This window comes from Billgrantia desiderata (assembly GCF_900108215.1).
GTDB lineage: Bacteria > Pseudomonadota > Gammaproteobacteria > Pseudomonadales > Halomonadaceae > Halomonas > Halomonas desiderata.
Genome location: NZ_FNVC01000031.1, coordinates 1 through 51,882, shown reverse-complemented (window position 1 = coordinate 51,882; position 51,882 = coordinate 1). Strand labels below are relative to the sequence as shown.

Here is a 51,882-nt window from a genome sequence, read left to right as displayed (position 1 = left end):
TGAACGGCGGCATCGATCACGGCTTGAAGAGCGGTGGCACGGCGCTGGTGTTCACCCAGCTTGCGGGCGGCGACATCATCGCCACGGCCGGCGTGGGCGGTGCGGAAGTGCTGCGCTTCAGTATCGACGATGGCGGCCAGCTCACCATCACCCAGTCCGCGGCCATCGACCACGCGCCCGGTACCGACAGCCTGACGCTGCCGGCCGGCCTGATCAGCGTCACGGCCACGGTAACCGTGACTGACAGCGACCATGACGAGGCCAGCACCACGGCCAGCGTCGACCTGAGCGGCGCGGTAACCGTCCTCGATGATGCGCCTAGCCTGACCAGCCTCAACCTCGCTATCGCCAACGTGGCTGGGATATACGAGGGAATATACGAGTTCGAGGTAGGTGGCGATGTGCAGGGCTTCCTCGGCAGCTTTGGCGAAGGCTCGCTGATCTGGACAGGAATGCCGGATGGTTACGTGCTGACCATCACCGACTCCGGTGAGACTTGGGTTACCTACACGGCGAAGTCAGGCTCCTTCGAGTTCTTCGATCTCACGCTGAACGCCGATGGCACCTATGCCTTCGATCTGCTGTCGCCGGCGCCTGTCGTCGAAACGACTATTGAGAGCTTGCTGAGCGCTTTCAATAAGGACAACTTCTTCAAGGAAGGAGGCAAGGATGCCTATCTGTTCACGGCAGACGTATTCGACGGCAAGTTTGCCCTGGCGGTGACGGCCTACAGAAACGGTAAGCTTGAGGATGTGAGTATGTCCTCGACCGACCTGGGCGTAAAATCGAACGTGGTGCAAGGCCAGCACAACGAAGCACTCAGGTTCGATGTGCGGCCGGTAGAGGGTCAAGGAGCGATAGGCGTCTCCACCATCACGTTCAGTGTTTCCGGCACGGCGGGATCCAGTGCTGGTGATAAAGCTACGTTGACGGTGTATGACGTGAATGGAAGCATGACCGTCTACACCGCGGAATTGTTGGCTGGAAACGGCGAGTTCGTCTTCAACATCGATCCGACGCATAACGTCGATTACATGGAGCTGCGCCCGGCAGGAAATAACAGCTTCAAGATCGATGGAGTCTCTACCAGCTACGTGACCCAGATCTATCCGGACGACTATCAGCTCGACTTCGTGCTGACCGGGTCGGATGCCGATGGAGACACTGCCACCGCTGACTTCTCAGTCTTCGTCAAGACCACCGAGACCGGCAGCTATGAAATAACCGGTTCCGATGGTGACGACGTAGTTCATGGTACGGCAGGCAATGACGTTCTCATCGGTGATGCCGGAAACGACACTCTGATAGGCGGTGAGGGCGATGACGTGTTCCAGTGGAACCTGGGCGATCAGGGAGACAACGATGCCCCGGCCATCGATACCGTCGTTGACTTCGGGCTTGGCAACAACGTGCTGGATCTTGCCGATCTGCTGCAAGGAGAAAGCCTCGGCACCATCGGCGACTTCATCTTCGCGGCACAGGAGGGAGCCAGCACCGTGCTGTATATCAACCATGAGGGCAATATCGGCGTAGATGGCACCAACGCCACCCAGGTGATCGTGCTGGAGAACTTCACCACGGGTGAGGTCGGCTCTGCTGAGATATTGGCCGAGCTCCTGGCCAACAGCCAGCTCAACGTCGACCCCTAACCGCCGAAGTCGCAATGGGGTAGAGCCGCCCCTCGGGTGGCAGCGGACAGCACGATCGTCATCGGCTTAGCTAGCCCAGATGGTCCACCAGCAGCCACACCCGACTCTGTCGGGTGTGGCGTCATCGTTGTTTGTCAGGCTGGATTTGATGAGTATCAATTTTCTCATCCACCCTGTACTAGAGTCCAATACCGCGGGTTGTCGCCTGGCGCATACTGCGCGGTAAGCACGCCCCCCTCCAAGCTGTGGTCCGTTTGGCCGTGGCGAGCCTCGTAAAGCCGTTCTCTCTTTTTGCGGGGTCTTCCCAAAATGTCTATTGCAATCGTTCTGTCCATCTCCGGTCAGGCCTGGGCTCGTGATGCCTCAGGAAACCTTCGTGAACTCAGCGTTGGTGACACGCTGCGAGAAGGGGAGACTGTCGTCACTTCCCAGGGAGGGGGAGTAGAGCTCGATTTTGGTGACAATACCGCTCCCACTCAGATTCAGGGTGGAGAGCAGGTCGCTCTTACACCGGAACTCAATGCCGAGGAGTTGCTGGAACCTAGTGAATTCGCAGCTCTCGATCAGGATATCGAGGCGCTGCTGGCGGCGCTGGATGACGAGACGATTGACCTTCTCGATGTTCTCGATGCCACCGCCGCGGGAGCTGGCGGTGGGGGCGCGGCGGACGGCGGCCACAACTTCGTGCGCCTGGCCCGCATCGCCGAGGGCACCGGGGCGCAATCATTCGAGTTTGGCAGTGTGTCGGCCACCGATATCCCGGCGGTCGAGGAGGCTGGAGCCGCCCCGCAAGCAGCACTGGACGAACTGCCGAGCGAGCCGCTCAATGGCGTGCCGAATGCGTTGGACGATTTCTTTTCGACCGATGAGGAGAGCTTGCTGTCGGGAGTCAATGTGCTTGACAACGATAGCGATCCCGATGGCGATGCGCTCTCCATCAGCGATCCGGGTACCCGAGAAATCACTTTTGTTGGGCCAGACGGACTCATTTTCACCGCCACTGTGGTGTTGGGCGCCGATGGCTTCCTTAGCCTCGACCCGCGTGGCGGATTCGATGCGCTTGCAGTGGGCGAGCAGGCTACCGGAACCTTCACCTATACCGTGGCCGATGGACGGGGAGGTTTTTCGACAGCAAAAGTCACGCTGACCATCGTTGGCACCAACGACGCCCCGGTCATCGGCGGTGTGGCCAGCGGCGAGGTGACGGAAGACGGCACCACCACCACGACCGGCCAGCTCAGCGTCAGCGACGTGGATGTCAGCGACACCCACACCTGGAGCGTGCAAGGCGCGAACGTCGGCACCTACGGCAGCTTCAGCGTCGACGCCAACGGCCAGTGGACCTACGTGCTCGACAACGCCAGCCCCGCAGTGCAGGGCCTGGTGACCGGTCAGCAGGTCACCGACAGCTTCACCGTCGAGGTCAGTGACGGCAAGGGTGGCACGGACACCCAGGTCGTCACCGTGACCATCCACGGTACTAACGACCAGGCGCAGGTGATCGTCAGCGCAACCGGCGTCGATAGCACCGTGTACGAAGCGGGTCTGATCTCGGTGGAGAATAACAGCGAAGCCGCGAACGGCAGCTTCCAGGTAACCGCCACCGATGGCATTGCTCATATCACGGTGGGTGGTCAGCAATTCAGCCTGAGTCAGCTGCAAGGCTTCAGCTCTGGCTCTCCCTCTGCGGCTATCGTGACACCGATGGGTACGCTCTACCTGACCGGCTACAGCGGAACGGCCAATGCAGGCACCATCTCTTACCAGTACACCCTGAAAGAGGTGCAGACCCATGGCGGCCAGGGCAGCGCTACCGATGGCGTACTGACCGATACGATCGTCGTTGTCGTCAAGGGCGTTGGCGACAGCGCGATGACCGGTCATCTCACCATTGCCATCGTCGACGACGTGCCACAGGCAAGCAACGACCTGGGCGGTACGGTGACGGAAGATTCGGCCGATAACGTGCTCAGCGGCAACGTACTGAGCAACGACAGCTTCGGCGCCGATGGCCCCGCTGGGGGTGTCGCTACGGTCAACTGGAACGCCAGCGCCGCCCAACTGGCCGACATTGGCCAGTACGGCACGCTGGTACTCAATACCGACGGTAGCTGGAGCTTTACGCTGGACAACAGCCTGGCCAAGGTACAGGCCCTGAAGGCGAGCGACCTGCTGACCTTCAACCTGGGCTACACCATTACCGACGGTGACGGAGATAGCGCCAGCGCCACTCTCGGCTTCTCGATTCGGGGCGCCGACGACAGTGCCAGTGTGACCGTCAGTACCCAAGGTGCCGACAGCACCGTTTACGAAGCCGGCCTGACCTCCCTTGCCGACACTCGCGAAACGGCCGGTGGCAGCTTCCAGATTTCGGCTAGCGACGGCATCGCCACGCTCAACGTGATGGGACAGGTATTTACCCTGGCACAGCTGCAGGGCTTCAGCGGGGCCTCGCCTTCCGCGGGCATCATCACCAACATGGGCACCCTCTACCTGACCGGCTTCAGCGGCACGGCCACGGAGGGTACCGTCAGCTACCAGTACACGCTGAGCGCAGCGCAGAGCCACGGCGCACCGGGCAGTGCGACCAACAACGTACTTACCGACAGTATTTCGCTGAGCGTGAGTGGCGTAGGGGGAAGCTCGGCGGGCGGCACCTTGTCGGTAGCCATCATCGACGATGCGCCTACTTTTGAGACTATCATGAACGCAATTATTGCCAACGAGAGCGGCACTACGTTGTCGGGTCTGCATGATCTTACGATGGGGGCTGATGGGGCTGGAGCCATTATTGTCGCGGACCCGACTATCGCTGGGATTAATGGTTATATTGCCTACTCCACAACGGCTCATGCCGATGGGTCAGTGACTAAGTTGGCGAAAGTTAATGGTATTGATTTTTTCACTCTCACAATCAAGGTGGACGGCACTTATGATTTCACACTGCACGAGGCGCGTCCTTCGATCGTGAAAACAGTGAACTTTGGGGGTGTGCAGGGTGGAAAGTCCGTTGAGCAGCTAATCTTGGGAGATGTGGTACTTCGTGCTGTCGATTCTAATGGTAACAACAAGATAGATAACGGAGAAATGATAAGTCCATCAAGTGCAGGCTTTGGAGTTGGGAACGGTAACATTGATGCCGGTGAAAAATTCATCATTAGCTTTGTTAATAATAAGGTGATCGAAAATATCGACTTTTCTTACAAGCACCAAGGGTCGACTGATTTTCGAATGACTTGGCAAAGCAATACGGGTGAAACGGGTACTGTCGGGCCTATTAGCCAGGATGGATGGATTAGTATCAACCCTGCTCAGGACTTTACATCCATCACATTCACGGTTTTGCAGGGGAGCGGAAAAATTGACGGAGTGAAGTACGGCGAACTCGTGTTGCCGGGTGATACTTTCGTCAATTTCGATATACATGGTATTGATGCCGATGGAGATATATCGGCAACGCAGACCTTGAGCGTTAAGTTGCTGGGGGCGGGTTCCACTAGTGTCGCCATCACCGGAACCGCTGAAGATGAGGTCATTGTAGGTACTTCCGCCAACGACACGATCAACGGCGGCGAGGGCAACGACATCCTCATCGGCGGTGCCGGTAACGACACCCTGATTGGCGGCGAAGGAGACGACGTGTTCCAGTGGAACTTCGGCGATCAGGGAGGCGTGGGAAGTGCCGCCCATGACGTGGTGAAGGACTTCAGTCTTGGCATCAACACGCTCGACCTGGCCGACCTGCTGCAAGGTGAAGCGGCAGAAACCATCGACAGCTTCATCTTCGCCGTGCAAGAGGGCTCCAGTACCGTGCTCTATGTCAACCACGAGGGCAGCATCGGCGCAAACGGCAGCAATGCCACTCAGGTGATCGTGCTGGAGAACTTCAGCATGGACGGTGCCAGCTCCACGGACTTCCTCCAGGTTATGCTGGAAAACGGGCAACTGCACATCGATCAGTAGCCGCTTGATTGGCGAACCATCGCCCTGCCTGGAGACACCGGGCAGGGCGTTTGTTAATCTAGGTAAAGCCTTTCAAGAGACACTCCCATGTACATCAAGCGTAATGAGTCAGGGCAGGTCGTACAGGTCAGCCGTGAGGCAACGGCAGAGTGCCGCGAGTTCGTACCGCCTTGCTCCCCCGAGCTGCAGGAGTTCGTCTCCGAAGGGGGAGATGACGTCGACAACCTGGCACTGTCGAAGTCCGACCTGGCGTTCGTGCGCGTACTCGAGGACGTGATCAACGTGCTGATGGACAAGGGCGTGATCAGCTTTACCGACCTGCCCGAGCCGGCTCAGCAGAAGCTGCTGGAGCGTCAATCGTTGCGCAAGCGCAGGAACAGCATCGGCCTGATGTCCGATACCGACAACGACATCATCTGAGCCTAGGCTCGTTAATGCATGAGGCCGGCGATTTGCCGGCCTCATGTCGTATCGGGTGTAGCAGGGGTATCAGGTATCGCCTTCGCGATGGCGGATGCCCGGCCCCGTCACACCATCGAGCCCCAGCTCGAACAGCACCTTGGCTGCGTCCTGATTCTCCACCCCCTCGGCGAAGGTGAGAATGCCCAGCGAATGGGCCAGCGTTGCCATGCCTCTCAGCAGGCTTTGCTGATCGCTGCGGCTCTCCACCTCCTGGCTCAACGCGGCTTCGATCTTCATGAAGCTCAGCCCCAGATCCTGCAGCCCCTCGATCTTGCCGAACTGGGTGCCGACATGCTCCAAGCCCACCTTGCAGCCCAGGCCCAGCAGGGCGTGGCACAGGGTCCGCAGCGCCTGGGGCTGTTGCAGTGCGACGGATTGAGGCAGCTCGAACCACAGCTTGTCGGCAATACCCTGGTGCGCCTGAATGCGGGAAAGCAGTTCACCGACGAAGTGGCCATCGACCAGCGACTCCGCCGAGAGATTGACGGCCACTGCCTTGCCACTGGATTCGACATCGGCCAGTGCCGCCGAAACGACGGCCAGATCGAGGGTAGGAGCCATGGCCAGGCGCGACACCCAGGGCAGGAAGACGCCCGCCGGCCGCCATTCGCCCTTCAGGCGCAGACGTGACGGCACCTCGAAGTGAATCAGCCTGCCGTGGGCATCGAGAACCGGGTAGTGAGCCAGGAACACGCCTTGCGCCAACGCTTCCGCAAGTGCCTGACGCCATTCGTCATGACGTGTATAGAGCACGCTGCTGGCGGGTTGGTCGACGATCTCCTGGCCGTTCAGACCGCGCGTTTCCGCCGCGGCCAGGGCGCCGTCGAGGCTGGCGAGCAGCTCGGCCTGACTCTCGCCCTGGCTGTACTGACGCAGCGCGGAAGCCAGCGAAGTGTCGACGCTCTGCTCAGCACTGAGACACTCCAGATGCTGCTGAAGCGTCTTGCCCAGCTCCTGCAGATCATGATGACGCGGCAGGATCATACCGAAATCGCTGCCGTTGAGTCGTCCCACCGTGCCGTGGCCGTGGCTGCGAGCCAACTGCTTGAGACGATGCGCCAGTTGAGCGAGCAGGGCGTCCGTGGCGGCGTGGCCGAGCTGCTGGTTGAGTTCGGCCAGGCGTGCCACGCGTACCATGATCAGTGCGCCGCTGGCATCGTCCTTCTCGCTCTTCAGATGGGCCTGCAACTGGTTGAGGAAGGGCGCCCGGGTGAGCGTATCGGTGACCGGGTCGTGCTGCATGCGCCGGCGCAACTGGTCTAGCTTGTCGCTCTCTTCACCGAGCATCTGTCGTACTGCCTGGGAGAGCTGGTTCATGGCCTGAACCACTTCGCGTAGCTCACGTGTACGCGGCTCGTTGGCCACCATGAAGCGTCGCTGGCCGATGGCCTGGGCCTGGCTCACCACGTCGCGCAGCGGGCGGCGAATGGTGCGTACGATCCAGGCCGCCAGCAGCAGGCTGATGGCACCGGCGATGGCGAACCAACCGGCCAGTTCCAGGGTGCTGCGCCACAGCGAGCGGTAGGCAAAACTGTGCTGGCTGGCCAGCTCCAGGGTGCCGTACTGCTGCCAGCCATCCTGAACCACGGCACGACCGGGCGGCACCTCGAAGCGCACCAGGTTCACGAACCAGCCCGGCACATCGTCGATATGTTCACCGGCTGTACGTTCGTCGATGATCTCACCCTGAGGGTCGTACAGCGCGATACGCCGGTAGTGGCCGGTATCGAACTGTGCCGCCAGCAGCAGCTCGAGAATCACCGGGTCCTTTTCGATCTGGCTCATCGAAAGCGCCAGCGCATTGGCGTTGTCGTTGTTCTTGATCTGGACTTCCTGCTCGATGTAGTGGCGGCTGCTCGTCACACCGATGAGCAGGCTGCCCACGAAGGCCAGCAGCAGCAACACCGCGATGGTCAACCAGAGTTGCTTGATCAGTGACATGTCTTCGTTCCCCCTGGGAATGGATGCCCTCGTTCATCCTGCGGCGTGGCATGTGTCGCTCTTGTTGGCGGTTCGTTTTTCTTCGTCATCCCATGAATCCCTGCTGCTCCATACGCTCGATCACACTGCGCCAGCGCGACAGGCGTGCCACCGGATCGGCCCGCGACTGGGTCGAGCCGCCGGCCCACAGGCCGTCGCTGTTGAAGCTGAACACTGGGTCCAGGTCGGTACGCTGCGTGGCGGGAGTGATGGAAGGCACCAGATTGTCGAGTACCAGCGGCACGGCGGAAGGCGTCTCGTAATACCCCAGCACCATGTGTGCCTGAACGATCTGGCTGCGGCCTATACGCGCACGAACGTAGATCATGCGCAGGCGCGAGCCGGGAACACCAAGCTCTTTCAAGGTGACGTACTTGGCGATCGAGTAATCCTCGCAGTCGCCCTGACCCTTGCCCATGGTCTCGAGTGGGGTTGCCCAGTGGTCTTCGGCGCCCCAGTTGTCGATATCGTCGACCCAGCGTACCCGCCGGTTGAAGAAATCGTTCACTTCGCGCAACTGAGTGTCGAGATCGGCACCGCGCAGCCGGTCCAACAGGGAAAACCAATCCTCGAGAATCGCAAGTCCCGAACTGCCATACAGACGTTGCATACTGTTACGCAGGCGGGCACGGTCGATGCGCGCCTCGAGTGACGCAGGAGAGAGGCCCAACCCAGCGGCAAGCAGCAGCCCTGCCAGGCCAGCGATGAAGCGGCGGCGGCTGGGTCTGAGAAGCGAACTTGAGCCATGTGGGGCAGGGCGATGCGTCATCGGGCGCGCCGAAAGCGTGTTAAGGAATGTAAGCCATGAAGCCAGTATAGAGGAGTGATAACGGCAACACGATAGGTATGAGAGTTTTAAGAAGCTGGGTGTTTGTAGGATATTGCCGACAATTTGCGTCAGCCATCGTCGCTTCATGCATCTACCGCCTTGTGTCTTCGTGATGCATGCGTAACCTTGCGTTTCTTATCCTGCTTTTTCATCAGGTTGGTGAAAGGAACGCGCGTATGGCCGATGCAACTGGATTGCAATTCACCCTCGATCTCGCCGGGGTCGACAGCGCCGAACTGGTGGTGATCGACTTCACCCTGGAGGAAGCGCTCTCGCAGCCCTTCCACCTCGAGGTGCGTTTCGCCAGCCGCGACGGCAGCCTCTCCGCCACCGAGCTGCTCGACCGCCCGGTGAGTCTGACGATCTGGCAGGACGGCGAGGTGCTGCGCCGGGTGCATGCCATCGTCAGCGAGTTCGGTCGCGGCGACCGCGGCCATCGCCGTACCCTCTACTCCCTGGTCGCCCGCCCGGCGCTGTGGCGCCTCGACCTGCGCCACAACTCGCGCATCTTCCAGGAGGTCTCGCCGCTCACCGTGCTCAACACCCTGTGCGACGAGCGCGGCCTCACGGATGTCGCCTTCGCCGTCACCCGCGACCTGGCGGAAAGAGAGTTCCTCGTGCAGTACCGGGAAACCGATCTCGCCTTCGTCGAGCGCCTGGCTGCCGAAGAGGGCCTGTTCTACTTCCACGAGTTCTTCGAAACAGGCGAAGACGCGCCGAACGGCGCCCATCGTCTGGTCTTCGCCGACGCGCCCCAGGTGCTGGCCCACCTGGGCGAGCGCACCTACCATGGTCGCGCCGGCGGCACCCCGCCGAGCCGCCACGTGCGCAAGCTCCAGCAGCTCGCCCGTGTCGCCCCGGCCTCGGTCACGCTCAAGGACTACTCGTTCAAGAACCCCGCCTATGCGCAGCTTCACGAGCACGCCGCGGGTGACCTGGAAGAGCACGCCCAGCGGGACGACTACGAACACTACGACTATCCCGGGCGCTACAAGGCCGACGCCTCCGGCGACGCCTTCACCCGCATCCGCCTCGAGCACCTCAGAAGCGGCGTTCTGACCTGCGCCGCCGAGAGCGACCTGCCCGAGCTCGCCCCGGGGGTCAAGTTCACCCTCACCGACCACGACCTCAGTGAGCTCAACCGCGACTGGCAGGTGGTCAAGGTCAAGCACACCGGCAGCCAGCCCCAGGCCCTGGAAGAGGACGGTGTCACTCAAGGTGACGCGGCAGGGATGGGCATGACCAAGTTCGACAACGAACTGATCCTCACCCCCGCCGACCGCGCCTGGCGCCCACAGCCCAACGCCAAGCCCCGCGTCGACGGCCCGCAGATCGCCTTCGTCGTCGGCCCCGAGGGCGAAGAGATCCACTGCGACGAACACGGCCGGGTCAAGGTCCAGTTCCCCTGGGATCGCTACGCCGAACCCAATGAAACCGCCAGTGCCTGGGTGCGCGTCTCCCAGGGCTGGGCCGGCGGCGGCTACGGCAGCATGGCGATACCCCGGATTGGGCATGAGGTAGTGGTATCGTTCCTCGAGGGCGACCCGGATCAACCGCTGATCACCGGGCGCACCTACCACGCCGTCAACACGCCGCCCTACGCGCTGCCCGAGCACAAGACGCGTACCGTCATCCGCACCCAGAGTCACAAAGGCGAAGGATTTAACGAACTTCGCTTCGAGGACCAGGCCGGCGAAGAGCAGATCTGGCTGCACGCCCAGAAAGACCTGGAGCTGCTGACCAATAACGACCGCACCGAAGAGATCGGCAACGACAGCTTCCTCACCGTGCACCACGACCGCATCGGCGAGATCCATGCCGATGAGCACCACACCGTACGCGGCAACCATCATGAGCAAACCGTCGCCAACCAGCACCTCACGGTACAGGGCACCCTGCACGTCAAGGCCGGCCAGGCCTGGCTCAGCGAATGCGGCCGCGAACTGCACATCAAGGCCGGCCACAAGGTGGTGCTCGAAGCCGGTAGCGAAATGACCCTCAACGCCGGCGGCAGCTTCCTCAAGCTCGACGGCGGCGGCGTCACCCTGGTCGGCCCCAAGGTCAAGATCAACGCCGGAGGCAGCCCCGGCTCCGGCAGCGGCCAAGCCGTCGAGACACCGCTGCTGCCGGGCAGGGCAGTGCCGGAGGTGCATGAGGCGATACCGCCCACCGTGCTGCCCAAGCTCAAGGACTACCAGCTCAGCGAAGCCACGCTGCTGCCGCTGTGCGGCAAGCTGAGCGAGACCACCTGCAGCCGGGGAGATTGCCCATGCCTGGCTGGTTGAGTCGAATCGACGAGCGCAGCCAGCGTATCGAGACCCTATCGGGCAGCTTCGAAGCCCAGCGCTCGGCTTATGCGGTGCTGGATCAGCGCCGCGCTCCAGAACGTTGCGCCGCGCTCGTGGGCCAGCCCGGCTGGCACGACTACCTGACCCTGTTTGCCGGCACGCCGCTGTCGCCGCTGCTCGAAGCCAGCCCTTGGCTGGTCGAACTCACGCCGGGCAGTGAAGCCTGGCAGGCCATCGGCTCGCTATGTGCCGGGCAGCGCCACGGCTGGCTCTTCCAGCCGGCCCAGGCCACCCCCCTGAACGAGCTGGCCGATCATCTGCGTCGCCTGTTCATCCTCGACGACCCGCACGGCGGCCAGTCGCTGGTGAACCTGCAGGATGCCGCCGCCTGGACGGCTCTGCTCGCCGCCAGCAGCGACACCGCCTACGCCCAACTCATCGGGCCGCTGGGGCAGGTCATCACGCCCACGCCGCTGACGCACTGGCAAAGATGGCAGCCAGCCGGTGACCGTGACGAAGCCCCCGCACTGACCGAAGCGCTGGAACGGGCCCTCAAGGAGATCCCGCGTGCCTGGTGGCTCAGCCGGGCAACCGAGACGCCGCTTTCGGCGTTGCCGCCGGCGTGGTTGGAGCGGCTGGGGCATCTTGCCGAGGGGGGCATCACATACGGGCGGGACAGGAAGCGCCTGTTGCCGCTGATTCGTCAGGCGGGCGATGACACCTGGCATAACGCACAACACATTCTGTCCGACTTGAGCCTCACCGAAGCGCAGAGAATCAGCGAACTGGAGCGCCTTTCATGACCACCGATACACGCCCCGGCAGCCTGTACGCCCCGCTGTTGTTGCCTGAGTTCCAGCCTCCCGCCTTCGAAGGCGGTCAGGAATGCCCTGTACCGATGGTCTGCGAGACGGCTCCCTGGGCCGACATTATCTATCTCACCGGCACTGGCACGTTCTGGCTACTCACTGAGGAGGTGGCCAAGGCCCTGCACGAAGCCGCCGACGAGCTTGCCGGATGGGTGAAAGTGGAGGACCCCCATCAGCGCTTGGAACATCTCAATAACGATGCCGGCCTGTTGGAATGCTTTCTGCCGGCGCGGCCGGAAAATTTTTTGAATGAAGCCGAGCGCAATCAAGCCCGAGATAAACTGAAACGGTTAGCTGAGCTGATGCAGGAGCGCGGCGATGAAGAAACTGACCCGGCTCAACGCGTAAGCGAGCACAGCCCGCTCACTGAGAACCCATGGTTCTGGGTTTCTCCCCTCATTGTCGGTGCTCCTCGCCTCTGGAATCGTATCTGGAACGCTGAAGAGGCTCGTCTACTGGAAGAGCTTCACGGGCTATATCGCCAAGGCATGGAGCGTGCCAAGTCGGAGGAGTACGTAATCGAAGGCAGCGGCTACTATGGCCCCTGGGAAGCGGAGATCGAGCGGGCGCTGGAAACCTATCGCCAGTGCCGGGCTGCCGTTCTCCAGAACAATGCCTCCGTCGACCAGCCGGGTACCCTGCTACCGGTACGACAGGCCCTGGTGGAGTATCAAGCCTTCCTTGCCGACTGTGAGTCGATGTCGCCCAAGGACTCTTCGCGCTGTGGTGTCATTGGCGACTTCATTCATGGCGAAGCTGAACGGCTTGACACTGAGTTGAGAGCCTACTGCGACAGCATACTTGCCCTTGCCACCCTCGGTGTGGCCACCCCGGAGTGGGCTTTGGCTGCAGTGCCGATGAGCGCGGTTCCCGACGGGTTGGAACGTGGCATCGAAGCCTTCGACTATTACAACCAACGGCTCAAGGAGGCCGTCACGATATTCGATGCGGTGGAGGACAAGCTCAACCAGTGGGCTACCGCCACTGCGCGCCGCTCAGCACTGCCCGTTCACCTCTTCGAGGAGGAGCGCGAAGCTTTCCAGAAGCTGGTGGCGCAGTTGGATGTGCTCTATCAACTGGCCGAAGCCCAGGTGGCGAACATGCGCCCGCAGCGGGTGCTGTTCTGGCAGGCAGATATCACCGATCAGCGCCACGCCCTGGGCTATCGCCGACAGACAATCGACGTATTGGTCCGCAAGGACTTTCCGCTACGTGAGTTCAGCTCGCCCCGCGCCGCGCAGGCATTGAGTCATGTCAGCCTTCGCCATCTACTGCGCGACATACGCGACGAAGACCGTCTAGCGCTGCTGCGCGACCTCGAACAGGATGGCGTGCTGCCCGCCACCCTGTGGGAGGCCAACGAAACCGCACTCTCCAACTGGCTGGCCCGGCGTGGCTGCGAGCGTATCGAGCGACGTGCCGATTGGTTCGAGGAGCGCCTAGGCTTCTTCATTCCCGAGGCTTTCTTCGATTATCTCGATGCCCAGGAATACGAGGTATTGTCTCTCCAGCAAGATGGTGCCAGGAGTGCCTGGGCAGAAACGCTGCAGCGTATCCTGTTCACCGGCCCAGGCCGGGAGCGCTTGCGCTTGTTCGATGCCAGCGCCCAGGCGCAAATGCTACGTCTGGTGGGTATGCCCCATGCCGCGTTGAACGAGGCCATGGGGATCCACCTCGACGAACCGGTGACCCTTGTCGAACGTGAGGCTTCGCTGACATTCTTTGAGTGGGAGCACGAGACCGAGGCCGGCGGGGAGGTGACAGCGGAGGTACAGCACCGCAGAGAAGGGGTGCGTGAGCGTAACCTTGGCGGTCCTCGACGTGGTCCCTGGGAAGCTGCAGAGGGGGATAACGGCACGGGCCATGGTGTCGGCGCAAAGTACCAATTGGAACTCAAAGGCACCTACAGTCTGGCGCGCGGAGAGATCAGCCTGGGCACGCTGCAACTGCCCAGCGAAAGTGAAGCTCTGCCGTTCAAAGCCGTGCTGACGCAGCGCCAGAATGAGATACGCAACCTTGGCCGCTACTCACTGCAAGTGGCGGCTGTGGCCAAGGGGTTTGCCGGCGCCTCCTTGGCACTGACTGCCGAGGCCGGGTTGGGCTTCGATCATGATGGCCTCAAGCTCACCGGGCTCGAGTGGGCACAGCGCGAAGCAGAAGGCGCTGCCCTCAAGGCCTTTGCCGGCGCCACAGTGGGTATAAACACGCGCTGCAGCATGCGCTGGGAACCGCCGGCCGATATCACCCGGCAGTTGCCGCAACTGGCTGACCGCGACTGGCTGGCCCTGAGTAATCAGCAAACCGAGCTAAATGCCTGGCGCACACTGGGTCATGCCGTGCTGGGTCTGGAGGCGGCCGGCGGGATCGGCGGCGAGCTCGGCCTGCGCTTGGGTATCCATCAGGGCAAGTTCGTCGCCTACTTCAGAGCCAAGGTCGTAGCTGGCAAAGGCGCGGGCGGACAAATCGCCATGGAGCTGGATCTCAAGCAACTGAACCTTTGGTTCATGATGCTCAGCCAGGCACTGCGTGACAACGACTATGGCTTCATCGACTGGGTCGATCGCGACGCCTTCCAGTTCATGAGCCGGCTGGGCTATCTGGCCACCACTACCTTGCTCGATATCAGCCTGCTCGCCGCCCGGGGCCTGGACGGCATCCAGCGCCTCTACGACTTGATGACACAAAGCGAGCGAGCGGGGATGATTGCCCATGCCATTGTCAATGATCCTCGACGTGATGAAATGTGCGCTTGGATACAGCATTTGCCGCCAGAAGCATTGGGGCCGCTACTCAATACCCTGGCGTTTTCACCCGGCTGGCGCGGCTATACCATTGACGGCGAACCCTTCGACCGAAACCGGGCCATCGACCTGCAGCAGATCGCCATCGCCAACTGTCTGGGCTGGCTGGAGGAGGGCTACACTACCAGCGGCCACTACAACCTCGCCCAGGCCCGGCACTTGTTCGAGCGCGCGGTGGCGCGCATGTCGCTGGACGGCACCTACGACGAGTCACGTAGCTGGGGCGTGGCCTACTGCCGGAACCGGTATCGCCTGGATCAGTTTATGCAACATATATCTGGAACGATGGATCAGGATGCTCAAGAAGCACGTGATAAGTATGACCTTATCGCTTATCGGTTGGGCCTAGAGGTCGATGATTACTGTCAGCTACGCACCTCGCCCAGAGGGACTTTTGTGGTCTATACCGATAGGGACCGTTGATCTTATGCGCAAAATGATGACAGCCAGCCTGCTAGTGGCGGTGTTGAGTTTACCTATCACCATCGCCTGGGCCTTGGAGCCCGAGGTGCAGGCCGCCAAGGACGAGGGGATGCGGCTTTGGGGCATTTCCGAGTGGATCAAGATGCAGCCCTATTTGGAACAAGCCGCTGACGCTGGTGATGTGGAGGCGATGTACTACCTTGGCGAAGCCACCCGCCTGCTGGATCGTGGCCTGTCCCGAAGAGCCATGGCCTGGTATCTGCAGGCTGCGGAGCAGGGTGATGTGCATGCCATGCTGCGCCTGTTCCAGGGCGGTGCCTGCATCGCCGGTGATCGCTGTCCCGAGGGATATGAAGATTGGCACCACGCAGCCTTGGCGGTAGCTCAGCCCAAAGCCGAAGCCGGCGATTCCGATGCCATGCTGCTGATGTTCGATATCTATCGCATGTTCGATCAACCGCGTCGCGCCGGCGACTGGCTGGAACGGGCCGCCGAAGCAGGCCAGCCTGAAGCCCAGACCATTCTGGGCAATCAGATCCTCGATGGACGCGGCTGGTACCTGACTAATGGTCGCCGGCTCAGCGCCGCTGAGGCATGGTTCCGTCAGGCGGCGGAACAGCGGTATGTGCCTGCCATGGATCGGTTAGCGGCAACGCTGTCTAACTTGGGACGGCATCAAGAGGCATGGACTTGGTTCGAGGCTGCATCAGAGCTAGGCCACATCAATGGGCGGCGCTGGCTTGGCTCCTGTTATATGGAGCCGGAAAAAAATGCCGTTTGCCAGGTTGAGAAGGATTTAGTAAAAGGCTGGGCAATTTATTACGCCATCCATGATGAGCTAGGAAATACATCGTCTGCCAGGAGTTTGAGTTTACGTAGCCATATGCTTGATGAAAGCAAGCAACAAGAAGCTGAAACCTTGGCCGAGCGCGAATGGATCGGCCGCGAGCCGCCGCTTTCGAACTTCCCACCACGCTTTGGCTATTGATCCGTCATGCTGCGGCCCATGTCACGCCTGCTGGCCATTGCTTTACTGGGACTGCCGATAAGTTCCTGGGCCCTGGAACCCGAGGTGCAGGCCGCCAAGAATGAGGGGATGCGCCTTTATAATATCGGCCACTCGACAGCAGCCCTTCCTTATCTGCAACAAGCAGCAGAAGCGGGCGATGTCGATGCCATGTATTACATGGGAGAAGCGGAACGGCGTCAGCATATGTTGGGTCTGACCCGTGCAGCCATGGCCTGGTATCTGCAAGCCGCCGAACAGGGTGATGTGCACGCCATGCTGCAACTGTTTCGAGGCGGTGCCTGCACCGCCGGTGACCGCTGCCCCGAAGGGTATGAGGACTGGCACCATGCTGCCCTGGCCGTGGCTCAGCCCAAGGCCGAGGCCGGCGATCCCAACGCCATGCTGCTGATGTTCGATATCTATCGCATGTTTGACCAGTCGCGCCGGGCCGGCGAATGGCTGGAGCGCGCCGCCGAGGCGGGCCAGCCCGAGGCACAAACGATCCTGGGCGGCCGCATTCTCGACGGACGCGGTTGGTACCTAACCAACGACCGACGTTTGCAAGCAGCCAAGCAGTGGTTTAGACGAGCAGCAGAGCAAGGTTATGTACCTGCAATGGAAAGACTTTCACGAGTTTTAGGTGATTTAGAAGTATATGATGAGGCGTGGAGCTGGGTTAAGGAAGGATCAAATAATGGAAGCTATGACGCCCGCCTTGGAATTGCCATGTGCTACTTGGAACCTGAAGACGACCCCGTTTATTCATGCGAAGAAGACGTCATAGAAGGATGGGCAGTACTGCATGCCATCGATATTGAAACGCAAGGTGCTGGGCAAATACGTGGTGCGAAACGGCTATTTAGAGACCTGTTGACTGATGACCAAGTTAAACAGGCGGAAGCTCTCGCAGAGGAGAAGTGGGTCGGCCGCGAGCCACCGCTCTCGCATTTCCCGCCGCGCTTTGGCTATTGACCCGTCATGCGGAGGCCCATGTCACGGTTGTTGGCCATCGCTCTAATGGTACTGCCAATAAGTCCTGGGCTCTGCAACCAACCCGAGGTACAAGCCGCCATGGCTGAAGGGTTGGTCGATAAACTGGTACTAACTCTTAGCGCTGGCGACCGAGGTGTTCTATCGCCTTTTGCAACGCCAGCGGCTTGGGGCGAAGAGGCTAAAGGCTGGTCCTGTCGCCCATCGAAATCGAGATCAGGTAAACCATGCAGAGCATCAAGACCTACTTCGCCGATCTATCCCAGCGGCTTGGCTTGGCCGATGAGCTGATCGTGTTATCGCCCAAGCGCCGGGCCGCCAAGCAACCCATGCAGTTAGGCGAGGTGCAGGACCAAACCGAGCACTACTTGGATCTCTCCAGCGGTGCCGAAGAAGGCAAGGGGATCTTTACCGGGGTATGGGGGATGGGGGCGATCTATATGTTTCTTATTATGTCGCCCGTTATTTTTCAGGACTGGGAGGGGGCGCTCTATGTCTTCACGACCGCCGCTATCATGTTCGGGATCACATCGGTAGTCTTTCTGCTCGAAGTCTTCTGGCCATCCTCTTCCCCTATTCGCTTTAACCGCCGAACCCGGGAGGTCTATTTTCAGGACAAGGACAAGCTCTACCACGCACCTTGGGACGAGGCGGTGGCCTGGATGCAGGAGAGCCGCACGGTGACCCAGTACACCGGTGCCATGACTGAGACTCCGTTACAGCTGTTGCTGCAGCGTTATGGACATGCGGAGGAGGTGATTGCCTTGCGTCTCAATCTGCCCATGGGACGTACCGCGGAAACCCAGGGCATGTTCTGGGAATATCTGCGCTGCTATATGGAGAAAGGGCCTTGGTTCGATGAAAATGGTCAGCCACTAGCGGGCTCCAACCGGGAGGAAGTGCTGGATGGCTATCGAAGGCAGCAACAGAAGGCCACATTGGACCTTGAGCACTACCGTAAGCTAGTTCAGGACGGTATTTTTACCCCATCACGCGCAAGGGTACGCATCCTTGGCGCTGCCTTTTTTTACCCGTGCTTGTTTATTCGTGACATCACAGTCAAATATGCCCGCCAGCGCGCGGCCAGCAATCAGTGGCATCCTCTGGTCAAGGAGCGTTGCCGTCCGGATGGGCCCACCACACGACTCTACGATCTGGAGGTGGCTGAGGGATTGCACGAAGGTGCTGAGGTGAGTGCTGCCGAGCAGGCTCCTGCTCCAAGGTGAGCGCTGACCGCTACCCCTTGCCCGGCCCTTGCCACACCCTCAGTCTGCCTACCCAGGCCAGTTCCTGCGAGGCTTCGCGCAGTTCGCGGGCGGCGTCTTCCAGGCTCTGGTTGGGCGGTAGGTGGCGTACGTACACCGAGATGTCGATCTGTTCAGCGAGGTAGTGCAAATCGAGGGCGACGCGCTGCTGCCACACTTGGCAGTCGTGCCAGGCGTCGTCGAGCATGCCTTCCACGTCCTGACGCAGGGGCAGGCCGGGGCGCAGGCTGTGTTCGGTTTCGCCTTCGTCATCTTCGGGGTCGATGTGGAAGGTCACGTCGGCCAGGTTGGGGAAGGCGTTGCGCAGTTGGCGGCTCACGGCATTGCCGATCTCGTGGGCTTCGGAAACGGTCAGCCGTGGCGCCACCACGATATGCAGGTCGAGTACGAACTGACTGCCCAGCGAACGCGTGCGCAGGTCATGTACGCCGTGTACGCCAGGGACGTCCTCGGCGATGCTCTGCATCTGCTGACGCTCGGCTTCCGGCAGGGCGGTGTCGATCAGCTCGCGGCTCGATTCCCACAGCAGCCGCCAACCCACCTGACCGACCATGATGCCGACCAGAATGGCGGCGACGGCATCGACCCAGCCGGCGCCGAACTGTGCCGCCACCAGGCCGATCAGCACCGCCACGGTGGAGAGCGCATCGGAGCGGGAGTGCCAGGCGTTGGCCTCGAGCAGGCGCGACTTCACGCGCTTTGCCACGCGCAGGGTGTAGCGGAAGATCCACTCCTTGGCGATCAATGCCACCACGGCCACGCCGATGGCCCATAGGCCGGGTGCGGCGAAGGGCTCGCCGCCCAGCAGACGCATGAGGCTGGCCCAGGCTATGCCGCCGGCCACGAAGATCAGCACGCTGCCCAGCGCCAGTGTCGCCAGCGTCTCGATACGGCCATGGCCGTATGGGTGGTCGCTGTCCGGTTCCTGGCGGCCGTAGTGGGTTGCCGCCACGACGAAGCCGTCGGTCACCAGGTCGGAGAAGGAGTGGATGCCGTCGGCAATCAGCGCGGCCGAGCCCACCAGAAAACCGGTGATCAGCTTGAGCAGGCCAACGGCAAGGTCGATGGCGGCGCCGATCAGCGTGACCCGATGGGCCTCGCGGGTTTGGGCGCCGCGGTCGAGCGGTGCATGAGCGTGCGCGCTCATGCGCCTCCCAGGTTGCGGCCGGCGAGCTGGGCGGCCTTGTTACGCACCGGGTTGGCGTATTGGGCCAGCCACCAACTGCGCAGTTCGGCGGGCACCTCGTTCAGGCGGGCCTGGAAACGGGCCCGGTCCACGTCGCTGACCTCGCTCAGGTCCAGCAGCTCCGGCGCGTCGCCCAGGGCTTCCAGTGCCAGGTAGTGGCTGGGGAAGAGGCGATAGCCACCGATCACCTGGCGGTCGATCTCGGCGGCAACGGCTTCGGGGGTGTCGAAGCCGGCGCCCAGCGGTTCGCCGAAGCGCAGCTCCACGCGACCCTTGTGGCCGGTGATGCCGGCCACGATGGACTGGATGTCCTCGAACTCGCTCTTCTCGTAATGCCCCTGGCTATGTATGGCGTGCAGCTCGCGCGCCTTCTGCAGGTCGCAGGGATCGTACTCGTAGCTGATCGAGACCGGCACCATGCGCAGCTCGGCAATGGCATCGCCGATGGGGGCGTTGCGCTGCTCCATGCGGTGCGCCATGGTCAGCATCTTGATGATCGCCGGGTCGGTACGGTCGATACCGTCCTTGGCGCGCCCCTCGCGCTGGGCCATCCAGATCGAGTGGTTGTCCTCGACGATGGAGTGGCGAATGTAGCTCGAGAGGTTCTGGTAAGCCGCCAGCATGGCGCGTTTGCCGCGCAGCGCGCGTGGCACGATGAAGCTCTTGTTGAGCCGCATCAGATCGGTCACGTAGGGCTTCTTGAGCAGATTGTCGCCAATGGCGATGCGCACGGTGTCGCGGCCCGCCTGGTGCAGGGCGAAGTTGACGAAGGCCGGGTCCAGCGAGATGTCGCGATGGTTGCCGATGAACAGGTAGGCCGTGTCCGCGTTCAGATTCTCCAGCCCCTCGACGCGAAAGTCGTCGGTGGAGGTGCGGATCATGCGGTTCATGTAATAGGCCACGCGCATCTGGAAATCGTGCACGCTGGCCACGCCCCGGGTTTCGCGCCGAATGGCATAGGAAGCCAGTGCGCGGGCCAGCCAGGGCAGGGTGCGGCTCAAGCGCGGCAGCCGGTAGCGGGTCAGGGCATCGAGCAGCTCGCGGTTGCCGGCCAGATTCGCCAGTACCGCGGCCACTTCGTCATCGCGATAGGGTCGGATGTCTGCCCAGGGATCGGTGGGCGTCGCGCCAGTCGGATTCTCGGTCATCGGTTCTTCTTGGTTACCGGATTCGGTCATGCACTTGCCTGCGCAGCGCCATTGGCTTCGCCGCCGAGCCAGTCGATCAGCCGCTCTATCTCTTCTGCCAGGGCCTGTGTCATCAGCATGAAATCGGCTTCGAGGCGCACGATGGCGTCTCCATCGTCCTCGGTTTCGCTGGCCTCGTCGATCAGTGCGTCACTGAACCGCAGGGATTTCAGCGTCAGATCGTCGTGCAGCACATAGCCCAGGCGGCCTTCCACTTCGATGGCCAGGCGGCTGGCCTGCTTGCCCGTCGCCAGCAGCTGCTGGATCTCGTCGCTGTCGAGATCCACCTGGCGGGCGCGCAGCACGCCATCGTCGCCCTTGGCCTTGAGCTCCACCTGGTCGCCCAGCTGCAGCGCGGCAGGGCGTGACTTCTCGTCGGCGAGCCACTGCGTCATGGCACGCATCGGCAGGATTTGGGCGGTCAACGGGGTCACCTTGAGGCTGCCCAGGGTCTCGCGCAGCAGATCGAGCGCCTCCTCGGCGCGCTTGCGGGAGCTGGTGTTCACCGCGATCAGCTCGCGACGGGTATCCCACCACAGGTCGACCTTCTGGCTGCGGACGAAAGCGCGCGGCAGCAGCTCCTCGTAAACCTGCTCCTTGAGTTCCTGCTTCTCCTGGCGGCGCAGCTTGCGCCCCTCGCGGGCCTCGATCTCGGCGCTGCGCTCTTCCACTTCCTCGCGCACCACCCCGGCGGGCAGCAGGCGCTCATGGCGCAGCATGGTCATCAGGCGCTGTCCCTGCAGTTCGTGCAGCAGCGCGGTGCCGGCACGGCCCGCGGGCGGACACCACCCCACGCGCCTGGCTTCCTGGCTGCCGGGCGTGCGTGCCGCCTGTCCGGCCAGGGCCTCTTCAAGGTCGGCGGCGGGGATCGCCGCCGCCCCGTGCAGGCGGTAAAGGTGCAAGTGCTTGAACCACATGGTGCATTCCCTGAGCGTAAAGGACGCATATTATGGCGAAGGGGGAGGCCGGGTTCCAGTGGCACGTTTGCCGCTGGCCGCTTATCGGTCAAGGTGAAAATTCAAACCATTGTTTGAATCTGGCGCGGCGGCGGGCCTAGAATCGAGCGGAATCAACCCCTCGACGCATCAAGGAGAGCATCGCATGGATCCCCGTATTTCCCGTGTCACCCTGCGCGTGCGTGGCTATCACCTGGACGGCTACGGTCACGTCAACAATGCCCGCTACCTGGAGTTTCTGGAAGAGGGGCGCTGGGGTTACTTCGACGACCGCCCCGACCTGGCGCGTCATTTCGCTTCGGGCGACCCGGCGCTGGTAGCGGTCAACCTCAACATCAACTATCGCCAGGCCGCGGTGGCCGGCGACGACCTGGAAGTGCTGACCCGCATTGCCGACCTGAGCAGCCGCAGCGCGCGCATGTATCAGGAGATCCGTCGTATCGGCGACGGCAAGCAGATCGCCGATGCCGACCTCACCTTCGTGCTGCTCGACGTACGGGCCAAGCAGGCCATGGCAATAGAAGGCGATATCCTCCAGGCGCTGGAGCCGCTCGTGCTGCCGAAAGCGTCGTAAGTCCCAGCATCATTTGCCTGGCCGTGTCCAGGCCTCCTTTGCACTGTCCCTCAAGCTGCCTTTGTGCCGGCCGGAGTGGTATGATGGCAGGCTGTAATGGCGCGCCACGCCTCGGCCACGGCTTGGCTTGACGGAGCGCGCCAAACCGCTGCAGTGCAAAGGATTCGACGACCCATGGGTGACATCGCCAGAGAGATTCTGCCAGTCAACATCGAGGACGAACTGAAGCAGTCGTACCTCGACTATGCGATGAGCGTAATCATCGGCCGCGCGCTACCGGACGTACGCGACGGCCTCAAGCCGGTGCACAGGCGCGTACTGTTCGCCATGCACGAGCTTGGCAACGACTGGAACAAAGCCTACAAGAAATCGGCCCGTGTGGTGGGCGATGTCATCGGTAAATACCACCCCCACGGTGACAGTGCGGTCTACGACACCATCGTGCGTATGGCGCAGGACTTCTCCATGCGTCACGTGCTGGTCGACGGCCAGGGCAACTTCGGTTCCATCGACGGCGACAGCGCGGCGGCCATGCGTTACACCGAGGTGCGCATGGCGCGGCTCGCCCATGAGCTGCTGGCCGATCTCGACAAGGACACCGTCGACTGGGTCGACAACTACGACGGCACCGAGCGCATTCCCGAGGTGCTGCCGACCAAGGTGCCCAACCTGCTGATCAACGGCTCCTCGGGTATCGCCGTGGGCATGGCCACCAACATCCCGCCCCACAACATGGGCGAGGTGATCGACGGCTGTCTGGCGCTGATCGACGACTACACCCTCACCGTCGACGATCTGATGGAGTACATCTCCGGCCCCGATTTCCCCACCGCGGGCATCATCAACGGCCGCGCCGGCATCCTCGAGGCCTACCGCACCGGCCGCGGGCGCATCTACGTACGTGCCCGTCACACCATCGAGTACCATGAGAAGAGCGGCCGCGACCACATCATCGTCACCGAGCTGCCGTACCAGGTGAACAAGGCGCGGCTGATCGAGAAGATCGCCGAGCTGGTCAAGGAAAAGAAGATAGAGGGCATCGCCGAGCTGCGCGACGAGTCCGACAAGGACGGCCTGCGCGTGGTGATCGAGGTGAAGCGCGGCGAGTCCGGCGAGGTGGTGGTCAACAACCTCTTCGCCCAGACCCAGTTGCAGAACGTCTTCGGCATCAACATGGTCGCCATCGAGAACGGCCAGCCGAAGATCCTCAATCTCAAGGAAATCCTCGAAGCCTTCATTCGTCACCGCCGTGAAGTGGTTACCCGGCGCACCCTGTACGAGCTGAAGAAGGCCCGCGAGCGCGGTCATATCCTCGAAGGCCTGGCCGTGGCCATCTCCAACATCGACGAGGTGATCGAACTGATCAAGGCCTCGCCGAGCGCCGCCGAGGCCAAGGAGAGGCTGCTCGACAGGGTCTGGCCGCCCGGCCAGGTCACCGCCATGCTCGAGCGCGCCGGCGCCACCTCGTGCAAGCCGGAAGAGCTGGAAGAGGGCTTCGGCCTCAACACCACCGGCACCGAGTACCGTCTCTCGCCGGCCCAGGCCCAGGCCATCCTCGAGCTGCGCCTGCACCGCCTGACCGGTCTCGAGACCGAGAAGCTGCTCGAGGAGTATCTGGGCATCCTCGAGAAGATCGCCGAGCTGATGGCCATTCTCGCCTCCAGCGAGCGCCTGCTCGAAGTGATCCGCGAGGAGCTCGCCGCCGTGCGCGATCAGTTCGCCGACCCGCGCCGCACCGAGATCCAGGCCAGCCATCTCGACCTCTCCATCGAGGACCTGATCGCCGAGGAGGACATGGTGGTCACGGTCTCGCGTACCGGCTACGCCAAGACCCAGCCTCTCTCCGACTACCAGGCCCAGCGCCGTGGCGGTCGCGGCAAGTCGGCCACCGCCATGAAGGACGAGGACGTCATCGAGCATCTGCTGGTGGCCTCCACTCACGACACCGTGCTGCTGTTCTCCAACAAGGGCAAGGTGTACTGGCTCAAGGTCTACGAGATGCCCGTCGCTAGCCGCGGTTCCCGCGGCAAGCCGCTGGTCAACCTGCTGCCGCTGGATGAAGGCGAGGCGATCAACGCCATCATGCCGGTGAAGGACTACAGCCCGGATTGCTACATCTTCTTCGCCACCGCCAAGGGCACGGTCAAGCGCACCAGCCTCGATCAGTTCTCGCGCCCGCGCAGCGTCGGCCTGATCGCCATCGACATCGAAGAGGGCGACCGCCTGGTGGGGGCCGCCATCACGTCGGGCAACGACCATGTGATGCTGCTGTCGTCCAACGGCAAGGCGATCCGCTTCGAAGAGAGCAACGTGCGCGCCATGGGCCGTACCGCTCGCGGCGTGCGCGGCATGAAGCTGCTGGGCGACGCCGAGGTGATCAGCCTGATCATTCCCAAGAGCCAGCAGATCGACGCCGATGCCGATATCGAAACCGAGGGCGAAGAGGGCGCGCCGCTGGAGAACGGCAACGGCGGCCAGATCTACATCCTCACCGCCTCCGAGAACGGCTACGGCAAGCGCACCCGGCTCGAGGAGTTCCCGCTGCGCGGTCGTGGCGGCCAGGGCGTCATCGCCATGCAGACCAGCGAGCGCAACGGCTCCCTGGTTGCCGCCATGCAGGTCTACTCCGCCGACGAGATGATGCTGATCACCGACCGGGGCACCCTGGTGCGTACCCGGGTCGACGAGGTCTCGATCACCTCGCGCAACACTCAGGGCGTGATGCTGATCCGCCTGGGCAACGACGAGAAGCTGGTCAAGACCGTGCGTATCGACGAGCCCGAAGCGGCGAGCGAGCTCGAGGATGGCGCCGAGGGTGAAGCGGAGGACGCGCCGAACGCCGAGCTGCAGAGTGGGCCGGATGCGGACGAGAACGGCAGCGTAGAAGAGAGCCAGAACGACGAATAAGGCTTGCCGCCAAGCCGAGCGATGAGCGCCGGGGAGAAGTCGGAGCGAGGGTTTTTTGCCATGGAAGGCAAAAATAGCGCCCAGGGATGGGTTTACAGCGCCCTCGCGAGACTTCTCGACGGAGCAGCCCATCGCGTGTCGGTTCAGTAACCATGCTTGAGCTGAGACGGAACACCACGCTGATGACACGCCACTATAATTTCTGCGCCGGTCCCGCGGCGCTGCCCACCCCGGTGCTGGAACGCGCAAGGGAAGAGCTGCTCGACTACCAGGGCCGTGGGCTCTCGGTCATGGAGATGAGCCACCGCTCGCCCGAGTTCGTCGCCATCGCCGAGCAGGCCGAGGCCGACCTGCGCGAGCTGCTCGCCGTACCCGAGAACTACAAGGTGCTGTTCCTGCAGGGCGGCGCCAGCCTGCAGTTCTCCATGGTGCCGATGAACCTGCTGGGGCAGGGCGGCGCCGCGAATTTCCTCTATACCGGCATTTGGGGCAAGAAGGCGCTGGCGGAAGCCAGGCAGCTGGGCTTTGCGGTGCACATGGCCGGCTCCAGCGAGCCCAGCGGCCACGCCGAAGTGCCCACCCAGGCCGACATCGCGCTCTCCGCCGATGCCGCCTACCTGCACTACACCGCCAACGAAACCATCGGCGGGCTCGAGTTCGACTACATCCCCGACGTCGGCGTGCCGCTGGTGTGCGACTACTCCTCCAGCATCCTGGCCGAGCCGCTCGACGTGTCGCGTTTCGGCGTGATCTACGCGGGTGCGCAGAAGAACATCGGCCCTGCCGGGCTCACCCTGGTGCTGGTGCGCGACGACCTGCTCGACCGGCGCTGCCCGCGCATTCCCAGCCTGTTCGACTACCAGGCCATGGCCGAGGCGGGCTCCATGGTCAATACGCCGCCCACCTACGCCTGGTACCTGGCGGGGCTGGTGTTCCAGTGGCTTAAGCACGACATCGGCGGGCTCGAGGCCATGGCGACGATCAACGCGCGCAAGGCAGCCAAGCTCTACGCGGCCATCGACGCCAGCGGCTTCTATTCCAACCCCATCGCGCCGCGCAACCGCTCGCGCATGAACGTGCCCTTCGTGCTGGCCGATGCCAGCCTGGACAAGACGTTCCTGGCCGAAGCCGAACAAGCCGGGCTGCTCAACCTCGCGGGCCATCGCAGCGTCGGTGGCATGCGGGCAAGCCTCTACAACGCCGTACCCGAAGCGGCCGTCGATACCTTGATCGACTTCATGGCCGACTTCGAGCAACGCAGGGGATAAGCCATGACCGATAGCCCCAACAATCTCGACACGCTGCGCCAGCGCATCGATGAGATCGACAACGACATCCTGCGCCTGATCAGCGCCCGCGCCGAGTGCGCCAAGCAGGTCGCCGAGGTCAAGACCAAGAGCGATAAAGGCGCCGTGTTCTACCGCCCCGAGCGTGAGGCCCAGGTGCTACGGCGGATCATGGAGCTCAACCAGGGGCCGCTCAACAGCGAAGAGATGGCGCGGCTGTTCCGCGAGATCATGTCCGCCTGCCTGGCGCTGGAGCAGCCCACCAAGGTGGCCTACCTCGGCCCCGAGGGCACCTTCACCCAGCAGGCCGCGCTCAAGCACTTCGGTCAGAGCGCGGTGAGCATGCCCATGGCGGCCATCGACGAAGTCTTCCGCGAAGTGGAAGCCGGCGCCGTCAACTACGGTGTGGTGCCGGTGGAGAACTCCACCGAAGGCGTGGTCAGCCACACCCTCGATTCGTTCATGGACTCCTCGATCCGTATCTGCGGCGAGGTGGTGCTGCGCATTCACCATCATCTGCTGGTGGCCGACACCACCCTGCGCGACAAGGTCTCGCGGGTCTACTCCCACCCGCAGTCGCTGGCGCAGTGCCGCAAGTGGCTCGACGCCCACTATCCGCGGGCCGAACGGGTGCCGGTGTCGTCCAACGCCGAAGCGGCCAAGATGATCAAGGGCGAGTGGCACAGCGCAGCGATTGCCGGCGACATGGCGGCCAAGCTCTACGGCCTGGAGAAGGTTGCCGAGAAGATCGAGGATCGCCCCGACAACTCCACGCGCTTCCTGATCATCGGCAGCCAGCACGTGCCGATGTCGGGCGAGGACAAGACCTCCATCGTGGTGGCCATGCGCAACCAGCCCGGCGCACTGCACGAACTGCTCGAACCGTTCCATCGTCACTCCATCGACCTCACCCGTCTGGAAACCCGGCCCTCGCGCACCGGCGTGTGGAACTACGTGTTCTTCATCGACTTCAAGGGTCACGTGGACGAACCGCGTGTCGCCGCGGTGCTCGAGGAAGTGCGTCTGCGCGCCTCCGAGCTCAAGGTGCTCGGCTCCTACCCCGTGGGTGTGCTGTAAGCGTGGTGGAACGTGGCAACCCGAGCGTGACGCCGAACGAAGCGCGAATCCTGATCGTCGGCCTGGGGCTGATCGGCGGCTCGCTGGCCGCCGCGCTGCGTGCCGCCGGCTTTCAGGGGGCCATCCAATCCTGCGACCCGGATGCCGGCGAGATCGCGCGCGGCATCGAGATGGGCCTGATCGACCACGGCGATACCCGGCTCGCGGCGCTGGTGGAAGGTGCCAGCATGATCGTGCTGGCGGTGCCGGTGCTGGCCATGCGCAGCGTGATGCAGGAGCTCGCCGAGCTGCTGCCCCGTGAGGCGCTGAGCGGGGCGGCGCCACGGGTGGTCGTCACCGATGTCGGCAGTACCAAGGCGGCGGTACGCGACTGCGCACTGGCGGCCTTCGGCGAGCTGCCGGCAGGGCTGGTGCTGGGGCATCCCATCGCCGGCTCCGAGAAGAGCGGTGTGGCGGCTTCGAACCCGCAGCTTTACCTCAAGCACAAGGTGATCCTCACCCCGACCCGCGAAACCGCCCCGGCCGCCGTGGCCCGGGTGCAGGCGCTGTGGCGTGCCTGCGGCGCCGAAGTGCTGGAGATGGACGTGGAGCGCCACGACCAGGTGCTGGCGCGCACCAGCCATCTGCCGCACCTGCTCGCCTTCTCGCTGGTGGACACCCTGGCGCGCCAGGACGAACGGCTGGAGATCTTCCGCTACGCCGCCGGCGGCTTTCGCGACTTCACCCGCATCGCCGGCAGCGACCCGGTCATGTGGCGCGACATCTTCACCGCCAACCGCGACGCCGTGCTGGCCTCCCTCGACGACTTCGAGGCCGGTCTGAGCCGGCTGCGCCAGGCCGTGGAAGCGGGCGACGGTGATGCTATGCTCTCCATCTTCGACCGTGCCAGCCATGCACGACACTACTTCGACTCTCTCCTGAACCAGACCAGTTATCAGGTGGAATACCAGATGCAACAACAAGGCAAGCTCACCTTCCGGGCCGCGCCCGGTGGCCGCGTGGCCGGGCGCATTCGCGTGCCGGGCGACAAGTCGATCTCCCATCGCTCGATCATGCTGGGCGCCCTGGCCGAAGGCGTGACCGAAGTGAAGGGCTTTCTGGAAGGGGAGGACAGCCTCGCCACCCTGCAGGCGTTTCGCGAGATGGGCGTGGCCATCGAAGGGCCGCACCAGGGGCGCGTTACCGTGCACGGCGTCGGCATGCACGGGCTCAAGGCGCCGGCCGGGCCGCTCTACGTAGGCAATGCCGGTACCGCCATGCGTCTGTTTGCCGGCCTGCTGGCGGGCCAGGCCTTCGATACCGAACTGATCGGCGACGCCTCGCTGACCAAGCGCCCCATGGGTCGCGTGGCCGACCCGCTGCGGCTGATGGGCGCCAGGATCGACACCGCCGAGGGCGGCCGCCCGCCGCTGAAGATCCACGGCGGCCAGAAGCTCGAGGGCATCACCTACGACATGCCCATGGCCAGCGCCCAGGTGAAGTCGTGCCTGCTGCTTGCCGGGCTCTATGCCGAAGGCGAGACCCGCGTGCGCGAGCCGGCGCCCACCCGCGACCATACCGAGCGCATGCTGGCCGGCTTTGGCTATGAAGTACATCGCGAAGGCGATACCTGCTGGCTCAATGGCGGCGGCAAGCTCAGCGCAGCCCCCATCGACGTGCCTTCCGACATCTCCTCGGCTACCTTTTTCCTGGTGGCGGCGGCGATCACCCCGGGCTCCAACCTGCTTCTCGAGCACGTGGGCATCAACCCCACCCGCATCGGCGTGATCAACATCCTCAAGCTGATGGGGGCCGACCTGCACCTCACCAACGAACGCGAGGTGGGCGGCGAGCCGGTGGCCGATCTGCACATCCGCTACGCGCCGCTCAAGGGCATCGACATCCCCCTCGATCAGGTGCCGCTGGCCATCGATGAGTTCCCGGCGCTGTTCGTCGCCGCCGCCTGCGCCACCGGCACCACGCGGCTGCGCGGCGCCGAGGAGCTGCGGGTCAAGGAGTCCGACCGCATTCAGGCCATGGCCGACGGTCTGGCGACGCTGGGCGTCGAGCACACCGTGCTCGAGGATGGCATCGACATCGTCGGCGCCGGCGACCGCGAAGTCGCCTACGGCGGCGGGCGTATCGACAGCCTGGGCGACCACCGTATCGCCATGTCGTTCGTGGTGGCCTCGCTGCGGGCCGGCGAGGAGATCGTCATCGACGACTGCGCCAACGTGGCCACCTCGTTCCCCGGCTTCACCGAGCTGGCGCGCACGGTCGGCCTGCGGGTCAGCGAAGAAGAGGTCAGGAACACAGGGGAGAACGCATGAGCGAAACGGCCAAGGTGCTGACCCTCGATGGACCCGGTGGTGCCGGTAAGGGCACCATCAGCCGTCTGGTCGCCGAGCGCCTGGGCTGGCATCTGCTCGACAGCGGTGCGCTGTATCGGCTCACCGCGCTGGCGGCCATGCGCCATGGCGTGGCGCTGAACGACGAAGCCGCGCTGGAGCGGGTGGCCGCCGGTCTCGACGTGGTGTTCGTTGCCGAGGCAGAGAGCACCCGCGTGCTGCTCGAAGGTGACGACGTCAGCCGCGAGATCCGCACCGAGCAGGTGGGCGACGCCGCCTCCCAGGTGGCGGCGCTCAACGGCGTGCGTCAGGCGCTGCTGCAGCGTCAGCGCGACTTCCGCCAGCCCCCCGGGCTGGTGGCCGACGGGCGCGACATGGGCACCGTGGTTTTCCCCGATGCCGAACTGAAGGTTTTCCTCACAGCAAGCCCCGAGGAACGGGCGCGCAGGCGCCACCTTCAGTTGCAGGAGGCGGGGGTGGATGCTAGTCTATCGAGTCTTTTGAAGGAAATTCAGGCACGCGATGCACGCGACATGCAACGCAGCGTGGCTCCACTCAAGCCGGCCGATGACGCCATAACGCTTGATACCACGAGCCTGAGTATACCGGAAGTGGTGGAACGGTTGACGGAGTGGCTGGCCCAGCGTGGCCTCGTCCCCGAAACTTGATCTCCCTTGCGGCGCCCTCGAACGGATGTCATGGCATGGTCGGGCACTAAATTCTTGCAAGCCCGGCCAGGTCCAACCAGCGCTAACATCCTCGGGGGTTTGGTAAATAAGGCCCGCACTCGCTGGTGGTGCGGAGAAGGCGGCAACGCCTCAACACCGTTGATCACGTAGGAAAATCATGAGCGAAAGCTTTGCTGAACTGTTTGAACAGTCACTGCAGGACATCAACATGGAGCCGGGCGCCATCGTCACGGCTACCGTCGTCGACATCGAAGGTGACTGGGTCACCGTCAATGCCGGCCTGAAGTCTGAAGGGCAGATTCCCGCGGCGCAGTTCCGCGACGATAACGGCGAGCTCACCATCGCCGTCGGCGATGAAGTCAGCGTCGCCCTGGAAGCCGTCGAAGACGGTTTCGGCGAGACCCGTCTGTCTCGCGAGAAGGCCAAGCGCGCCGAGGCGTGGAAGATTCTGGAAGCGGCCTTCGAGAAGGAAGAAATCGTCAAGGGCGTGATCAACGGCAAGGTCAAGGGCGGCTTCACCGTCGACATCGACTCCATCCGTGCATTCCTCCCGGGTTCCCTGGTCGACGTGCGTCCGGTGCGCGACACCACGCATCTCGAGCACAAGGAACTCGACTTCAAGGTCATCAAGCTCGACCCGAAGCGCAACAACGTTGTCGTTTCCCGCCGTGCCGTGCTCGAAGCCGAGAACAGCGCCGAGCGTGAAGCGCTGCTCGCCACCCTGCAGGAAGGCCAGCAGATCGTCGGTATCGTCAAGAACCTCACCGACTACGGCGCCTTCGTCGACCTGGGCGGCGTCGATGGCCTGCTGCACATCACCGACATGGCTTGGAAGCGCATCAAGCATCCGAGCGAAATCGTTGCCGTGGGCGACGAGATCAACGTCAAAGTGCTGAAGTTCGACCGCGAGCGCAACCGCGTCTCCCTGGGGCTGAAGCAGCTGGGCGAAGATCCGTGGGTCAGCATCACCGAGCGTTACCCCGAGGGTACCGTCGTTCCGGCTCGCGTCACCAACCTCACCGACTACGGCTGCTTCGCCGAGCTGGAAGAGGGTGTCGAAGGCCTGGTTCACGTCTCCGAGATGGACTGGACCAACAAGAACATCCACCCGTCCAAGGTCGTCAACATCGGCGACGAAGTGGATGTCATGATCCTCGACATCGACGAAGAGCGTCGTCGTATCTCCCTGGGTATCAAGCAGTGCACCCCGAACCCGTGGGAAACCTTCAACGCCCAGTACAACAAGGGCGACCGTGTGTCCGGTACCATCAAGTCGATCACCGACTTCGGTATCTTCATCGGTCTGGAAGGCGGTATCGACGGTCTGGTTCACCTCTCCGACCTCTCCTGGTCCGAGACTGGCGAAGAAGCCGTGCGTCGCTTCAAGAAGGGCGACGAAGCCGAAGCCGTCATCCTCTCCATCGACCCGGAGCGTGAGCGCATTTCGCTTGGCATCAAGCAGCTCGACTCCGACCCGGTGGCCGAGTACCTGGCCGTTAACGACAAGGGCTCCATCGTCTCCGGTCGCGTGATCGAAGTCGACGCCAAGGAAGCTCACATCGAGCTGGCCACTGACGTCGTTGCCGTGCTCAAGGCTTCCGAAATCAGCGCCGACCGCGTCGAAGACGCTCGCAACGTGCTGAGCGAAGGCGACACCGTCGAAGCCCGTATCGTCAACGTCGATCGCAAGAACCGCGCGATCAACCTGTCGATCAAGGCCAAGGAGCAGGACGACACTCGTCAGAACCTGAAGAAGCTGCGCGAGCAGGAAGTCGAAACCGGTGGCCCGACCACCATCGGCGACCTGATCAAGCAGCAGATGGGTCAGGACTGATCGTCCCTCGGGCTCCGTTCGCGGAGCCCGAACCCGGCTTTACAGCCAACAAAAACGCCACCCTAGGGTGGCGTTTTTGCGTCTGGGCTTTTTATTCAGGACCCGTTATTCAAGCACTATAAAAATCCATGAATTTTACCGGTTGAGATTCTTCTATCACCTCCGCCCAGAGGTCGTACTCGTCGGCGTTGGTCACGCGAGCGCGCACCACGTCGCCGGGGCGCAGGGTGCGCTTGGACTCCAGGAACACCATGCCGTCGATCTCGGGGGCATCGGCTTCACTGCGGCCGATGGGGCCGTCTTCGTCGACCTCATCGACCAGCACCTCGATCTCGCGGCCGATCTTGCGCTCCAGGCGAGCGGCGGAGATCTGCTGCTGGTGCGCCATGAAACGCTCCCAGCGCTCCTGCTTCACCTCATCCGGCACCGGCTCCAGGCCCAGCTCGTTGGCCGGCGCACCATCCACCGGGGAGTACTGGAAGCAGCCCACGCGGTCGAGCTGCGCTTCGCTCAGCCAGTCGAGCAGGTACTGGAAGTCCTCCTCGGTCTCGCCGGGGAAGCCGACGATGAAGGTGGAGCGAATGGTCAGCTCGGGACAGATCTCGCGCCAGCGCTTGATGCGGGCCAGGGTCTTGTCCTCGAAGGCGGGGCGCTTCATCGCCTTGAGCACCTTGGGGCTGGCGTGCTGGAAGGGGATGTCCAGGTAGGGCAGGATCTTGCCCTCGGCCATCAGCGGGATCAGCTCGTCCACGTGGGGGTAGGGGTACACGTAGTGCAGCCGCACGCGAATGCCCAGTTCGGAGAGCGCCTCGCACAGCTCGGTGAGGCGGGTCTTCACCTCACGACCGCGCCACTCGCTCGGCGCGTAGCGCAGGTCCAGGCCGTAGGCGCTGGTGTCCTGAGAGATCACCAGCAGCTCCTTCACGCCGGCCTTGGCCAGCCCTTCGGCCTCGCGCAGCACGTCGCCCACCGGGCGGCTCACCAGCTTGCCGCGCATGGAAGGGATGATGCAGAAGCTGCAGCTGTGGTTGCAGCCTTCGGAGATCTTCAGGTAGGCATAGTGGCGAGGGGTCAGCTTCACGCCCTGGGCCGGCACCAGATCGATGTGCGGGTCGTGCTGGTGGCGATGCGGGGCCGCCTCGTGCACGGCGCCCACTACGCGCTCGTACTGCTGCGGGCCGGTCACGGCCAGCACGCTGGGGTGAACGTCGCGAATCGCCGCCTCGTCCACGCCCATGCAGCCGGTGACGATCACCTTGCCGTTCTCGGCAATCGCCTCGCCGATGGCATCCAGCGACTCGGCCTTGGCGCTGTCGATGAAGCCGCAGGTATTGACCACCACCACGTCGGCGTCGTCATAGCTGGGCACGATCTCGTAGCCGTCCGTGCGCAGCTGAGTCAGGATGCGCTCGGAATCCACCAGCGCCTTGGGGCAGCCTAGTGAGACGAAACCGACCTTGGGAGTGGACATTACTAAACCTCTTGGATAAAGCTGAGCTATCGCAACTGGCAGGACATCTTCGCGATAGCCGCTGTAGGGCAGGGGGAGTACCCTGCAATGTGAAAGTGAAGCATTTTAGCGTCGAAGTGCAGCATAGGGAACCGCATGGCCACCATCGAACACAGTGCAATTCTCCAGGCGCCACCGGAGCGGGTCTTTGCCCTGCTCGAGCGGGTCGAGGATTTCGTCGACTACTCCGATCTGATCAAGCGGATCGAACCCCTCGGCGGCCAACGCTACCGTTGGCACGTGCATGCCGTCGGCATGGACTGGACCTTCGACGTGGCCATCACCGAGAACCGGCCGCCCGAGGTGCTGGCGTGGCAATCGGTGGAAGGGGTGCACAACGAGGGTTGCTATCGCCTCAGCCCGGTGGAAGCGGGTACCGAGGTCTCCTTCACGCTCACCTACACGCTGCGCAACCGCTTGGTCGAGAAGGCCGTGGCCAAGGCCGCCAAGCCGCTCGTCAGCAAGGTCAGCCGGCAGATCCTCGAGCGAGTGGAAGAGAGGCTGTAGGCTCGCGTGGCATGTCGTGTAAAAGTCAGCGCCTAAAAGTTAGGCAGCTATCTTTTTCTTTTCCCGGAGTAGGGCTACACTCGTCTTGACGAGGCCCCGTCGGCCTCAGCGAGGAAACCAGCGTGAGCGTTATCAAGGGGTTTATGTGGTGCCTGGCGGTGCTGTTCGCCCAACTCGGGCTGCTGCGCTATATCGACCTGCGGGTTGCCACCATGCAGCGGCTGCAAGAGCCACCGCTGGAGCCTGCCGAGGGCTCGGTAGCGCCTCAGTTGGAGACACAAGAGAAGCAGGGCGAGCTCGACGCCTAGGCCACCACATGGCTCGAATTTTCACCCAGGCTCGGAATGGCTGGGGCGCCGGCAAGGCACGCGGAAGTGACCTCTAGAAGCGGGCATGGCACCATTGGCGCAAATCGAAGGGAAGCTAGCCGATGCCGAACGACTCGTCACTTCGCCGCCGCTGGCGCTGGGTTGCCGTGGGGGCCAGTGCCACCATGGCTGCCTATGTCTGGTTCTGGCACTCTCCTGACCTCACCGCCATAAGGCACTGGGTCGAACAGACTTCACATCATCCTCTCGTCGTCATCGGCGTCATGCTCACCATGGCCGTGACGCTGGCCGTGGGCCTGCCAGGCAGTATCGGCCTGTGGCTCATCGCACCTTTCTATCCACCCCACATCGCCACGCCGATGCTCATCCTCGGTAGCGTCAGCGGTGCGCTGGGGGCCTACTACCTGGCGGCTCGGGTCGGCGAGCGTTGGAACCCGAAAGGCTTGACCCGCAAGATCATGGAAATGCTCACCAAGCGCGGCGACCTGTTGACCCAGTGCGCGCTGCGGGTGCTGCCCGGCTTTCCTCACTCAGTGATCAACTATGCCGCGGGGCTCTGTCGCCTGCCGCTCTCTACCTTCGTCATGGCCGCCGCACTGGGGCTGGGCATCAAGTGGGCGGTCTACGCCAGCGCCATTCACAGCGGCCTGCAGGCCGTCTCCCGGGGCGACGACTTCATTACCCTGGATCTCATCCTGCCGCTCATTGCCCTGGCGCTGCTGCTGCTCGTCGGCGCCTGGATGAGGAGGCGAGTAGAGGAGAACAAGGAGCTCTAGGCTGCACCGCTAGGGAACCACCAGAATAGGCAGCGGCACCCTTGCAATCAGCTCCGAATCCTCGTTCAGCAGGCTCTCCAGCTCGCTGCGGTGGAGCAGCAGGCCGCCGGCATTGGCATGTGCCAAGGCTCGCTCCAGCTCGTAGGCATGGCTGACGGGCAGCGGGGCACCGTCCTCGAACAGTGCCGCCAGCCACTCCGCCATGGCCGGCGGCGCTTCGCTTTCCCCGGCTACGGGCCTCAGCCAGCGCAGCGGTCCGCGCTTGAAGGGGTGGCGCTCGTCCCACAGCAGTACCGTGCAGGGAGCTTCCATAATCAAGCGGCGGCTGGTGGAGCCCAGCCGGGTGCCCCAGCGTTCCGTCGTACCGGCCTTGCCCAGCACCAGCACGTCTTCGGGGGCGGCCATGGTCAGCGCGGCCGATACCACCTGCCCGCGGGCGACCTCCAGGCGATGACGCAGGCTGCGTCCGGCCACGGCGCCGGCGAGCGCCTGGTGCACCCGCTGCAACTGGCGGGCAATGCTGGTTTCCAGCGAATCGGGAGTGAGCGGGCGCGACAGGCCCGATTGCGCGCCGATCTCGCACGAGAAGGGGAAGGCGGCGCAGCGCAGCAGGTCCATGTCCTCCACGTAGAGCGCGACCAGTTCGGCGTGGCGCAGGCTGGCCAGGTTCACCGCAGCAGTAAGCGCCGCCAGGCTGTGGCGGGAAGCATCGAGCAGGGCGAGAACCCGGGCCGCTTCCAGAGCCGTGCCGTTTTCGCTTACCTGCCCGCCGTGGGTAGGCGCATCCTCAGTGCTCATCGCCGGGGCTCCTCGCTCTCTGGATCGCCTTCCTTGTCTCCGTTCCCACCCTCGGGCTTGCCGCCGTTCTTGTCCTGGGCATCGTCGGGGTCAGCGGCGGCACGCTTCTTCGCTGCCCGATGGAAGGCCTCGAGCCGTTCGACCACCTTGCCGTTCAGGCTCTCTGCAGGATAGTGGCCTTCATCGTCACGCTCGCCAGGGGACATGCCGGTGAGCAGTTCAAGCGCCTCGTCCAGCGTCTCGATGGCGTAGATATGGAAGTCGCCGGCAGCAACGGCGTCGCGCACCGTCTGCTTGAGCATCAATTGCTCCACGTTGGTGGCGGGCAGCAGTACGCCATGGCCCTTGACGCCGCCGCGTGCCTGGCAGATATCGAAAAATCCCTCGATCTTCTCGTTGACCCCGCCCACCGCCTGTACCCGCCCGTGCTGGTCGATGGAGCCGGTGACGGCAAAGCGCTGTTCGATACCCACCCGGGCGATGGCCGAGATCAACACGCACGCCTCGGCCACCGAGGCGCTGTCGCCCTCGATGCCGCCATAGGACTGCTCGAAGGCCAGGCTGGCCGATAGCGACAGCGGCGCATCCGGCGCATAGCGGCTGGCCAGGCAGCGCGACAGAATCATCACCGCCTTGGAGTGAATGCGCCCGCCGAGCCGCGCCTCACGCTCGATGTCCACCACATGGCCGGGCCCGGGCCGCGCCGTGGCCGTGATCCGCGTGGGCTGGCCGAAGGCGTAGTCGCCCAGGCTCATCACCGAAAGCCCGTTGACCTGACCGATCACCGAGCCATCGAGCTGGATCGCCACGGTGCCGCGGGCAATCGCCTCGTGGCTGCGCTCGTGAATGCGGCTGGCCCGCCACAGCTGCTGCTCCACCGCCTTCTCGACATGGGCACGGGCGATCACCTGGGCGTCGTCACGCTCGGCCCAGTGGTCGGCCTCTTCCAGCAGGTCGCTCAGGGCACGATGGCGCGCGGTCAGCTTGGTCTGGTCGTCGGCCAGGCGGCTGGCGCGCTCGATCACCGCTGCCACGCCGCTGCGATCCAGCGGACGCAGGGCCGACTCCCGTGCCAGCGTGGCCACCATGCGGGCATAGAGCGGCTGGTTGCCAGGGTTGCGATCCAGCTCGTCTTCCAGGTCCGCCTGTACCTTGAACAGCTCCAGGAAGTCGGGATCGTTCTCGCACAGCAGGTAATAGAACAGGCGCTCGCCGAGCAGCACCACCTTGAGATCCAGCGGCACCGGCTCAGGCTCGAGCGTGGTGGTGCTGATCAGCCCATAGGCCTGCTCCAGCGACTCGGTACGAATCTCGCCGGCGCGCAGCACGCGCTTCAGGGTTTCCCAGGCGCCGGCGTGCATCAGCAACGCACGCACGTCGAGCACCAGATAGCCGCCGTTCGCCCGGTGCAGGCCGCCGGCACGAATCAGCGAGTAATCCGTGACCAGCGTGCCGTTGTGCACGTGATGCTCGATGCGCCCCACCAGGTGCTGATGCGTAGGCAGATCGAGATACACCACGGGCGCGCCATCGCAGTGGGTGTTGTCGACGATCAGGTTGATGTGGAAGCGGCTGAAGATCGCCTCCGGCGGTATCTCCGGCTCCTCGGCCACGAACGCATCCACGTGCAGCACCATCGCATCGCGCAACGCCGTCAGGTGGTTCAGGATGCCGTCGTGGTCGGCATAGCGCTCTTCAAGTTCGGCCAGCGGGGCGTCGATGGCGGTTTGCAGCATCTCCTGGTTCAGCGCCGTGATCTGCTCGCGCAGCTGCTTGGCCAGGCGCGGCATCTGGCGGATGGCCTGGGAAAGCTTCTTCTGCAGCACCTGAACCGTGCCTTCGATACGCTCGCGCTCGTCGCGCGGAAGCCGCTCGAACTCCTCCGGCGACATCATCTTGTCCTTGGTGGCCGCCGGGGCAAAGGTGAAGCCGTTGGGGGTGGAGAGCAGCAGGATGTCGTGCTCGCGCGCCTCGCGGCGCACGCCCTCTACGGCGTCCCGCTGGCGCTCGCCCATGGCCTGCTTCAGCTCGTGCAGGCGGTTCTGGTACTCGTCGCCCTCGAACACCGCGGGAATGGCGGTGCGCAGCTCCTCTACCAGTTGCTCGATGTCGGCGCGCAGTACGCGGCCCATGCCGGTCGGCAACAGCAGATGCAGCGGCTGGGAAGGCTCCTCGAAATTGTAGCGGTAGGCGATATCCGGCGGGGTAGGCTCGTCGTGAGAGCGCTCGGCGAGAAAACGCCCCACCAACTGGTGCTTGCCGTGGCCCGGGTGGCCCAGCACATACAGATTGAACCCTTCGCTGCGCATGGAGGTGCCGAAGTCCAGCGCGTCGCGGGCGCGGTCGTGGCCGCTCAGCATGTCCAGCGACTCCAGCTCGCTGGTCACCTCGAAATCGAAGGCATCCTCGGGGCAGGCGCGATAGATCTGCGTGACGTTCAGAGGGTGGGGCACCGGATTTTCTCCTTTCCTAATACACTTCAGTATGGAGGAGCTGAACGGAAAGTGCATGACCCGGGTCAAGTACTGACGGAGCAGGGGTGGCAAGCGAAAGGAGCTTGCACTCAGGCGCCAGTCAGCCGAGGCTGTAACGAAACACGAGGAACCGCCATGACGTTCACCTTCTGGTTCGAATTTGCCAGCACCTACTCCTATCCGGCTGCGATGAAGCTCGAGCATCTGGCGGCTGAGCGCGACATCGAGGTGCACTGGCAGCCGTTCCTGCTGGGGCCGATCTTCCAGGCCCAAGGCTGGAACGATACACCCTTCAAGCTGTTTCCGGCCAAGGGGCGCTACATGTGGCGCGACATCGAACGCCTGTGCGAGCGCGACGGCATCCGCTTCCACCGGCCCTCGCAGTTTCCGCGCAGTGGCCTGCTAGCGGCACGCATCGTCAACTGGCACGCCCAGGAGCCCTGGGTACCGGCTTTCGTGCGCAGCGTGTACCGTGCCAACTTCGAGCACGATCAGGACATCGCCGATCCCGCAGTCATCGCCAACTGCCTGGCCGAGGTCAATCTCGATGCCGAGGTGCTGCTGAAGCAGAGCCAGCGGCCCGAGGTCAAGGAAGCGCTGCGCAAGGCCACCGAACGGGCCCAGGCGCTGGGCATCTTCGGTGCGCCGTTCTTCATGGCCGGCGACGAGCCCTTCTGGGGCTACGACCGCATGGAGCAGGCGCTCGACTGGTACGAAGCGCGTATGGATGAGGAGGACTGAGCAGCCGCTGGTATTTCAGGTCGGGCCTAGGCTTGTACGAAAAGTCGGCGAGCGCAGACAGTTTTCGAACAGAGCCTAGCGGTAGCGATAGATCCTGAGAGAAGGAAGGTAGGGCGTATCTTCCAGCTTCTCGTCGCTACGCCGTGCCCGGGTACGGCTTTGGGGCGGCGCGGCCGGCGGCAGGTTGTGGTCGGGCAGCCGGCCGCGGGGGGCAGGCAGGAACAGCGGCAGCGCCACGTTCATGGCGCGGCGGGTGCGGCCGTCTTCCAACGGCTCGCAGTAGAACAGGTTGGCGCGCATCAGCGGTGCCTGGCTCTGCACCTGCGCCAACGGCTCGGCCGAGGGCAGGGCGGCCAGTTTGCGTAGCTGAATGCGAACGTGGGGGGCATCGGTATCCAGTGCCAGCAGTTTCTTCTCCACCTCGCGCACCGTCAGCCGCTTGATCGAGCGACCGCTCGAGTACCACGCCAGGCGCACCCGGGCCACCGGCGCTTCGGCGATGGGTATTGCCCGCCAGCACTGCTTCAAGTGCAGCCGGGCCAGGCCGCTGCCGCGCAGGTGGTCGTGCAGCTCGGGGTGGCGGAACGGCAGCACCGCCTTGGCCTCGGCCAGCAGCGGCGGGTGATGGTCGCGAATATGCGCAAGCCGGGCGGCAAAATCGGCCTTGGCGGCGTTGACCTCGGTCGCTGCGGCCATCAGGGCATCGTCGGCGGCCACCAGCCCCACATGGCTGCGTGTGGCGCGGCCGTCCTGACCATCGGCGTACCAGAAATCGAGCAGGGCGCGGCGTAGCCACTCGGTGCTGGCCTCGGCCTGAAAGGCCCAGGCCTCGGCAGGTGAGGCGGCATAGAGGTCGAGCAGCGCCTCGCTGCGCTCGATCAGCCTGTCGAAGGCGAGCTCCAGCTCGGCCAGCAGCCGATAGGTCGGCGCCGGGGCGAGCGTCACCGCTCGTCGCCTCGCTCGGCGCGGGCCAGCCACTCGTCGATATTGCTCTCGTCGAGCGCCGGCTCGCCGGCAATACGGTGCGACTCATCGGCCCAGGCACCCAGGTCGATCAGCTTGCAGCGCTCGCTGCAGAAGGGGCGGTAGGGGTTGCTCTCGCTCCATGCCACCTTCTTTCGGCATTGCGGGCAGGCGACGGTCAAGGGGCGTTGGTTGTGTTGGCTCATGAATCCAAAACGGTTGCTGGCTTTGCGCATAGTCTAGCCATCGGTGAGAGGTAAAGGCCAGCAGGCTTGTTGATCAGTGGCGTCGCTTGGCCTTGAGATAAACGTCGTTGCGCTCTCGTTTACCCACTGCAATGACAAGAACGACGAGCTCATTGCCTCGCACCTCATAGACAAGGCGAAAGCCTGCGCTACGGAGCTTGATCTTGTAGCGATTCTTACTACCGGAGAGTTGAGCAGCCGGTCGGATAGGATCATCGACAATGGCCGCCAGCTTCTTCTTGAACTGAGAGCGCACGCTGTCATCGAGTTTGCGCCACTCCTTCAGAGCCTCTTCCCGAAAGCGAAGCTCAAAGCTCATCCAGGGTTACCGTGATCTCAGCCTGAGAGCTTCGTTCATCGGCGATCCGGTTCAACTCGGCATCTTCCAGCTTCTCCAGCAATTCTTCATAAGCGGCCGCCGGGATGCAGTAGAAGGCGGGCTCGTTCCGGTTCAGAACGGCGACAGGAAAGCCCTCACCTGCGGCAACGGTAGCCATCGGGTTCTTTTTCAGCTCGGAGATACTGGCTGTGGTGTTGGCAAGGATTGTGTGTGGCATGGTAGCCTCCTGATTGCCCCTCAAGACCATTTTATAGGTCTTTTAACAGGGCTTTCAAGAGGTCGTTAGCTGCCGATAGCGTCGGTCCAGTTCGGCCACCTGGGCGGCAAGGTCTGCTTCGCTACCGGTATTGTCGATCACATCGTCGGCGCGGGCCAGGCGTTCGCTGCGCGGCATCTGGGCCGCCACGATGGCGCGGGCCTGGGCATCGTCGACATCGTCGCGGGCGGCGGTGCGGGCTATCTGCAGGCTTTCCGGCACGTCGATCACCAGGCAGCGGTCGGCCAGCTCGCTCTGGCCCGATTCGAACAGCAGCGGCGAGACCAGCAGCACGTAGGGCGCGCCCTCGGCCTGCAGCCGCTCCAGGTGCGCGACGATACGTTGCCGAATGCGCGGGTGGGTCACCGACTCCAGCCAGCGGCGCTCGCCCTCGTCGGCAAACACGATCTCGCGCAGGGCACGGCGGTTCAAGCTCCCGTCGGCCTGTAGCACCCGCTCACCGTAGCGCTCGGCAATCTCGGCCAACGCCGGCTCGCCGGGCTCCACCACCTCGCGGGCCACGTCGTCGGCATCCACCCACGGCACGCCCAGCGCCGCGAAGGCCCGTGCCACCGTGCTCTTGCCGGAAGCGATACCGCCCGTTACGCCAACGATCATGAAGGCTCACCAGTCACAAACTGCTTCCTTGTCTTGGTAAAGGGGGGAAAACAACCATACTACAGCAGGAACAGGCGCCCATAGCTGGCCATCAGCGGCTCGCCAACCAGCAGCGCGATCATGCCGGCGCTGGCCAGATAGGGGCCGAAGGGCATGGGGGCGCCGCGCAGGCGGGGCAGAGCGAGCTGCAGCGCAAGGCCGACGATGGCGCCCACGCCGGCGGAAAGGATCAATATCATGGGCAGGTATTGCCAGCCCAGCCAGGCGCCCAGGGCCGCCAGCAACTTGAAGTCGCCGTAGCCCATGCCCTCCTTGCCGGTTACCAGCTTGAACAGCCAGTACACGCTCCACAGGGCAAGATACCCCGCCATGGCGCCTATCACCGCGCTGGGCAGCATCAGCGGCTGAAACAGCAGCTGATAGAGCAGGCCGGCCCACAGCAGCGGCAAGGTCATGGCATCCGGCAGCAACTGGGTGCGCAGGTCGATCACCGCCAGGGCCAGCAGTGCCAGGCAGGCGCCGTACACGAACAGGCCCTGCCAGCTGGCGCCGTACAGTGCCACCACCGCCAGCGCCAGGCCGGCGCCGGCCAGCTCCACCAGTGGATACTGCGGGCTGATACGCGCCTCGCAGGCGGCACAGCGGCCGCGCCGCTTGATCCAGCCGAGTACCGGCAGGTTGTCATGCCAGGCGATAGGTGTCTCGCACTGAGGGCAGATCGAGCGCGGCACCAGCAAATTGAAGCGGGGCGACTGCTCTTCGGGCAGCTCCAGTGCCTCGCGAGCCTCGGCCCGCCAGCCCAGCATCAGCATGACCGGCAAGCGCACGATCACAACGTTGAGAAAGCTGCCCAGACACAGGCCCAGAAGGGCTGCCAGCAGCCATACCGCTCCACTCACAGCACCGTTCCCAACTCGAAGATCGGCAGGTACATCGAGACCACCAGGCCACCCACCAGAATACCCAGCACCACGATGATCAGCGGTTCCAGCAGCGAGGTGAGAGCGTCGACCTTGTTGTCGACCTCTTCCTCATAATAGTCGGCCACCCGGTTGAGCATGGCGTCCAGCGCGCCGGACTCCTCGCCAATGCCTACCATCTGTACCGCCAGCGCTGGAAAGCGCTCGGTCAGGCGCATGGCGAAGTGCAACTGCTGGCCGATGGAAACGTCCTCCCGGATCTGCTTGGTCGCGCGCTCGTAAACCAGGTTGCCGGTGGCCCCGGCGGCGATGTCCAGCGCCTCCACCATGGGCACGCCGGCGCCGTAGGTGGTGGCCAGCGTGCGCGAATAGCGCGCCACGGCGGACTTGTCGAAAATGTCGCCCAGTACCGGCAGCTTGAGCAGAAACGCATGCACGCGGTAGGCAAAGGCGGACGAGCGCTTGATGCCCTGACGCATCAGGTAAACGAAGGCGATCCCCCCACCCAGCCCCCACAGCCAGTACTGCTGGGCGAACTCGGAAAGGGCGATGGTCATGCGGGTCATCGCCGGCAGCTCGGCGCCGAAACCGTGGAACAGGCTCTCGAACTGCGGCACCACCTTGATCAGCAGCAGCGCAGTCACGGCGATACCCACCAGGATCACCGCGATGGGGTACCACAGCGCCTTCTTCACCCGGCCCTTCAGCGACTCCACCTTCTCCTTGTAGGTGGCGATCCTGTCGAGCATGCGGTCCAGCGAGCCGGAGCTCTCGCCGGCCTCCACCAGGTTGCAGAACAGGCTGTCGAAACACTCAGGATGATTGCGCAGCGCCTGGGAAAAACTCGAGCCGGCCGCCACCTCGTTCATCATCTGCTGCACCACGGCGCTCATGGCCGGCTTGCGAATGCTCTCGGCCACCACCTGAAAGGCCTGCAGCACCGGCACGCCGGCGCGAATCATGGTGGCCATCTGGCGGGCGAACAGCATCACGTCACGGGGTTTTACGGTACCCATGCCGCCGCCCAGCCCGCCCTTGCGGCGCACCCGTTTGACGATGATGTTCTGGCTCGCCAGCTCGCGCTCCACTTCGAACTTCTCGGCGGCCACCACCTCGCCGCTCACCAACCTGCCGCCGGGCCCCTTGCCCGTCCAGCGCCAGCGGTACAGTTTCAGCTTCCGTGGCGCTTTTGCCGTTCTGGTTGACATAGGCTCCCTGCTACTTGAATGCGTCATTCATTATCATCGGCGCGAGTGCGCATGTCTTGAGAGTGATAAATGTAACCGAGAGAAATAAAGCGCAAGTTTTTCGTCAGTCTTTGGTAACGCGGTTGACCTCGGTCAAGCTGGTAATGCCCTGCATCACTTTCAATAACCCGCTGCGCCGCAGATCCGGATGACCCTCCTGCCGTGCCAGCCGATCGAAGTCCATTGAGTTGCCGTTGCGCATGATCAACTGACTCATCTCATTGTCGACCGGTACCACTTCGTAGATGCCCACGCGCCCCTTGTAGCCATGGGTACAATGCTTGCAGCCTACCGCTTCGTACACGGTGGCGCTATCTACTTCCTGCTCGGTAAAACCCTCCTGCAATAGTGTTTCGCGAGGTATCTCCGCCAACTGCTTGCAGTGCTTGCACAGCCTTCGTGCCAGACGCTGAGCGATGATCAGGCTCACCGAACTGGCGATGTTGAACGGCGGCACGCCCATGTTGGCCAGGCGGGTCAGGGTTTCCGCCGCGGAATTGGTATGCACCGTGGAAAGCACCAAGTGGCCCGTTTGCGCCGCCTTCACCGCAATCTCGGCGGTTTCCAGATCGCGAATCTCGCCCACCATCACCACGTCCGGGTCCTGGCGCAAAAAGGCGCGCAGCGCGCTGGCGAAATCCAGCCCGATCTTGGGCAGCACGTTTACCTGATTCACCCCCGGCACCTTGATCTCCACCGGATCCTCGGCGGTACAGATATTGCGCTGCACCTCGTTGAGCAGGTTCAGCCCGGTGTAGAGCGTTACCGTCTTGCCGCTGCCGGTAGGGCCGGTGACCAGAATCATGCCCTGGGGATGGTCCAGCACGCCTTCGTAGAGCGCGCGCTGCTCCGGGGTGAAGCCCAGCGCATCGATGCCGATCTGGGCCGAAGCAGGGTCGAGAATACGCAGTACGATCTTCTCGCCGTACACCGTGGGCAGCGAGTTCACGCGAAAATCGATCGAGCGGGTCTTGGAGACCTTGAGTTTGATGGCGCCGTCCTGCGGCAGGCGGCGCTCGGAAATGTCCAGGCGTGCCATCACCTTCAAGCGAGCGGCAATGCGCGTACGCATGGCAAACGGTGGGCGTGCGGCCTCCATCAGCATGCCATCTACCCGCATGCGCACCCGGTAGCTGGTCTCGTAGGGCTCGAAGTGAATGTCCGAAGCGTTGCGCCGAATGGCGTCGAGCAGCACCTTGTTCACGAACTTGACGATGGGGGCATCGTCGGCCCCGCTGGAGGCGGCATCAGTGGCACGGTCCTCGCTGATATCCACGCCATCCTCGAACTCCAGCTCGCTGACGGCATCGTCCACCCCATCGAGCGCGGCCAGCATGTGGCTATCGTGATGGGTCAGGTACGCCTCCAGCACCGGCATGAGCTGATCCACCGGGCACAGCACCGCATCGATGCTCAGGCCGGTAGCGAACTGCAGCTCATCGAGTTTCGCCAGGGTAGAGGGGTAGGGCACCGCCACCGTCAACCGATGGCCGCGGCGGGCAAGCGGCACCACACACAGCTTGCGCAGCAGCTTTTCGGGGTACTCACTGGCGGCGGGCAGGCTGGCCAGGCGCAGCGCATCCAGGTCGATCACCGGCAGGCCGTACTCCCAGGCCGCACACAGCGTAGCCTCGCGCGCGGTGGCCAGGCTCGACTCGATCACATGCTGTAACAGGCTGATTTCCGCCTCGCGCGCCTCGTACTCCGCCCGCTCCGCCGCTGGACGGGAAAGCAGCCCGTATTCCACCAGGCGCCGAGCGAAGCCACGTAACCCCTCGAGGTTGGCATCGGGTGCAGAAGGCGCCGAGGTGCCGCTGGGCGCATGGCTGGCGTTGGGGACGGATCGAAAGTCGTTCATGGCGCCTCAGGGGTTGCCGCACGGGCGTGAGCATAACGTGTTACAGGCATTCTAGCCCTTCGATATGCATCATCCCACCGTGATGGCGTTTGTGGTTCCAACTGGCATTAACGGTATCATCGATTATGATGAAAATATGGCAGTACCCACGTAGGTAGCGCTTGTGGGCAAAGGGTGTGTAAATTAATGTGAGTGAAAACGGGGCGTAAGACCCCTGCGATGAGCGAGCTCAGGCATTTGCTGCGCTAGGCTCGAGCGAAGGTGGAAAGGGGTAGGTAGGAAAAAGCAAGAGCAAGGTCGCGGGCGATGCCTGCGATCGAAGGGCGGCTAACAGGCCGCAGGTGAACTGCCCACACGGCCGGCAAGACGGCCGTACGGGTACCAGAGAGCAGGGGACGACGGCGATGAGCATGAAAGAACTGATGCGACAGAGAACAACGGCCAAGCGAGGCCAGGGCGGTTTCACCCTGATCGAACTGCTGATCGTGGTGGCCATCATCGGGATTTTGGCGGCGATAGCGATACCGCAGTATAACAATTATCTTGATAGATCTGCCATTGCAGCTTGTCAGGCTGAAGCAAGGGCGTATGGAAATTCACTTGCAGGAGCGCTTATTCTCGAGGCAACTAATCTCCCAGAGGTGCCATCTGGTGGAGCATGTGATTGGGGGGAATTTGATGAAGGCACCGCTGAGCTTGGTGATTCAGTCACTGTCAATCCTGCGCGAGAGAGCGTTGAAGATGTAGATATCACTTTCAATATAGGCGGAGCTCAGCTCGACGATTAATATAGAGCTCCAATCGGTTTATTCGTAAGTACAATTTTGGTGATCTGGTTTTGTTGGGTTGCTAATTGTTGTTCTGTGTAGCGGTTTTGGCCGAGTCCTTCTTAGGGCTCGGTTTTTTATGTGCGCGTCAAGGCTGAATGGCTATTCTGAGATTGTACCTCTCAGAGTAATTTGAGTGGACTCTGACTTCATAACGGTTAGAGGAAAGAACCACATCGCATGATACAACAGGTTAAATCCACACTCCCACCCTATCTCCCACCTAGGCTGAGGAAACACATCGGTAAGGAGCGGCCCAGGCGTATTCCAAACGAGTGGTGCTCCACGGTGCGGCGGCGTTGCTACGGCCGCTGCCGTCTTCGCCCATGGCAGGCTTGCCTAGTAGGCTGGGTCATTGGTTCTTCTTGTCAGGCACAGAGGCCTTGGTCCGGTGTAATGCTGAGACTGTCTAATACCAAAGCGTGACCTCATCTAAAAGCGTCGGGCGATTGCTCATGCCTGGCTTGGCCCAAGGGAAGGGGCCATTGACAGTGGTGTTGAATTTTCGTATAGAGTGGTAACGGTCCTTTCAGCGAGCCCTCATGATTCTCCTTGCAGCGATTATCGTTGCGTCACTTGCCGTTTCGTTCTTGTGTTCTGTGCTTGAAGCGGCGCTACTCTCGCTCACGCCGAGCTACATTGCCCAGCTCAAGGTGGATCGCCCTGGCGCTCATGCAGCGTTGGCTACACTCAAAGCCAATATTGACCGGCCTCTGGCCGCCATTCTTACTCTCAACACCATCGCCCATACGGTTGGCGCCACCGGCGTAGGGGCTCAGGTCGCGGTGATTTTCGGAGAGCCGTACATAGCAGCGGCCTCCGTGGTGATGACGCTGTTGATTCTGGTGCTCTCGGAGATCATTCCCAAGACCCTCGGCGCCACCTACTGGCGCCAGTTGGCCCCGTTTCTCCCTTCGCTACTGCGAGCCATGATACTGCTCCTGGCACCGTTCATCTGGCTCTCGGAAATGATCACCCGGCGGTTGGGAAACTCCGTTCACGATGTCGACCTTCGCGCCGAGATCCAGGCGCTGTCTCGAATCGGCCTGGAGGAGCGGGTGCTCGACCCGGAGGAATCACGCACCATCATCAACATCCTCAGTCTGCATGAGATGATGGTGAAAGATGCCATGACGCCGCGGACGGTATGTGAAACGGTGCCACCGAACATGACGGTTGCTGAGTTCGATGCTCGTTATGGAAAGGCGCCTTACACACGCCTACCGGTAATGGATCAGGGCGAACAGGCATTCGGATATGTGCACCGCTCCGACATGTACCATGCTGAAGATTCAAAAACCATGAGCGAGCTCAAGCGGCCAGTAGTCAGCATTGCCGATACCACAAGCATCGAGCAGGTTTTTACCGATATGCTGCGAGATCATCACCACCTGCGAGTAGTGCACAACGAACACGGGACCTGGGTAGGGCTGATCACGCTGGAAGATATCATTGAAACCATCTTGGGGCAGGATATAGTAGATGAGACCGACAGCATTCATAATCTTCGCCAGTATGCAAAACAGCGGTGGCTGAAGCGTTTGAATCACCAGTCCTCGCCAGGCTGAGAAAGCGTTTCCATTGAATGAGACATTGACCTTATGCCGATAGATCCTGGCTCTCGAGAAGAGGGTCGTACGCCACCAACGACCGGTACGCCACCGAGTCCGCAGGGGCGCACCGAAAGAGTGCTGGAGCGCTTCCTGTGGAATTCACGCTTTCTGGTGATGATGGCGGTGCTGCCGAGCCTGCTCGGTGCGGTAGTGCTCTTCACCATCGGCACCATCGATATCATCAAGATATTGATCGATACCGTGGCGTATTACCTGCTCGGTAGCGTGGAAGACATTCACGATAACGTGGTGCCAAGCATCATCATGGCCATCGATATCTATTTGATAGCCATCGTGCTTTTGATATTCGGGCTAGGGGTCTACCGGCTTTTCGTCTCCCCCATTGAACAAGCCGAAGATCACGCCCCGCTCCATCCGTTCAACGTGCAATCTTTCGACCAACTCAAGGACAAGATAGCACGGGTGGTGATCCTGGCGGTGATCATAGAGTTCTTCCGCGCCGTAGTTGACATCCGCTTCCAGACTCCACTGGATGCGATCTATCTGGCGCTTTCAGTACTCGCTCTTGCCGCTGCGCTATATTTGATGAGCCTTGCGCAACGCAAGGAATAACCGGCGGTTCGGGAACGTACACTGGCTCCGGCGCCGCTTGCCATCACAGGTTCCACACTCCCTCCCCATTCCTCACCTAAGCTGAAGAAAACACAGCGGTAAGGAGCGGCTCATGCCTATTTCCAAACGTGTGGTACTCCACGGTGCGGCGGCATTGCTGCTGGCCGCCGGCGCCTTCGCCCATGCCCAGCCTGCCGATAACCGTGGGCAGGGCCAAGGCCAGCATCAAGGCCAAGGGCAGGGCCAGGCCAGGGGGCAGGCTCAGGAAGCGGTGCCGGGGCAGCAGGGGCAGGGCAGAGCCCAGCCCGGCGAGCGTGCCTCACGCGGCGGTGAGAACTGGCAAAGCGAGGCTCGCTCGGGGCGTCAGGCCAACTACGGCCCGCGTATCGACGAGCGCGAGATCCGTCGGCTGCTGCTCGAGCGGCGCGACTGGATCGAGATCGACCGCAGCCGGGAAAGCCTGCCGCCGGGCATTCGCATGAACCTGGAGCGGGGCAAGCCGCTGCCGCCGGGCATCGCCAAGCAGCTGGACGAACGCATCCTGCGCGATCTGCCACGCTACGACGGCTACGAATGGCGCCGCGTCGGCCCCGACGTCATCCTGGTGGATGCCGCCAACGCCATCATCTACGAGATACTGCGCGATATTTTTTATTGAACTTGTTGAGATCGCGCGCAGGGCTGAACTTCAACTCGCTCGATTGGGCGGGCAGCGTTTCAATGCGGCTTCTAAGCGGGAAGCGAGAGATTTTCCGCTCTGAAGTCGCCCAGGGCCGCCAGGCCATGCCAGTTTTTGATGTGGATCTGCCTGTGGTCGCAGCTTTCGATCAGCCCCTTGCGCTTGATCTTGTTCAGCGAGCGGCTTACGTGAACGCTGGAAAGGCCTACCACTTCCGAGATTTCCGTTTGGGTGAGGGGGAAGAAATAACGCCCCTGGTAGGTCATGCCGGCAGCGTGGGAGCGGGCGTAGCACTCGCATAGCAAATTGGCGATACGTCCTTCGGCATTGCGCGCGGAGATGTTGACGATCCAGTTCATGGCTACGCTGTGGCTGATATGGCCCGAAGCCTTGAACAGACGCAGAATGCGTGGCCGCTCGAATAGCCGCTCGGCGCTTTCTGAGTCGATGGTGGTAAAGCGCAACGGCGTGATCGCCTTGATGGAATAGTCGAGCCGGTTGTACAGACCCTGGCCGTTGTCGCTGATATCGCCGGGCAGCAGCAGCGAAGTAATCGGCTCTCTACCGTTGTGCAGCATCTTGTAGCGGCAGGCCCAGCCCTTCTCGATCAGATGCAGGCACTCCAGCACCTCACCTTCACGAGCCAGGTGGCTGCCCTTCTTCACTTCCCGTACGGGGCTCGTGTAGCTATCGAAAACTCGCTTGTCCTCGTCGCATAAATCCAAGCGTGACTTGAGGTTATGAAACAAATACATGCCATCCTTAGTATGCTTGACCAATGTCTCCATTCCCCCAGTGTAGCAAACGACCGAGCGGCAACAAGGCGTTAAATTAGGAGATGCCGATGGTAGGGGCGCTTGGAAATCATCATACAAAGCAGGCGGCGGCTTCTTCCTCGTGCCGCATCAGTTGCGGTTTTCCGAATTTCGTTTGACACATCTATTTGACGTTGCCGATAAAGTCGATGAAAATAAGATTGAGTGTTGTCATTTCGGCCGGGTTGTTGTATTTATAAGCCGCATCCCGCAAAACTCCCAAATGAATTACAGGATTGCCAATGTCCCTTCTTAGCGAATTCATGCAGAAAGAGCAGCAGCTCAAGCAGCTTCAGGCTGAAATGGAGCGGCTGCAAAACGACGAGCGCCTGAAGGCCGAGCTCGAGTTCAAGGACAAGCTCGAAGCGCTGATGCGCGAGTTCAACAAGAGCTCCACCGATGTCATCAACCTGCTGGAGCCGCAGGGTGGCAAATCGGCACCGGCCAAGTCGGCTGCTGCCGGTGGTGGCGCCCGTCGCAAGCGCAAGCTGAAAATCTACAAGAACCCCAATACGGGTGAAGTGGTGGAAACCCGCGGCGGTAACCACAAGACGCTGAAAGCCTGGAAAGACGAGCACGGTTCCGACACCGTGGAAGGCTGGCTGGTTCGCGTCGAATCTTGATTGCGTGCGAAGCCGGGCCATTGGCCCGGCTTCGTTCGATTTGCTAGTCCCTGCTCAAGGTTTAGTTGCTCGGATGAGCGGTTTTAGGACAAAGCGTAAGGCTCATCGATTCTTTTGAACCGGTAGCCGCATCACGATCTCTTCCTGCGTCCACTCCACCTGAAGCGCCTCTCCCGTAGCGTGATAGCGCTCTGCTGGCAACCCTTCGCAAATCAAGTACTGCACCACGTCGGGTATCTCTTCCAGCGACTTGACCGTGATAAAGGCATGCTGCTGGGCAGGTATCTTCAGCAAGCGGAACGACGGAGGGATGGGAATGCCCTGCGCTTCGCTCTGGCTGACCCGTGGGCCGACATCGATTCGATCCGTTGCGCTGGGCAGCGGTGTGTTGTGCATCAAGGCAATGATACGGCCACGCTTCAGGCGCTCGGATAGGCTTTCCGTGCCCTTGGCATGTTGCCGCCATGTCTTGAGCATGCTCAAAGCGGTATTGTGCGGTTGGCGATAGAGCCGGGTTACCAAGGCATGAGTTAAGCTCAAGTCTTGTGTATGGAGGGAAGTCGAGAGGGTGACGTATCCTGCTGATTGATCACGCCAGATCACAACCAGCATAGGATGG

43 protein-coding genes are annotated in these 51,882 nt (G+C 62.6%); 25 read left to right on the top strand and 18 right to left on the bottom strand.

Translation table 11 applies throughout. The annotated features are described in order from the left end of the window. The 3 genes from C4S71_RS22975 to C4S71_RS20320 all read left to right on the top strand — a co-directional run. Positions 1 to 1,649, top strand: a 1,649-nt coding sequence (locus C4S71_RS22975) for a type I secretion C-terminal target domain-containing protein (RefSeq protein ID WP_146064631.1), incomplete at its 5' end; no start/stop codon positions are given. Between the two features lie 309 nt (positions 1,650 to 1,958). Then, positions 1,959 to 5,612, top strand: a complete 3,654-nt coding sequence (locus C4S71_RS20325) for a retention module-containing protein (protein WP_103970359.1) — start codon at positions 1,959 to 1,961, stop codon at positions 5,610 to 5,612. Positions 5,613 to 5,699: 87 nt separating this feature from the next. After that, the gene (locus tag C4S71_RS20320) at positions 5,700 to 6,032 is read left to right on the top strand and encodes a tryptophan synthase subunit beta like protein (RefSeq protein WP_086510488.1); all 333 of its coding nucleotides are present in this window, start codon (positions 5,700 to 5,702) and stop codon (positions 6,030 to 6,032) included. 69 nt (positions 6,033 to 6,101) lie between these two features. On the opposite strand, the gene C4S71_RS20315 is transcribed toward C4S71_RS20320, so the two are convergent. Then, a complete protein-coding gene (locus C4S71_RS20315; RefSeq protein ID WP_103970358.1) occupies positions 6,102 to 8,015 on the bottom strand; it encodes a bifunctional diguanylate cyclase/phosphodiesterase in 1,914 nt (637 codons plus the stop codon). A gap of 85 nt (positions 8,016 to 8,100) precedes the next feature. After that, positions 8,101 to 8,823, bottom strand: a complete 723-nt coding sequence (locus C4S71_RS20310; protein ID WP_103970357.1) for a transglutaminase-like cysteine peptidase — start codon at positions 8,821 to 8,823, stop codon at positions 8,101 to 8,103. 236 nt (positions 8,824 to 9,059) lie between these two features. On the opposite strand from C4S71_RS20310, the gene C4S71_RS20305 reads away from it, so the two are divergent. The 6 genes from C4S71_RS20305 to C4S71_RS20280 all read left to right on the top strand — a co-directional run bounded on the left by C4S71_RS20305 (position 9,060) and on the right by C4S71_RS20280 (position 18,489). Beyond that, entirely contained in the window at positions 9,060 to 11,168 is a 2,109-nt protein-coding gene (locus tag C4S71_RS20305; RefSeq protein ID WP_103970356.1) for a type VI secretion system Vgr family protein, read from the top strand. Beyond that, positions 11,153 to 11,974, top strand: coding sequence for a DUF4123 domain-containing protein (locus C4S71_RS20300; RefSeq protein ID WP_103970355.1), 822 nt, complete (start codon positions 11,153 to 11,155; stop codon positions 11,972 to 11,974). The genes C4S71_RS20305 and C4S71_RS20300 overlap by 16 nt, the downstream gene beginning before the upstream one ends. Beyond that, positions 11,971 to 15,264, top strand: coding sequence for a hypothetical protein (locus tag C4S71_RS20295; RefSeq protein WP_103970354.1), 3,294 nt, complete (start codon positions 11,971 to 11,973; stop codon positions 15,262 to 15,264). The genes C4S71_RS20300 and C4S71_RS20295 overlap by 4 nt, the downstream gene beginning before the upstream one ends. Before the next feature lie 4 nt (positions 15,265 to 15,268). Further along, entirely contained in the window at positions 15,269 to 16,252 is a 984-nt protein-coding gene (locus tag C4S71_RS20290) for a tetratricopeptide repeat protein (protein ID WP_235014698.1), read from the top strand. An 18-nt stretch (positions 16,253 to 16,270) separates the two neighbouring features. Then, positions 16,271 to 17,245 carry a tetratricopeptide repeat protein gene (locus C4S71_RS20285; RefSeq protein WP_103970362.1) on the top strand — a complete coding sequence of 325 codons (975 nt, stop codon included), beginning with the start codon at positions 16,271 to 16,273 and terminating at the stop codon, positions 17,243 to 17,245. Between the two features lie 245 nt (positions 17,246 to 17,490). Beyond that, entirely contained in the window at positions 17,491 to 18,489 is a 999-nt protein-coding gene (locus tag C4S71_RS20280) for a DUF6708 domain-containing protein (RefSeq protein WP_103970353.1), read from the top strand. Positions 18,490 to 18,499: 10 nt separating this feature from the next. Here C4S71_RS20280 and C4S71_RS20275 read toward each other — a convergent pair whose 3' ends face one another. The 3 genes from C4S71_RS20275 to C4S71_RS20265 are packed head-to-tail and all read right to left on the bottom strand — an operon-like array spanning position 18,500 to position 21,818. Then, the gene (locus C4S71_RS20275; RefSeq protein ID WP_086508944.1) at positions 18,500 to 19,675 is read right to left on the bottom strand and encodes a cation diffusion facilitator family transporter; all 1,176 of its coding nucleotides are present in this window, start codon (positions 19,673 to 19,675) and stop codon (positions 18,500 to 18,502) included. Continuing rightward, positions 19,672 to 20,862 (bottom strand): 1-acyl-sn-glycerol-3-phosphate acyltransferase, encoded by a 1,191-nt coding sequence (locus tag C4S71_RS20270; RefSeq protein WP_103970352.1) that lies wholly within the window; start codon positions 20,860 to 20,862, stop codon positions 19,672 to 19,674. Before C4S71_RS20270 ends, C4S71_RS20275 begins: the two co-directional genes overlap by 4 nt. 26 nt (positions 20,863 to 20,888) lie before the next feature. Beyond that, a complete protein-coding gene (locus C4S71_RS20265; RefSeq protein WP_103970351.1) occupies positions 20,889 to 21,818 on the bottom strand; it encodes a recombination-associated protein RdgC in 930 nt (309 codons plus the stop codon). A gap of 184 nt (positions 21,819 to 22,002) precedes the next feature. Between C4S71_RS20265 and C4S71_RS20260 the strand changes: the two genes are divergently transcribed. The 7 genes from C4S71_RS20260 (at position 22,003) to rpsA (ending at position 32,551) form a co-directional block, all read left to right on the top strand. Then, positions 22,003 to 22,431, top strand: coding sequence for an acyl-CoA thioesterase (locus tag C4S71_RS20260; RefSeq protein WP_103970350.1), 429 nt, complete (start codon positions 22,003 to 22,005; stop codon positions 22,429 to 22,431). A 174-nt stretch (positions 22,432 to 22,605) separates the two neighbouring features. Next, a complete protein-coding gene (gyrA, locus tag C4S71_RS20255) occupies positions 22,606 to 25,338 on the top strand; it encodes a DNA gyrase subunit A (RefSeq protein ID WP_103970349.1) in 2,733 nt (910 codons plus the stop codon). A gap of 182 nt (positions 25,339 to 25,520) precedes the next feature. Next, a complete protein-coding gene (gene serC, locus C4S71_RS20250) occupies positions 25,521 to 26,606 on the top strand; it encodes a 3-phosphoserine/phosphohydroxythreonine transaminase (RefSeq protein ID WP_086508941.1) in 1,086 nt (361 codons plus the stop codon). A 3-nt stretch (positions 26,607 to 26,609) separates the two neighbouring features. Next, positions 26,610 to 27,701, top strand: coding sequence for a prephenate dehydratase (gene pheA / locus C4S71_RS20245; protein ID WP_086508931.1), 1,092 nt, complete (start codon positions 26,610 to 26,612; stop codon positions 27,699 to 27,701). Positions 27,702 to 27,727: 26 nt separating this feature from the next. Beyond that, positions 27,728 to 30,010: a bifunctional prephenate dehydrogenase/3-phosphoshikimate 1-carboxyvinyltransferase gene (locus C4S71_RS20240; RefSeq protein ID WP_103970361.1), complete on the top strand. Its 2,283-nt coding sequence runs from the start codon at positions 27,728 to 27,730 to the stop codon at positions 30,008 to 30,010. Continuing rightward, positions 30,007 to 30,696 (top strand): (d)CMP kinase, encoded by a 690-nt coding sequence (gene cmk / locus C4S71_RS20235; protein ID WP_103970348.1) that lies wholly within the window; start codon positions 30,007 to 30,009, stop codon positions 30,694 to 30,696. The genes C4S71_RS20240 and cmk overlap by 4 nt, the downstream gene beginning before the upstream one ends. A gap of 178 nt (positions 30,697 to 30,874) precedes the next feature. Further along, positions 30,875 to 32,551: a 30S ribosomal protein S1 gene (gene rpsA, locus C4S71_RS20230; RefSeq protein WP_086508929.1), complete on the top strand. Its 1,677-nt coding sequence runs from the start codon at positions 30,875 to 30,877 to the stop codon at positions 32,549 to 32,551. A gap of 109 nt (positions 32,552 to 32,660) precedes the next feature. Here rpsA and rimO read toward each other — a convergent pair whose 3' ends face one another. Next, the gene (gene rimO, locus C4S71_RS20225) at positions 32,661 to 34,022 is read right to left on the bottom strand and encodes a 30S ribosomal protein S12 methylthiotransferase RimO (RefSeq protein ID WP_103970347.1); all 1,362 of its coding nucleotides are present in this window, start codon (positions 34,020 to 34,022) and stop codon (positions 32,661 to 32,663) included. Positions 34,023 to 34,157: 135 nt separating this feature from the next. Here rimO and C4S71_RS20220 point away from each other — a divergent pair, with 135 nt between their 5' ends. From C4S71_RS20220 to C4S71_RS20215, 3 genes are all read left to right on the top strand, one after another. After that, a complete protein-coding gene (locus C4S71_RS20220; RefSeq protein ID WP_103970346.1) occupies positions 34,158 to 34,568 on the top strand; it encodes an SRPBCC family protein in 411 nt (136 codons plus the stop codon). A 122-nt stretch (positions 34,569 to 34,690) separates the two neighbouring features. Further along, the gene (locus tag C4S71_RS22380) at positions 34,691 to 34,876 is read left to right on the top strand and encodes a hypothetical protein (RefSeq protein WP_140162449.1); all 186 of its coding nucleotides are present in this window, start codon (positions 34,691 to 34,693) and stop codon (positions 34,874 to 34,876) included. A 122-nt stretch (positions 34,877 to 34,998) separates the two neighbouring features. Beyond that, positions 34,999 to 35,673: a TVP38/TMEM64 family protein gene (locus C4S71_RS20215; protein WP_103970345.1), complete on the top strand. Its 675-nt coding sequence runs from the start codon at positions 34,999 to 35,001 to the stop codon at positions 35,671 to 35,673. 9 nt (positions 35,674 to 35,682) lie between these two features. Here C4S71_RS20215 and C4S71_RS20210 read toward each other — a convergent pair whose 3' ends face one another. Both C4S71_RS20210 and C4S71_RS20205 read right to left on the bottom strand, forming a co-directional pair. Further along, a complete protein-coding gene (locus C4S71_RS20210; RefSeq protein ID WP_103970344.1) occupies positions 35,683 to 36,471 on the bottom strand; it encodes a universal stress protein in 789 nt (262 codons plus the stop codon). After that, positions 36,468 to 38,924, bottom strand: a complete 2,457-nt coding sequence (locus C4S71_RS20205) for a Lon protease family protein (protein ID WP_103970343.1) — start codon at positions 38,922 to 38,924, stop codon at positions 36,468 to 36,470. Before C4S71_RS20205 ends, C4S71_RS20210 begins: the two co-directional genes overlap by 4 nt. Positions 38,925 to 39,080: 156 nt before the next feature. Here C4S71_RS20205 and C4S71_RS20200 point away from each other — a divergent pair, with 156 nt between their 5' ends. Then, the gene (locus C4S71_RS20200; protein WP_103970342.1) at positions 39,081 to 39,686 is read left to right on the top strand and encodes a 2-hydroxychromene-2-carboxylate isomerase; all 606 of its coding nucleotides are present in this window, start codon (positions 39,081 to 39,083) and stop codon (positions 39,684 to 39,686) included. A gap of 75 nt (positions 39,687 to 39,761) precedes the next feature. Here the strand turns inward: C4S71_RS20200 and C4S71_RS20195 are convergent, their stop codons facing one another. The 8 genes from C4S71_RS20195 to pilB form a co-directional block, all read right to left on the bottom strand. Beyond that, positions 39,762 to 40,631, bottom strand: a complete 870-nt coding sequence (locus C4S71_RS20195; RefSeq protein WP_200825336.1) for a DNA replication terminus site-binding protein — start codon at positions 40,629 to 40,631, stop codon at positions 39,762 to 39,764. After that, positions 40,628 to 40,855 carry a DNA gyrase inhibitor YacG gene (gene yacG / locus C4S71_RS20190; protein ID WP_103970360.1) on the bottom strand — a complete coding sequence of 76 codons (228 nt, stop codon included), beginning with the start codon at positions 40,853 to 40,855 and terminating at the stop codon, positions 40,628 to 40,630. The genes C4S71_RS20195 and yacG overlap by 4 nt, the downstream gene beginning before the upstream one ends. A gap of 73 nt (positions 40,856 to 40,928) precedes the next feature. Next, a complete protein-coding gene (locus tag C4S71_RS20185; protein ID WP_103970340.1) occupies positions 40,929 to 41,213 on the bottom strand; it encodes a type II toxin-antitoxin system RelE family toxin in 285 nt (94 codons plus the stop codon). Beyond that, on the bottom strand, positions 41,203 to 41,451 hold the full coding sequence (locus tag C4S71_RS20180) for a type II toxin-antitoxin system Phd/YefM family antitoxin (RefSeq protein WP_086508920.1): 249 nt from the start codon (positions 41,449 to 41,451) through the stop codon (positions 41,203 to 41,205). The genes C4S71_RS20185 and C4S71_RS20180 overlap by 11 nt, the downstream gene beginning before the upstream one ends. A gap of 54 nt (positions 41,452 to 41,505) precedes the next feature. Further along, a complete protein-coding gene (coaE, locus tag C4S71_RS20175; RefSeq protein WP_103970339.1) occupies positions 41,506 to 42,108 on the bottom strand; it encodes a dephospho-CoA kinase in 603 nt (200 codons plus the stop codon). A 59-nt stretch (positions 42,109 to 42,167) separates the two neighbouring features. Further along, complete coding sequence (locus C4S71_RS20170; protein WP_235014695.1) at positions 42,168 to 43,007, bottom strand: prepilin peptidase; 840 nt, start codon at positions 43,005 to 43,007, stop codon at positions 42,168 to 42,170. After that, positions 43,004 to 44,236 carry a type II secretion system F family protein gene (locus C4S71_RS20165; protein ID WP_103970338.1) on the bottom strand — a complete coding sequence of 411 codons (1,233 nt, stop codon included), beginning with the start codon at positions 44,234 to 44,236 and terminating at the stop codon, positions 43,004 to 43,006. Before C4S71_RS20165 ends, C4S71_RS20170 begins: the two co-directional genes overlap by 4 nt. Before the next feature lie 103 nt (positions 44,237 to 44,339). Next, the gene (gene pilB, locus C4S71_RS20160) at positions 44,340 to 46,133 is read right to left on the bottom strand and encodes a type IV-A pilus assembly ATPase PilB (protein ID WP_103970337.1); all 1,794 of its coding nucleotides are present in this window, start codon (positions 46,131 to 46,133) and stop codon (positions 44,340 to 44,342) included. A gap of 410 nt (positions 46,134 to 46,543) precedes the next feature. Between pilB and C4S71_RS22970 the strand changes: the two genes are divergently transcribed. The 4 genes from C4S71_RS22970 (at position 46,544) to C4S71_RS20140 (ending at position 49,804) form a co-directional block, all read left to right on the top strand. Further along, positions 46,544 to 46,921 (top strand): prepilin-type N-terminal cleavage/methylation domain-containing protein, encoded by a 378-nt coding sequence (locus tag C4S71_RS22970; protein ID WP_304481843.1) that lies wholly within the window; start codon positions 46,544 to 46,546, stop codon positions 46,919 to 46,921. Positions 46,922 to 47,502: 581 nt separating this feature from the next. Next, complete coding sequence (locus tag C4S71_RS20150) at positions 47,503 to 48,528, top strand: CNNM domain-containing protein (RefSeq protein ID WP_103970335.1); 1,026 nt, start codon at positions 47,503 to 47,505, stop codon at positions 48,526 to 48,528. A 120-nt stretch (positions 48,529 to 48,648) separates the two neighbouring features. Then, a complete protein-coding gene (locus C4S71_RS20145) occupies positions 48,649 to 49,146 on the top strand; it encodes a YqhA family protein (RefSeq protein ID WP_234246691.1) in 498 nt (165 codons plus the stop codon). A gap of 112 nt (positions 49,147 to 49,258) precedes the next feature. Beyond that, positions 49,259 to 49,804 carry an anti-virulence regulator CigR family protein gene (locus tag C4S71_RS20140; protein WP_103970333.1) on the top strand — a complete coding sequence of 182 codons (546 nt, stop codon included), beginning with the start codon at positions 49,259 to 49,261 and terminating at the stop codon, positions 49,802 to 49,804. Positions 49,805 to 49,875: 71 nt separating this feature from the next. On the opposite strand, the gene C4S71_RS20135 is transcribed toward C4S71_RS20140, so the two are convergent. After that, positions 49,876 to 50,613, bottom strand: a complete 738-nt coding sequence (locus C4S71_RS20135) for a Crp/Fnr family transcriptional regulator (RefSeq protein WP_103970332.1) — start codon at positions 50,611 to 50,613, stop codon at positions 49,876 to 49,878. 269 nt (positions 50,614 to 50,882) lie between these two features. Here C4S71_RS20135 and C4S71_RS20130 point away from each other — a divergent pair, with 269 nt between their 5' ends. Further along, positions 50,883 to 51,263: a histone-like nucleoid-structuring protein, MvaT/MvaU family gene (locus C4S71_RS20130; RefSeq protein ID WP_103970331.1), complete on the top strand. Its 381-nt coding sequence runs from the start codon at positions 50,883 to 50,885 to the stop codon at positions 51,261 to 51,263. Between the two features lie 102 nt (positions 51,264 to 51,365). Here the strand turns inward: C4S71_RS20130 and C4S71_RS22535 are convergent. After that, the coding region (locus tag C4S71_RS22535) for a hypothetical protein (protein ID WP_160113419.1) at positions 51,366 to 51,882 on the bottom strand (517 nt) is incomplete at its 5' end.

Bases quoted from the DNA above. Each gene is read 5' to 3' on its own strand.
- C4S71_RS20325 (WP_103970359.1), top strand. From the start codon at position 1,959: ATGTCTATTGCAATCGTTCTGTCCATCTCCGGTCAGGCCTGGGCTCGT.
- C4S71_RS20320 (WP_086510488.1), top strand. From the start codon at position 5,700: ATGTACATCAAGCGTAATGAGTCAGGGCAGGTCGTACAGGTCAGCCGT.
- C4S71_RS20315 (WP_103970358.1), bottom strand. From the start codon at position 8,015: ATGTCACTGATCAAGCAACTCTGGTTGACCATCGCGGTGTTGCTGCTG.
- C4S71_RS20310 (WP_103970357.1), bottom strand. From the start codon at position 8,823: ATGACGCATCGCCCTGCCCCACATGGCTCAAGTTCGCTTCTCAGACCC.
- C4S71_RS20305 (WP_103970356.1), top strand. From the start codon at position 9,060: ATGGCCGATGCAACTGGATTGCAATTCACCCTCGATCTCGCCGGGGTC.
- C4S71_RS20300 (WP_103970355.1), top strand. From the start codon at position 11,153: ATGCCTGGCTGGTTGAGTCGAATCGACGAGCGCAGCCAGCGTATCGAG.
- C4S71_RS20295 (WP_103970354.1), top strand. From the start codon at position 11,971: ATGACCACCGATACACGCCCCGGCAGCCTGTACGCCCCGCTGTTGTTG.
- C4S71_RS20290 (WP_235014698.1), top strand. From the start codon at position 15,269: ATGCGCAAAATGATGACAGCCAGCCTGCTAGTGGCGGTGTTGAGTTTA.
- C4S71_RS20285 (WP_103970362.1), top strand. From the start codon at position 16,271: ATGTCACGCCTGCTGGCCATTGCTTTACTGGGACTGCCGATAAGTTCC.
- C4S71_RS20280 (WP_103970353.1), top strand. From the start codon at position 17,491: ATGCAGAGCATCAAGACCTACTTCGCCGATCTATCCCAGCGGCTTGGC.
- C4S71_RS20275 (WP_086508944.1), bottom strand. From the start codon at position 19,675: ATGAGCGCGCACGCTCATGCACCGCTCGACCGCGGCGCCCAAACCCGC.
- C4S71_RS20270 (WP_103970352.1), bottom strand. From the start codon at position 20,862: ATGACCGAGAATCCGACTGGCGCGACGCCCACCGATCCCTGGGCAGAC.
- C4S71_RS20265 (WP_103970351.1), bottom strand. From the start codon at position 21,818: ATGTGGTTCAAGCACTTGCACCTTTACCGCCTGCACGGGGCGGCGGCG.
- C4S71_RS20260 (WP_103970350.1), top strand. From the start codon at position 22,003: ATGGATCCCCGTATTTCCCGTGTCACCCTGCGCGTGCGTGGCTATCAC.
- gyrA (WP_103970349.1), top strand. From the start codon at position 22,606: ATGGGTGACATCGCCAGAGAGATTCTGCCAGTCAACATCGAGGACGAA.
- serC (WP_086508941.1), top strand. From the start codon at position 25,521: ATGACACGCCACTATAATTTCTGCGCCGGTCCCGCGGCGCTGCCCACC.
- pheA (WP_086508931.1), top strand. From the start codon at position 26,610: ATGACCGATAGCCCCAACAATCTCGACACGCTGCGCCAGCGCATCGAT.
- cmk (WP_103970348.1), top strand. From the start codon at position 30,007: ATGAGCGAAACGGCCAAGGTGCTGACCCTCGATGGACCCGGTGGTGCC.
- rpsA (WP_086508929.1), top strand. From the start codon at position 30,875: ATGAGCGAAAGCTTTGCTGAACTGTTTGAACAGTCACTGCAGGACATC.
- rimO (WP_103970347.1), bottom strand. From the start codon at position 34,022: ATGTCCACTCCCAAGGTCGGTTTCGTCTCACTAGGCTGCCCCAAGGCG.
- C4S71_RS20220 (WP_103970346.1), top strand. From the start codon at position 34,158: ATGGCCACCATCGAACACAGTGCAATTCTCCAGGCGCCACCGGAGCGG.
- C4S71_RS20215 (WP_103970345.1), top strand. From the start codon at position 34,999: ATGCCGAACGACTCGTCACTTCGCCGCCGCTGGCGCTGGGTTGCCGTG.
- C4S71_RS20210 (WP_103970344.1), bottom strand. From the start codon at position 36,471: ATGAGCACTGAGGATGCGCCTACCCACGGCGGGCAGGTAAGCGAAAAC.
- C4S71_RS20200 (WP_103970342.1), top strand. From the start codon at position 39,081: ATGACGTTCACCTTCTGGTTCGAATTTGCCAGCACCTACTCCTATCCG.
- yacG (WP_103970360.1), bottom strand. From the start codon at position 40,855: ATGAGCCAACACAACCAACGCCCCTTGACCGTCGCCTGCCCGCAATGC.
- C4S71_RS20185 (WP_103970340.1), bottom strand. From the start codon at position 41,213: ATGAGCTTTGAGCTTCGCTTTCGGGAAGAGGCTCTGAAGGAGTGGCGC.
- C4S71_RS20180 (WP_086508920.1), bottom strand. From the start codon at position 41,451: ATGCCACACACAATCCTTGCCAACACCACAGCCAGTATCTCCGAGCTG.
- coaE (WP_103970339.1), bottom strand. From the start codon at position 42,108: ATGATCGTTGGCGTAACGGGCGGTATCGCTTCCGGCAAGAGCACGGTG.
- C4S71_RS20165 (WP_103970338.1), bottom strand. From the start codon at position 44,236: ATGTCAACCAGAACGGCAAAAGCGCCACGGAAGCTGAAACTGTACCGC.
- pilB (WP_103970337.1), bottom strand. From the start codon at position 46,133: ATGAACGACTTTCGATCCGTCCCCAACGCCAGCCATGCGCCCAGCGGC.
- C4S71_RS22970 (WP_304481843.1), top strand. From the start codon at position 46,544: ATGAAAGAACTGATGCGACAGAGAACAACGGCCAAGCGAGGCCAGGGC.
- C4S71_RS20150 (WP_103970335.1), top strand. From the start codon at position 47,503: ATGATTCTCCTTGCAGCGATTATCGTTGCGTCACTTGCCGTTTCGTTC.
- C4S71_RS20140 (WP_103970333.1), top strand. From the start codon at position 49,259: ATGCCTATTTCCAAACGTGTGGTACTCCACGGTGCGGCGGCATTGCTG.
- C4S71_RS20135 (WP_103970332.1), bottom strand. From the start codon at position 50,613: ATGGAGACATTGGTCAAGCATACTAAGGATGGCATGTATTTGTTTCAT.
- C4S71_RS20130 (WP_103970331.1), top strand. From the start codon at position 50,883: ATGTCCCTTCTTAGCGAATTCATGCAGAAAGAGCAGCAGCTCAAGCAG.